The 56,683-nt window shown below is 74.2% G+C and carries 52 protein-coding genes, 1 pseudogene and 1 riboswitch (2 of these 54 only partly in view); of the genes and pseudogenes, 32 read left to right on the forward strand and 21 right to left on the reverse strand.

Annotated features, from left to right (window positions below):
- From OG550_RS29990 to OG550_RS30000, 3 genes are all read left to right on the forward strand, one after another.
- Positions 1-174 carry the final stretch of an ABC transporter ATP-binding protein gene (locus OG550_RS29990; RefSeq protein ID WP_327682796.1) on the forward strand. The gene continues 684 nt to the left of window position 1, outside the view, so 174 of the gene's 858 nt are visible here — the last part of the coding sequence; its start codon lies off the left edge, out of view; it ends in the stop codon at positions 172-174.
- A 119-nt stretch (positions 175-293) separates the two neighbouring features.
- Positions 294-1,199 (forward strand): ABC transporter substrate-binding protein, encoded by a 906-nt coding sequence (locus OG550_RS29995; RefSeq protein ID WP_327682798.1) that lies wholly within the window; start codon positions 294-296, stop codon positions 1,197-1,199.
- Between the two features lie 3 nt (positions 1,200-1,202).
- The gene (locus tag OG550_RS30000) at positions 1,203-2,279 is read left to right on the forward strand and encodes an LLM class flavin-dependent oxidoreductase (RefSeq protein ID WP_327682800.1); all 1,077 of its coding nucleotides are present in this window, start codon (positions 1,203-1,205) and stop codon (positions 2,277-2,279) included.
- Positions 2,280-2,581: 302 nt separating this feature from the next.
- On the opposite strand, the gene OG550_RS30005 is transcribed toward OG550_RS30000, so the two are convergent.
- Entirely contained in the window at positions 2,582-3,571 is a 990-nt protein-coding gene (locus tag OG550_RS30005) for an aldo/keto reductase (protein WP_327682802.1), read from the reverse strand.
- A 540-nt stretch (positions 3,572-4,111) separates the two neighbouring features.
- Between OG550_RS30005 and OG550_RS30010 the strand changes: the two genes are divergently transcribed.
- The 5 genes from OG550_RS30010 (at position 4,112) to OG550_RS30030 (ending at position 8,194) form a co-directional block, all read left to right on the forward strand.
- Positions 4,112-5,143: an LLM class flavin-dependent oxidoreductase gene (locus OG550_RS30010; protein WP_327682804.1), complete on the forward strand. Its 1,032-nt coding sequence runs from the start codon at positions 4,112-4,114 to the stop codon at positions 5,141-5,143.
- A gap of 314 nt (positions 5,144-5,457) precedes the next feature.
- Entirely contained in the window at positions 5,458-6,024 is a 567-nt protein-coding gene (locus OG550_RS30015; RefSeq protein ID WP_327682806.1) for a TetR/AcrR family transcriptional regulator, read from the forward strand.
- A 75-nt stretch (positions 6,025-6,099) separates the two neighbouring features.
- Positions 6,100-6,675 carry a DUF4865 family protein gene (locus OG550_RS30020; RefSeq protein WP_327682808.1) on the forward strand — a complete coding sequence of 192 codons (576 nt, stop codon included), beginning with the start codon at positions 6,100-6,102 and terminating at the stop codon, positions 6,673-6,675.
- Positions 6,676-6,692: 17 nt separating this feature from the next.
- Positions 6,693-7,268 carry a carboxymuconolactone decarboxylase family protein gene (locus OG550_RS30025; protein WP_327682810.1) on the forward strand — a complete coding sequence of 192 codons (576 nt, stop codon included), beginning with the start codon at positions 6,693-6,695 and terminating at the stop codon, positions 7,266-7,268.
- Positions 7,265-8,194 (forward strand): phosphotriesterase family protein, encoded by a 930-nt coding sequence (locus OG550_RS30030; protein ID WP_327682812.1) that lies wholly within the window; start codon positions 7,265-7,267, stop codon positions 8,192-8,194. Before OG550_RS30025 ends, OG550_RS30030 begins: the two co-directional genes overlap by 4 nt.
- A 42-nt stretch (positions 8,195-8,236) precedes the next feature.
- Here the strand turns inward: OG550_RS30030 and OG550_RS30035 are convergent, their stop codons facing one another.
- Entirely contained in the window at positions 8,237-9,001 is a 765-nt protein-coding gene (locus tag OG550_RS30035) for an SDR family NAD(P)-dependent oxidoreductase (RefSeq protein WP_327682813.1), read from the reverse strand.
- A 155-nt stretch (positions 9,002-9,156) separates the two neighbouring features.
- On the opposite strand from OG550_RS30035, the gene OG550_RS30040 reads away from it, so the two are divergent.
- Complete coding sequence (locus OG550_RS30040; RefSeq protein ID WP_327682815.1) at positions 9,157-9,777, forward strand: TetR family transcriptional regulator; 621 nt, start codon at positions 9,157-9,159, stop codon at positions 9,775-9,777.
- 468 nt (positions 9,778-10,245) lie between these two features.
- A complete protein-coding gene (locus tag OG550_RS30045; RefSeq protein ID WP_327682817.1) occupies positions 10,246-11,400 on the forward strand; it encodes an alpha/beta hydrolase in 1,155 nt (384 codons plus the stop codon).
- A gap of 61 nt (positions 11,401-11,461) precedes the next feature.
- Here OG550_RS30045 and OG550_RS30050 read toward each other — a convergent pair whose 3' ends face one another.
- Positions 11,462-11,791, reverse strand: coding sequence for a phenolic acid decarboxylase (locus tag OG550_RS30050; protein WP_327682819.1), 330 nt, complete (start codon positions 11,789-11,791; stop codon positions 11,462-11,464).
- A 554-nt stretch (positions 11,792-12,345) separates the two neighbouring features.
- Positions 12,346-12,414, forward strand: a riboswitch (cyclic di-AMP (ydaO/yuaA leader).
- A 23-nt stretch (positions 12,415-12,437) separates the two neighbouring features.
- Between OG550_RS30050 and OG550_RS30055 the strand changes: the two genes are divergently transcribed.
- Entirely contained in the window at positions 12,438-13,679 is a 1,242-nt protein-coding gene (locus tag OG550_RS30055; RefSeq protein WP_327682820.1) for a glycoside hydrolase family 16 protein, read from the forward strand.
- A 163-nt stretch (positions 13,680-13,842) separates the two neighbouring features.
- Here the strand turns inward: OG550_RS30055 and OG550_RS30060 are convergent, their stop codons facing one another.
- The gene (locus tag OG550_RS30060) at positions 13,843-14,367 is read right to left on the reverse strand and encodes a hypothetical protein (RefSeq protein WP_327682822.1); all 525 of its coding nucleotides are present in this window, start codon (positions 14,365-14,367) and stop codon (positions 13,843-13,845) included.
- Between the two features lie 226 nt (positions 14,368-14,593).
- Complete coding sequence (locus OG550_RS30065; protein ID WP_442906191.1) at positions 14,594-15,412, reverse strand: IclR family transcriptional regulator; 819 nt, start codon at positions 15,410-15,412, stop codon at positions 14,594-14,596.
- Positions 15,413-15,639: 227 nt separating this feature from the next.
- On the opposite strand from OG550_RS30065, the gene aceB reads away from it, so the two are divergent.
- Positions 15,640-17,289 carry a malate synthase A gene (gene aceB, locus OG550_RS30070; RefSeq protein ID WP_327682824.1) on the forward strand — a complete coding sequence of 550 codons (1,650 nt, stop codon included), beginning with the start codon at positions 15,640-15,642 and terminating at the stop codon, positions 17,287-17,289.
- Between the two features lie 370 nt (positions 17,290-17,659).
- Here the strand turns inward: aceB and OG550_RS30075 are convergent, their stop codons facing one another.
- The 7 genes from OG550_RS30075 to OG550_RS30105 all read right to left on the reverse strand — a co-directional run bounded on the left by OG550_RS30075 (position 17,660) and on the right by OG550_RS30105 (position 23,525).
- The gene (locus OG550_RS30075) at positions 17,660-19,045 is read right to left on the reverse strand and encodes an 8-oxoguanine deaminase (RefSeq protein ID WP_327682825.1); all 1,386 of its coding nucleotides are present in this window, start codon (positions 19,043-19,045) and stop codon (positions 17,660-17,662) included.
- Between the two features lie 57 nt (positions 19,046-19,102).
- Entirely contained in the window at positions 19,103-20,614 is a 1,512-nt protein-coding gene (locus tag OG550_RS30080) for a nucleobase:cation symporter-2 family protein (RefSeq protein WP_327682827.1), read from the reverse strand.
- Between the two features lie 199 nt (positions 20,615-20,813).
- Complete coding sequence (gene pucL, locus OG550_RS30085) at positions 20,814-21,734, reverse strand: factor-independent urate hydroxylase (RefSeq protein WP_327682829.1); 921 nt, start codon at positions 21,732-21,734, stop codon at positions 20,814-20,816.
- A 28-nt stretch (positions 21,735-21,762) separates the two neighbouring features.
- The gene (uraH, locus tag OG550_RS30090; protein ID WP_327682831.1) at positions 21,763-22,098 is read right to left on the reverse strand and encodes a hydroxyisourate hydrolase; all 336 of its coding nucleotides are present in this window, start codon (positions 22,096-22,098) and stop codon (positions 21,763-21,765) included.
- Positions 22,099-22,158: 60 nt separating this feature from the next.
- Positions 22,159-22,662 carry a 2-oxo-4-hydroxy-4-carboxy-5-ureidoimidazoline decarboxylase gene (uraD, locus tag OG550_RS30095; protein WP_327682833.1) on the reverse strand — a complete coding sequence of 168 codons (504 nt, stop codon included), beginning with the start codon at positions 22,660-22,662 and terminating at the stop codon, positions 22,159-22,161.
- Between the two features lie 201 nt (positions 22,663-22,863).
- Positions 22,864-23,244: a helix-turn-helix domain-containing protein gene (locus tag OG550_RS30100; RefSeq protein WP_327682835.1), complete on the reverse strand. Its 381-nt coding sequence runs from the start codon at positions 23,242-23,244 to the stop codon at positions 22,864-22,866.
- Entirely contained in the window at positions 23,241-23,525 is a 285-nt protein-coding gene (locus tag OG550_RS30105) for a thiamine-binding protein (RefSeq protein ID WP_327684252.1), read from the reverse strand. The genes OG550_RS30100 and OG550_RS30105 overlap by 4 nt, the downstream gene beginning before the upstream one ends.
- A gap of 187 nt (positions 23,526-23,712) precedes the next feature.
- On the opposite strand from OG550_RS30105, the gene OG550_RS30110 reads away from it, so the two are divergent.
- The 12 genes and pseudogenes from OG550_RS30110 (at position 23,713) to OG550_RS30165 (ending at position 38,248) form a co-directional block, all read left to right on the forward strand.
- Positions 23,713-24,576, forward strand: a complete 864-nt coding sequence (locus OG550_RS30110; RefSeq protein WP_327682837.1) for a TIM barrel protein — start codon at positions 23,713-23,715, stop codon at positions 24,574-24,576.
- Positions 24,577-24,689: 113 nt separating this feature from the next.
- Positions 24,690-25,577, forward strand: coding sequence for a 2-hydroxy-3-oxopropionate reductase (locus OG550_RS30115; protein ID WP_327682839.1), 888 nt, complete (start codon positions 24,690-24,692; stop codon positions 25,575-25,577).
- 447 nt (positions 25,578-26,024) lie between these two features.
- Entirely contained in the window at positions 26,025-27,167 is a 1,143-nt protein-coding gene (locus OG550_RS30120; protein ID WP_327682841.1) for a glycerate kinase, read from the forward strand.
- Positions 27,168-27,366: 199 nt separating this feature from the next.
- Positions 27,367-28,833 carry an allantoinase AllB gene (gene allB / locus OG550_RS30125; RefSeq protein ID WP_327682843.1) on the forward strand — a complete coding sequence of 489 codons (1,467 nt, stop codon included), beginning with the start codon at positions 27,367-27,369 and terminating at the stop codon, positions 28,831-28,833.
- Positions 28,830-29,882 (forward strand): annotated as a pseudogene (gene alc, locus OG550_RS30130) (allantoicase); the annotation flags it as partial. The gene allB and the pseudogene alc, both read left to right, overlap by 4 nt.
- A 321-nt stretch (positions 29,883-30,203) precedes the next feature.
- A complete protein-coding gene (locus OG550_RS30135) occupies positions 30,204-31,664 on the forward strand; it encodes a catalase (RefSeq protein ID WP_327682845.1) in 1,461 nt (486 codons plus the stop codon).
- 366 nt (positions 31,665-32,030) lie between these two features.
- Positions 32,031-32,810 carry an IclR family transcriptional regulator gene (locus OG550_RS30140; protein WP_327682847.1) on the forward strand — a complete coding sequence of 260 codons (780 nt, stop codon included), beginning with the start codon at positions 32,031-32,033 and terminating at the stop codon, positions 32,808-32,810.
- A gap of 226 nt (positions 32,811-33,036) precedes the next feature.
- Positions 33,037-33,951: a metal-dependent hydrolase gene (locus OG550_RS30145; protein ID WP_327682849.1), complete on the forward strand. Its 915-nt coding sequence runs from the start codon at positions 33,037-33,039 to the stop codon at positions 33,949-33,951.
- A gap of 126 nt (positions 33,952-34,077) precedes the next feature.
- A complete protein-coding gene (locus OG550_RS30150; protein ID WP_327682850.1) occupies positions 34,078-35,193 on the forward strand; it encodes a PDR/VanB family oxidoreductase in 1,116 nt (371 codons plus the stop codon).
- Between the two features lie 119 nt (positions 35,194-35,312).
- Positions 35,313-36,221, forward strand: coding sequence for a M24 family metallopeptidase (locus tag OG550_RS30155; RefSeq protein WP_327682852.1), 909 nt, complete (start codon positions 35,313-35,315; stop codon positions 36,219-36,221).
- Complete coding sequence (locus tag OG550_RS30160) at positions 36,218-38,041, forward strand: SDR family oxidoreductase (RefSeq protein ID WP_327682855.1); 1,824 nt, start codon at positions 36,218-36,220, stop codon at positions 38,039-38,041. Before OG550_RS30155 ends, OG550_RS30160 begins: the two co-directional genes overlap by 4 nt.
- A gap of 72 nt (positions 38,042-38,113) precedes the next feature.
- Positions 38,114-38,248, forward strand: coding sequence for a hypothetical protein (locus tag OG550_RS30165; RefSeq protein WP_327682857.1), 135 nt, complete (start codon positions 38,114-38,116; stop codon positions 38,246-38,248).
- Between the two features lie 13 nt (positions 38,249-38,261).
- On the opposite strand, the gene OG550_RS30170 is transcribed toward OG550_RS30165, so the two are convergent.
- On the reverse strand, positions 38,262-38,699 hold the full coding sequence (locus OG550_RS30170) for a PIN domain-containing protein (RefSeq protein ID WP_327682859.1): 438 nt from the start codon (positions 38,697-38,699) through the stop codon (positions 38,262-38,264).
- Entirely contained in the window at positions 38,696-38,974 is a 279-nt protein-coding gene (locus OG550_RS30175; protein ID WP_327682861.1) for a ribbon-helix-helix protein, CopG family, read from the reverse strand. The genes OG550_RS30170 and OG550_RS30175 overlap by 4 nt, the downstream gene beginning before the upstream one ends.
- Before the next feature lie 145 nt (positions 38,975-39,119).
- On the opposite strand from OG550_RS30175, the gene OG550_RS30180 reads away from it, so the two are divergent.
- On the forward strand, positions 39,120-39,743 hold the full coding sequence (locus OG550_RS30180) for a LysE family translocator (protein ID WP_327682863.1): 624 nt from the start codon (positions 39,120-39,122) through the stop codon (positions 39,741-39,743).
- A gap of 41 nt (positions 39,744-39,784) precedes the next feature.
- On the opposite strand, the gene OG550_RS30185 is transcribed toward OG550_RS30180, so the two are convergent.
- Entirely contained in the window at positions 39,785-40,078 is a 294-nt protein-coding gene (locus tag OG550_RS30185; protein WP_327682865.1) for a hypothetical protein, read from the reverse strand.
- 158 nt (positions 40,079-40,236) lie between these two features.
- Between OG550_RS30185 and OG550_RS30190 the strand changes: the two genes are divergently transcribed.
- Positions 40,237-40,533, forward strand: a complete 297-nt coding sequence (locus OG550_RS30190) for a hypothetical protein (protein WP_327682866.1) — start codon at positions 40,237-40,239, stop codon at positions 40,531-40,533.
- Positions 40,534-40,629: 96 nt separating this feature from the next.
- On the opposite strand, the gene OG550_RS30195 is transcribed toward OG550_RS30190, so the two are convergent.
- The 5 genes from OG550_RS30195 to OG550_RS30215 form a co-directional block, all read right to left on the reverse strand.
- Positions 40,630-41,847, reverse strand: a complete 1,218-nt coding sequence (locus OG550_RS30195; protein ID WP_327682868.1) for an XdhC family protein — start codon at positions 41,845-41,847, stop codon at positions 40,630-40,632.
- 169 nt (positions 41,848-42,016) lie between these two features.
- Positions 42,017-43,504, reverse strand: a complete 1,488-nt coding sequence (locus OG550_RS30200; protein ID WP_327682870.1) for an NCS2 family permease — start codon at positions 43,502-43,504, stop codon at positions 42,017-42,019.
- A gap of 318 nt (positions 43,505-43,822) precedes the next feature.
- A complete protein-coding gene (gene pucD, locus OG550_RS30205) occupies positions 43,823-46,276 on the reverse strand; it encodes a xanthine dehydrogenase subunit D (RefSeq protein ID WP_327682872.1) in 2,454 nt (817 codons plus the stop codon).
- On the reverse strand, positions 46,273-46,761 hold the full coding sequence (locus OG550_RS30210; protein WP_327682873.1) for a (2Fe-2S)-binding protein: 489 nt from the start codon (positions 46,759-46,761) through the stop codon (positions 46,273-46,275). Before OG550_RS30210 ends, pucD begins: the two co-directional genes overlap by 4 nt.
- Complete coding sequence (locus OG550_RS30215) at positions 46,758-47,645, reverse strand: FAD binding domain-containing protein (protein WP_327682875.1); 888 nt, start codon at positions 47,643-47,645, stop codon at positions 46,758-46,760. The genes OG550_RS30210 and OG550_RS30215 overlap by 4 nt, the downstream gene beginning before the upstream one ends.
- Before the next feature lie 423 nt (positions 47,646-48,068).
- On the opposite strand from OG550_RS30215, the gene OG550_RS30220 reads away from it, so the two are divergent.
- On the forward strand, positions 48,069-49,661 hold the full coding sequence (locus tag OG550_RS30220; RefSeq protein ID WP_327682877.1) for a PucR family transcriptional regulator: 1,593 nt from the start codon (positions 48,069-48,071) through the stop codon (positions 49,659-49,661).
- 152 nt (positions 49,662-49,813) lie between these two features.
- Here the strand turns inward: OG550_RS30220 and OG550_RS30225 are convergent, their stop codons facing one another.
- A complete protein-coding gene (locus OG550_RS30225) occupies positions 49,814-50,983 on the reverse strand; it encodes an alpha/beta hydrolase (protein WP_327682879.1) in 1,170 nt (389 codons plus the stop codon).
- Positions 50,984-51,293: 310 nt separating this feature from the next.
- On the opposite strand from OG550_RS30225, the gene OG550_RS30230 reads away from it, so the two are divergent.
- The 5 genes from OG550_RS30230 to ggt all read left to right on the forward strand — a co-directional run.
- Positions 51,294-52,310 (forward strand): substrate-binding domain-containing protein, encoded by a 1,017-nt coding sequence (locus OG550_RS30230; protein WP_327682881.1) that lies wholly within the window; start codon positions 51,294-51,296, stop codon positions 52,308-52,310.
- Positions 52,307-53,338, forward strand: coding sequence for an ABC transporter permease (locus OG550_RS30235; protein WP_327682883.1), 1,032 nt, complete (start codon positions 52,307-52,309; stop codon positions 53,336-53,338). Before OG550_RS30230 ends, OG550_RS30235 begins: the two co-directional genes overlap by 4 nt.
- Positions 53,335-54,231: an ATP-binding cassette domain-containing protein gene (locus tag OG550_RS30240; RefSeq protein ID WP_327682884.1), complete on the forward strand. Its 897-nt coding sequence runs from the start codon at positions 53,335-53,337 to the stop codon at positions 54,229-54,231. The genes OG550_RS30235 and OG550_RS30240 overlap by 4 nt, the downstream gene beginning before the upstream one ends.
- Positions 54,228-55,334, forward strand: coding sequence for an ROK family glucokinase (locus OG550_RS30245; protein WP_442906098.1), 1,107 nt, complete (start codon positions 54,228-54,230; stop codon positions 55,332-55,334). The genes OG550_RS30240 and OG550_RS30245 overlap by 4 nt, the downstream gene beginning before the upstream one ends.
- A gap of 293 nt (positions 55,335-55,627) precedes the next feature.
- Positions 55,628-56,683, forward strand: partial view of a gamma-glutamyltransferase gene (gene ggt, locus OG550_RS30250; protein ID WP_327682885.1) — the 5' portion only. It continues 750 nt past the right edge of the window; only the first 1,056 of its 1,806 coding nucleotides appear in the window; it begins with the start codon at positions 55,628-55,630; its stop codon lies beyond the right edge, outside the window.

Consider the following 56,683-nt stretch of genomic DNA (forward strand, 5'->3'; position numbering starts at 1 on the left):
CTGGTCACCCACGACGTGGACGAGGCCGTCCGGCTGGCCGACCGGGTCGCGGTGCTCCGCGACGGCAGGCTCGTCCGGGACGACCGGGTCGCCGTCGACCACCCGCGCGACCCGGCCGACCCGGCCTTCGCCGAGCTGCGGCGGGGCCTGCTCGCCGACCTCGGCGTGCACTGAGCAGCCCCGCAGCCCCGCAGCCCCGCAGCCCCGCCGTCACCCCGCCCCCGCCACCAACCGCCCTCCCCTCGCCCGCCCGCCCGAGCGAACCCCCGCCCGCACCACAGGAGTTGATCCCCATGGCCATCACCCTCGGCGTCCACGCCAGCAACCCGTCGCTCTACTACCTCTCCCGACTGGACTACCTGGACGAGGAGTTGGCCCCGCTCGGCGAGACCGGAGCGTTCCACCACTACGCCGACGGCACCCGCACCGGAGCCCTGCTCGCCGACGGCACCATCGACTTCGGCGGGACCGGCTCCACCCCGCCGGTCACCGCCCAGGCGGCCGGCCACGACCTGGTGTACGCGGCGGTCTCCGCGCCCCGCCCGGACCACGGCGCGCTGCTGGTGCGCGCCGACGGGCCGGTGCGCACCGTCGGGGACCTCCGGGGCGGCACCGTCGTCCTCGGCGTCGGCTCCTGGCAGACCCACCTGCTGGCCAAGGCCCTGCACGCCGAGGGCCTGTCCTACGCGACCGACGTCACCCCGGTCCGTCCGGCCGCCGGCGAGGACCAGGCGCGCCGGCTGCGCGACGGCGAGATCGCCGGCTGGATCGCCCAGGGGGCGGAACTGGCCGCCGCCCGCCGCACCGGGGAGTTCCGCGAGCTGATCCGCACCGGGGACGTCATCACCGACCGCTCGGTGTTCTTCACCCGCCGGGACTTCGCCACCGACCGCCCGGAGGTGGTCGCCGCGATCGGTGCCGCGCTGCTCCGCGCGGACGCCTGGGTGGCCGCCCACCTGCCGGAGGCCGCCGCCATCGCGGCCGAGGACCTCGGCGGCACCGCCGAGGACTGGGAGGCGGCGCTGGCGGTGCTGCCCTGGCGGCTGGAGCCCGCCACCGCGGGGTTCGTCGCCGAGCAGCAGGAGGCGGCCGACATCTTCCACGGGGTCGGCTTCATCGACCGCGCGGTGACCGTCGCCGACGCGCACCTCCCCGCCCTGGAGGCCCCGGTGGCCGCCGCACTCGCCAAGGCGGTCTGACCGATGGCCTCCGAAGTCCTCTGGTACATCATCCCGCGCGAGGGCCACTACCCGTGGGAGCCGGCCGGCCGCCGCCCGGTCGACCTCCGCTACCTCCAGCAACTCGCGGGCAGCGTCGAGCGGTTGGGCTACACCGGAGCCCTGCTGGCGACCGACCTCTACGACGTCTGGGACCTCGGCAACGCGCTGGCCGCCGCGACCACCCCCGCGTTCAAGCCGCTGCTGGCCGTCCACCCGGGCCTGGTCTCGCCGACCCTGCTGGCCAAGATGGCGCTCAGCTTCGACCACCTGCACGGCGGGCGGCTCCGGTTCAACGTGGTCAACGGCTCCACCGCGCAGCTGCGCGAGTACGGCCTGAACGTCGAGCACGACGACCGCTACCGGCTCAGCGCCGAGTACTGGTCGATCGTCAAGCGGCTCACCGCCGGTGAGGTCTTCGACCACAAGGGCGAGTTCTACGACCTCACGAACGCCGGTGCGAGCCTGCGCGAGCTCACCCCGGTCCAGCCGGGCGGCATCCCGCTCTGGTTCGGCGGCAGTTCGGCGGCCGGCATCGAGATGGCCGCCCAGCACGTGGACGTCTACCTGACCTGGGGCGAACCGCCGCACCTGCTCAAGGAGAAGCTCGACCTGGTCCGCGAACGCGCCGCCGCGCACGGGCGGACGCTGCGGATCGGGCTGCGGCTGCACCTGATCGTCCGCGACACCGAGGACGAGGCGTGGGCCGCCGCCGACCGGCTGCTCGACGTCACCAGCGAGGCCACCTACGCCCGCCAACTCGGCGGGGCCCGGGGTGAGGACGGGGTCGGCTGGCAGCGGCAGTTCCGCCAGCACGGCGGCAAGGTCCCGGCCCGGGCACGGGAGTTGGAGGCCTACCCGAACCTCTGGCCGGGCATGAGCCTGTTCCGTCCGGGCCCGGGGACGGCGGTCGTCGGCTCGACGGCCCAGGTGGTGGAGCGGCTCCAGGAGTTCGAGTCGCTCGGCGTGGACACCTTCATCCTCTCCGGCAACCCGCTGCTGGAGGAGGCCCACCGGGTCGCCGAGACGGTGCTACCGGCGCTGGGCGTCAACCGGCGGTAGCACCCCCGGCAGAAGCGGGAACGGCATCGGCGAGGTCAGTGCCAGCTGACGGGCGAAGCGGGCGATGGCCCTGAGCAGATAGGTCCGCACTGCGGCTCCCGGGGTTTCGACGGACGCGTACGGACGGTCCAACGACGGCGCCGCCCGGTCGGTCACGCACCAGTGGCCGACCGGGCGGCGCGCGCCGGGTACCGCCCGGCGCGCCACCTGCGAACCCGCCGCCCGCCCGTCCCGCGCGCCCGTCCGCGGGCCCGCAGGCCCGGGAGCCGGCGCACCCGGGAGCCCGCCGGACCGCGGACCGGTCAGCTGCTCAGCGCGTCGATCTCCGCGAGCTCCTCCGCCGTCAGCGGACCGCCCGCCAGCGCGTCGATGTTCTGGTCCAGCTGCTTCACGCTGCTGGCCCCGATGATCACCGACACCACCCGCGGGTCCCGCAGCACCCACGACAGCGCCAGCTGCGCCAGGGTCTGGCCGCGCCGCTCCGCGACCTTGTTCAGCGCCCGCAGCTGATCCAGCTTCCGGCCGGTCAGCGCCTCCTCCTTGAGGAAGTGGCCGACCGACATGCGCGAACCCGCCGGCACCTCGCCCGAGAGGTAGCGGTCGGTCAGCAGGCCCTGGGCGAGCGGCGAGTAGGCGATCAGGCTGGTCCGGGTGTCGCCGACCGCGTCCAGCACCCCGTCCTCGACGTACCGGTTGAGGATCGAGTAGGCGCACTGGTTCATCAGCACCGGCGTACCCAGCTCGCGCAGGATCGCCACCGCCTCCCGGTGCTGCTCCGCCGGGTAGTTGGAGATGCCGGCATACAGGGCCTTGCCCGCGCGGACCGCCGAGTCCAGCGCCCCCATGGTCTCTTCGAGCGGGGTGTCGGCGTCGTAGCGGTGCGAGTAGAAGACGTCCACGTAGTCCAGGCCCATCCGGCCCAGCGACTGGTCCAGGCTGGCCAGCAGGTACTTGCGGCCGCCGCCCTCGCCGTACGGGCCGGGCCACATGTCGTAGCCCGCCTTGGAGGCGATGAACAGCTCGTCCCGGTACGGGCGGAAGTCCTGCGCGAACAGGTGGCCGAAGTTGCGCTCGGCGCTGCCGTACGGCGGGCCGTAGTTGTTCGCCAGGTCGAAGTGGGTGATGCCCCGGTCGAACGCCCGGCGCAGGACCGCCCGCTGGACGTCGAGTGGCTGGGCGTCACCGAAGTTGTGCCACAGGCCCAGGGAGACGGCCGGCAGCAGCACGCCGCTGCGGCCGGCCCGGCGGTAGGTCATCGAGGCGTAGCGGTCATCCGCGGCGAGGTAGCTCATGCGGGACATCCTGCCAGGTCGGGCCCGTCCGGCCGAGGGACTTGCCGCGCCCGCGCCGCCGTCGGTCCGCCGACCCTTGCCGTGCTCCGGCGCCGGTGCCTATGCTCGCGGTGGATCGTGTGTGTGCGAGGCGAAGAGGGGGAGCCGGATGTCCGTCCGAACCACTCTCCTGCGCTGTTGTCGCCCCCGCAGCACTTCGCGCTGACCCGGCCCGAGTTCCGGCCTCCGCGCGATCCCGCCCCCGGTGCTGCCCTGGCGTGAGCGGCCGGTCCCGGGCGGCTCCGCCGGGCCGCCGCGCCGGCCACCCCGCCTCGTCGAGCCGCACCCGGCCACCGTCCGACGGCTGTTCGGCCCCCGCCCCGCCCCCGGCCCGCCTCCTTCCGGCCCCCTCCGGTCCCGTCGATCCCATCGGCGCCGACGCATCGGAGCGCCGGGCACCGGCTGCCGGAGCACCGGAGTGCCGACGCCCCGGGCCTCATGGGCCGAGGCCTCCCGGGCCGTCCCGACGAGCACCCACCGAGCGCCAACAAGGAGACCGCCGTGCGGTTCACCGTCTCGTCCCTCGTGTCCAACGGACCCGACCCCGTCACCGGCGTGCAGCGCACCCCGTACGAGAAGCTGCACAACGTCATCGACCAGGCCGTCACCGCCGAGCGGCTCGGCTACGACGGCTACGGGGTGGGGGAGCGGCACGGCGAGCCGTTCCTCTCCCCGGCGCCGCCCGTACTGCTGAGCGCCGTCGCCGCCCGCACCTCGACCATCCGGCTGTTCACCACCGTCACGGTGCTCTCCGTCCTCGACCCGGTCCGGGTCGCGGAGGACTACGCCCTGGTCGACCAGCTCTCCGGCGGGCGGCTCGAACTGATCATCGGCAAGGGCAACGACCCGCGCCACTTCGACCTGTTCGGCCTGCCGGAGGAGCGGCAGTGGGACGCGCTGGCCGAGAACTACGGGCTGCTGCGCCGGCTCTGGCGGGAGGAGAAGGTCAGCTGGGAGGGCACCACCCGGCCGGCGCTGACGGAGGTCACCACCTGGCCGCGGCCCCACCAGGACCCGATCCCGGTCTGGCACGGCAGTGCCACCAGCACCCAGTCCACCGACCTCGCCGCCCGCTACGGTGACCCGCTGTTCTCCGCCAACTCCTTCCATCCGCTGGCCAAGTACAAGGCGCTGGTCGACCACTACCGCGAGCGCTGGGAGCACTACGGCCACGCCCCGGAGGACGCCCGGGTCGGCACCGGCTTCGGCGGACTCTTCATCGCGCGGCGTTCGCAGGACGCGGTCGAGGGGTTCCGCCCGTACTGGGACGCGCTGTTCGCCTCGGCGGCGGGCAGGCACAACAACTCGCCGTTCGAGTCGCTGGAGGACGCGCTGGAGCGCGGATCGGCCCTGGTCGGCAGTCCGCAGCAGGTGATCGACAAGATCCACCGGTACCACGAGGCCTTCGGCAACGAGGTGGTCGGGATCGGCGTGGACGCGCTCACCGAGGAGGTCCAGCACGAGCAGCTGGAGCTGTTCGCGAGCGAGGTCGCCCCGGTGGTCCGGCGCGAGCTGCCGTCCGTCCGGCCGTGACGGCGGCCGCGCGCCGCCGGCCGGCGCCCCGTCACCGGCCCGCCGCCGGCCGCCGGTGACCGCCCCTCGGCTGTCCGTTCCCGCCCGTTCCCGCCCAGGTGATGGTGACGCAGTGTGACACCCGGTGGCCGTGCGAGGTGACGCGCGCCACCGTCCCGCGGTGAATGCCGCGTGGTGTTCCTGGGGACGACGATCAAGCAGGGCCGTGGACCGCCGGGGGGCGGCCCACGGCCCTCCTCGCGTCCGACGCCCGGCCGGGGCTCTGTACCTACCGGTATGTACATCTGTACCTATCGGTAGGTACAGTGATCCGCATGGCAACCCAGGACCGCCTCATCGAGAGCACCCAGGAACTCCTCTGGGAGCGCGGCTACGTCGGTACCAGCCCCAAGGCCATCCAGCAGCACGCCGGTGTCGGCCAGGGCAGCATGTACCACCACTTCGACGGCAAGCCCGACCTCGCCGCCGCCGCCCTGCGCCGCAGCGCCGAGCAGATGCGCGCCGTCGCCGAGGCCGACCTGGCCGGCCCCGGCACCGCGTACGAGCGGATCGCCGCCTACCTGCACCGCGAACGCGACGTGCTGCGCGGCTGCCGGATCGGGCGGATGGCCCAGGACCCGGAGGTGGTCGCCGATCCCCGGCTGCGCGCCCCCGTCGAGGAGACCTTCACCTGGCTGCGCGGCCGGATCGCCGAGGTGATCGCCGAAGGGCGGGAGGCCGGTGAGCTCCACTCCGCCGCCGACCCGGCCGACACCGCCGCCGCCGTGGTCGCCGTCGTCCAGGGCGGCTACGTGCTCGCCCGCGCCGCCGAGAGCGCCGAACCGTTCGAGCGGGCGGTGCGCGGCGCCCTCGCCCTGCTCGCCGCCCACCGGACCGGGTGACCGGAGCCCCCGCCCCGCCCCCGCCCCGCGACCGGCTGTCCCACCGCCCGCCGCCCGCCGCCCCAGGGAGTCCCCGTGCACGCCATGCAGTACGAGATCACCCTCCCCGCCGACTACGACATGGCGATCGTCCGCCGCCGGATCGCCGCCAAGGGCCACCTGCTCGACGACCACCCGGGCCTCGGGCTCAAGGCCTACCTGGTCCGCGAGCGAGGTCTGGACGGATCACCCGTCAACCAGTACGCGCCGTTCTACCTCTGGCGCACCCACGAGGGCATGAACGGCTTCCTCTGGGGCCCGGGATTCCGGGGCCTGAGCGCGGACTTCGGCCGCCCCGCCGTCCGGCACTGGCTCGGCGCGGGCCTGCGCCGCGGCACCGCGCCGGGAACCCCCGCCACCGCCACCCGGCAACTGGACCGCATCCCCGAGGGCGCCGATCCGGCCGAGGCCGTCGAACGGGCCCTCGCCGGACTGCCCGACCACCCCGGGCTGCACACGGCCGCCGTCGCCGTCGACCCGTCCCGCTGGGAACTGCTGCGCATCGCCCTCTGGCGCGGCGCGGCCCCCGAGGACGTGCCCGGCACCCGCTACCGGGTGCACCACCTGTCCGGCCCCGAACTCGACCGGCTGCCCGCCGGCCGCCACTGGTGAGAGGACCGCCCCGCCCGATGGCCACCGCCGACCACGCTCCCGCCGACCACCTGCCCGCCGACCACCCGCCCGCCGGCGACGCCCCCGCGGACCCCGGCCGCACCGGCCTCACACCCGCCGCGCTCGACCGGGCCGCCGGCTACGCCCTGCTCGACCGGCTCGCCGATCCGCGGACCAGGGCGGGCACCCTCGGCCCGCTCGACGAACTCGCACCCGGCTTCCCCGACTGGATCGTCACCGCCCTCTTCGGCGGCACCTACCAGCGGCCGGGGCTCACCCTGCGCGACCGTCAGGTGGCCAACCTGGCCGCCCTCACCGCGCTCGGCGGGGTCGAACCGCAGCTGGCCGACCACGTCCGCAACAGCCTGCGGATCGGCCTGACGAGGGAGGAGGTCACCGAGGTCCTCGTCCACCTCGCGCCCTACGTCGGTGTCCCCAAGGCCCTGGCCGGACTGCGCGTCGCGGCCGCGACCTTCGCCGAAGCGGGCGCCGAAGCGAGAACGGACACCGACGCGGGAACGGGCGCGGACACGGAGTCGGGCGCGGGCGCGGAGGCAGGGGCGGGTTCCCGCACCGGGGTCGGGGCGGCGTGAACACCGTCCGCCCCTCGGTCCGGACCGTCCTCGGCGACATCGACCCCGCCGACCTCGGCACCTGCGACGCGCACGACCACCTGTTCCTGCGCAGCCCCCGGCTGCCCGGCGAGGAACTCGACGACCCGGCCGCCGCCGGATCGGTGCTGCGGACCTTCGCGGCGGCCGGCGGCCGGGCGATGGTCCAGTGGACCCCGTACGGAATGGGGCGCCGGGCCGACGCGCTCGCCGACCTCTCCCGGGCCTCCGGCGTGCACCTGGTCGCGGCGACCGGGCTCCACCAGGCCGTCCACTACGACCCGGTGGAGCTGGAGCGGCGCTACGACGGGCTCGCCGAACTGTTCACGGCGGAGCTCACCACCGGACTGCGGGGCGCGCCCGCGGGGGTCCGGGCCGGACTGGTCAAGGTGGCGGGCGACTACCACGGCCTCGGCCCGCACACCCGCCGCGTCATGGCCGCCGCCGCCGAGGCGCACCACGCGACCGGTGCGCCGATCGCCGTGCACCACGAACTCGGCACCGCCGCGCCCGAGGTGCTCGACCTGCTCTGCGGCGGCCACGGCGTCGATCCGCGGCGGGTGATCCTCGGCCACCTCAACCGCCACCCCGACCTGCGGCTGCACCGGGACCTCGCCGCATCGGGCGCCTTCCTGGCCCTGGACGGTCCCTCCCGCGCCAACCACGCGACCGACCACCACCTGTTCGACACCGTCGCCGCGCTGGTGGAGGACGGCCGTGCGGACCAGGTGCTGCTCGGGGGTGACACCACCACCGGGTCCGCCCGTCACGCCCCCGGCCCGGCGCACCTCCTCACCGCCCTCGCGCCGCGGCTCTCCCGCGAGTTCGGCCGGGAGCTCCCGGAGCGGATCCTCGTCGACAACCCGGCCCGGGCCTTCGCCGCCGAGTGGCGGCTCCGGGGCGGGTGACGGGGGCACCCGCTCCGGAGCCGCGCCCCGGGGCGCGCCGTCTCACATGTGCGTGCCGCCGTCGATCCGGATCTCGGTCCCGGTGACGAAGGCGCCGTCCTCCGAGGCCAGCATGGCGATCACGCCGGCGACCGTCTCCGGGCCGGCGAAGCCCCGGCCGAGGGCGGGGGAGAGCTTGGCGAGCAGGCCGAGATCGGCGTCCGCGGGCAGGCCCGGGTCGTTGGTCATGCCGCTGTCGATGCTGCCCGGCGCGACGCAGACCGCGCGCAGGCCCCGCCCGGCGTACTCGGCGGCGATCGCGTGGGTGAAGGACTGGATGCCGCCCTTGGTCGCGGCGTACGCGGCCATGTAGGGGTGGGCGAAGGTCGCGGAGGTGGAGCTGAAGTTCACCACCACGCCCCGGCCGCCCGCGAGCAGGGCGGGCAGTGCCTCGCGGGTCATCAGGAACGTGCCGGTCAGGTTGACCGCGATCAGCCTGTTCCAGAAGTCCAGGCCGGTCTCGTGGGTGTGCGAGGAGCGCAGGATGCCGGCCGCGTTGACCAGGACGTCCAGCCCGCCGAGCCCGGCCACGGCCCCGGCGACCCCGGTGCGGACGGCGGCCTCGTCGGACACGTCGAGCGCGGCGGTGGTGAGGCGGCCGGCGGTGCCGTCCGAGGCCGCCCGCTCCAGGGTGCCCTTGAGCCCGTCCTCGTTGACGTCGACGGCGACGACCCGCCCGCCCTCGGCGAGGATCCGGTGCACGGTGGCCCGGCCGATGCCCGAGCCGCCGCCGGTGACCAGGACGTTCCGTCCGGTGAAGCGCTCCATGGTGGTACTCCGTTCCGTTCGTGGTCTCGCGACCTCATTGGCACCGTATGCCTATGTGGCACGTCATGCCAAAAAGGCCTGACGTGTCACTCATGCTGGATGTGCCGTGCCGACGCGACGTGCCAGAGGGATCGCCGCCCGCGTACCCTGACCCCGTGACCGGACGCCCCACCCTCAACCAGCGCCGCCGTGAGATCACCCGGCTGGAGATCGCCCGCGCGGCCGCCGCGCTCTTCGCCGCACGCGGGGCCGAGGCGACCACCGCCGAGGAGGTCGCCCACGCCTCGGGCATCTCGCTGCGCACCTTCTACCGCTACTTCTCGGAGAAGGAGGACGCCGTCGCGCCGCTGCTCGCGGCCGGCGGCGAGCGCTGGGTGCGGCTCTTCGCCGACGGCTCGGCGGGCCTGCCGGTCCGCGAGGCGCTGGAGCGCTCGGCGGCCGAGTCGCTGACCCCGCCCGACGCGGACGCCGTCGAGGCCATGCAGTGGACCCGCGACCTGCTCCGCGACCCCCGGCTCGCCTCGGTCTGGCAGCGGGTGCACGCCGACTCCGAGGAGCGGCTGCGCGCCGCGATCGCCGCCCGCTGCCCGCAGGGCACCGACGCGCTGGAGATCCGGCTCGCCGCCGCCGCGGCCACCACCGCCATCCGGGTCGCGCTGGAGCAGTGGGCCGCCTCCGGGGCCGCCCCCACCGGCCCCGGCTCACCCCGGGAGCTCGGCGCCCGCTGCATGCGGGAGCTCACCGCGGGCCTCGGCCTCTGGGCCCGCGTCAGCTGACGGACCCCCAGCCGCGGCGCGGCGGAGACCCTCCCCGCCGTCCGCGCCCTTCCCCGGTACGCGCCCCTCCCGCCGTCCGCGCTCCGGCGCCTGCCGGTCCGGCCGCGCCCCGTACCTCCCCGCGCGCATCCCCCGCTCCGCCGAAATCCCGTGCTCCGGCGGCCCCTCGTCGCCCGGTCCCTCCCCGGAGCCCCCCGCCCGCGGCGGCGCCCGGCGTGCGGACCCGCGTTCGGCCACCGTTCTCCGGCGCTTCGGCCACGGGTGGCCGACGCGTCGCCGGGTGCGCGCCTCCTACCGGAGACCGAGGCGATTACCGCTGGTCGGCGGGTCCGGAGCCCCGCCGCGGACCGCTAGGGTGGGTGGTCGCGCCCCGGCGACGGCCCCGTTGCGAACGGGGAACCAGGGCGGCCCTCCCGGGTGTCCTTCCCCCGGGGGCGGGGGAGTACGAGGCGTGGGAGCAAACAAGACATGGGTCTGACGAGCCACAAGGTGCTGGCACTGACCGTCCTGATCGCCGTCGCGGCGATGGCCGGGACGGTCTGGCTGTGGCCGAGACTGTCGAAGCGGACGTGGCAGGCGGTGCTCGGCCGGATCGGCGCGCTGTGCGCGACCCAGCTCACCGTGCTCGCCGCGCTGGGCCTGGTGGCCAACAACTACTTCGCCTTCTACAGCAGTTGGGACGACCTGCTGGGGACGGGCGACAGCGGCCCGGTGGTCATCCACAACAAGGCGGACGCGTCCGGCCGGCTGCGCGTCGAGACCATCGGGCACGCCGAGGTGAAGGGCGGCGGGGCGCTCGGCCGCGACCCCAGGCAGTCCGGCGAGATCCGCGAGGTCCGCATCGACGGTGCCACCACCCGGCTGTCGACCGAGGGCTACGTCTACCTGCCGCCGCAGTACTTCCAGCCGGAGTACGAGCAGACGCAGTTCCCCGCACTGGTCGTCAGCACCGGCTTCCCCGGCATCGCCAAGAACCTGGTGACCCGGCTGAACTACCCGGGCGCGGCGCTCAAGCTGCTCCAGGAGGGCCGGATGCAGCCGACCGTGCTGGTGCTGGTCCGCCCCTCGCCCGCACTGCCGCAGGACACCGAGTGCGAGGACATCCCGGGCGGCGCCCAGTCCGAGACGTACTTCACCAAGGACGTGCCCTCGGCGATCCAGGCGACCTACCGGGTCTCCGCCGACCCGCGGGCGTGGGCGTTCATGGGCAACTCGACCGGCGGCTACTGCGCGCTCAAGCTGGCCATGCGCCACCCGGAGGTCTACCCGACCGCCGTCTCGCTCTCCGGCTACTACCAGGCCGCGGAGGACCCGACCACCGGGGACCTCTTCAAGGGCAGCGAGCAGCGGCGCAACGAGGCGGACCTGATGTGGCGCCTCAAGAACCTCCCGCAGCCCGGGGTCGCCGTCCTGCTGGCCGGCACCAAGGAGGGCGACGGCAACTACCGGCGCGAGACGGAGGCGTTCGTGGCCGCCGTGCGCAGCCCGATGAAGGTCTCCTACAGCATGCTGGAGACCGGCGGCCACAACTTCGAGACCTGGAGCAAGCTGCTCCCGTCCTCGCTGGAGTGGATCTCCCAGCGCCTGGTGGTGCCGGGCCGGTCGTCCGACCAGCCGGTCTGACCGGTCCCGGCCGGCACCTCGGGGGACCGGCCCGCACCTCGGGGGACCGGCCCGACGGGCCTCAGGCCACGGACTGCAGCGTGCCGGTGTGCAGCTCGCCGACCCGGCCGCCCTCGCCCTCGTACGTCCAGAACGCGCGGACCGTCATCCGGCCGAGGTCCATGACGTGGCTGACGGTGATGCCGCTCTGCTCGGTCCAGCTGACGAAGTACACCTGCGGCCCGACCTCGGCGACGTGCAGGGCGACGTCCTCCCACTGACCGGCCGACTCGCCGAGGCCCTCCCAGCGCAGCCGCTTGCCGTCGGCCGAGTAGGCGTTGCGGAAGGCCGCGCCGTTGTCGACCTGGAACAGGAAGGTGCGGCCGGCGAAGCCGGGCAGGGGGGCGGTCATGGTGGGGCTGGTCCTCGTCTCTCATGCGGTACTCGGTGTGTCCGGACGGTTCCGGCACGGGTTGGATCTCCAACCTATCCGACTGCCCCGTCTTTCGCGGCGTACTCGGGCATCGGGCGACAGCCTGCGGACCGGTGCCCGCGCCGGACCCGCGGCGGCCCCACCCGGTCCGGCCCCACCCGGCTCCCCGTTCCGCCGGGCGCACCGGGCTCCCGGGCCCGCCGGACCCTCCGGGCCGCGCGAACGGGGCCCCGCCGGGGCCGGAACCCGCCCCGGCGGGGGTGCGGGCCGGAGCGGCCGCGCCAACTGATCAACTCCGCAGGCACGTTGATCATCCGCGCGGCCCGGCCTGTGACCTGCGCGACAACCGCCCGTACGGAGTTGTCCGGCCCCCGACGGCCTGCCTAGCCTGCAGGGGCGTCCGCTGTCAGCGGACTCCCGCCGTCGGGACGCCGAGTCCTGTCCACCCGCCGGCCGGCACCCGAGCACCACAGCGGACGGGAGCGGGGGACCCAAGGTCAGTGCCCCGGTCCGTGCGCCCCCGCGCCCCGGACCGAGGCTAGGGGTGAAGCCGCTCCACAGGCGGCCGGGCAACCTCAGCCCGAACCCGACAGCTCACCTCGCAGGCGTCGCAGAGGACCAAGCCATGCCCACTGCCCCGCAGCAGCAGCCTGCCCGGCGCCACGCGCCCCGCCACGCCCGCCCCTCCCACCGGGGCCGCACCGCCGCCCTGGCCGTCACCGGAGCGCTCGCCGTCACCGGCGCCGGCCTGCTCGGCGTCCCGGCCCTCACCGGTGCCCAGGCCGCCACCGCGCCCGCCGCGGCCGCGCCCACCGTCACCCAGGACGGCCTCACCCCGGCCGCGATGGTCGCCGGCAAGGCCTCGGCCGCGTCGCTGAGCGTCCACTCCTCGGCCTGCTTCACGGCCAAGACCGTCGGGGTCGGCATCCGTGACGCGGCCGGCCGCAACCTCGACTTCCCCGGCAGCGCGAGCAACGCGCAGATCTGCCCGAGCGGCCTGTCGATCACCACCGGCTCGCGCACCCTGGCGGCCGGCACCTACACCCAGTTCGGCTTCTGGCAGGACCTCGGCGGCGCCTGGCACAACCTGCCCTCCCGCCAGCTCGTGGTCTCCTCCGCCGTCACCCCGACGCCGACCCCCACCCCGACGCCGACCACGCCGCCCGCCACCGGCGCCCCCGTCGCGGGCAAGAAGCTGACCTGGTCGGACGAGTTCAGCGGCCCCGTCGCCTACGGTTCCCGCTGGACCGGCGACCGCAGCAGCGCCTACCACTACGGCAACCACAACCCGGACGACAACAAGCTCGACTGGCTGAACAAGAACAACGTCACCGTCTCGGGCGGCGCCGCCACCTTCACCGCCAAGCCGGGCGCCAACAAGCTGGAGAACGGCAAGCAGTCCTGGGACACCGGACTGCTCACCACCGAGTACTCCAGCGAGGGCTTCCAGGTGAAGACCGGCGACTACGCCGAGACCCGGGTCAAGCTCCCCGCCGGCACCGGCGCCTGGCCGGCGCTCTGGACCTGGAAGAACGGCAACGGGGAGATCGACACCTTCGAGTACCACCCCGACAACCCGAACCTGCTGGAGCTGACCAACCACGTCAAGCCCGGCCACCTGTACTACACGGACGCCAAGGCGATCTCGAAGGACGGCTGGGTCACCATCGGCACCCACTACGGCGCCACGTCCGTGGACTGGTACGTCAACGGGGTCAAGGTCTTCTCGGACGGCAAGGGCGTCGGCACCGACTGGTCCGCGTACCTGATCCTCAACCTGTCCCTGAGCGCGGGGCAGTACCACCCCGCGCCCCAGGGCACTGCGCCGATCACCTTCGCCGCGGACTACGTCCGGGTCTACCGCTAGGTCGTACCCGCGAGGACGTGCCCGCGAGGACGTGCCCGCGAGGACGTGCCCGCGAGGACGCCGACCCGGCGGACGGCACTTTGCAAAGTGACACTTTGCAAAGCCGTCCGGACGGGAACCCGGCGTCCGTGGAGACCGCCCGCCCCGGCCGGGGCGGGCGGTCTCAGGCGGTCTGCACGACCTGGATCGTGAACGGCTGCCGGTTGTTGGCCTCGTTGCGGTCGTCGTCGCTGCGCACCGCGACGTAGCCGCCGGACAGCTCGCCGAGGGGGACGGTGGGGGCGAGCCGGACCGGGATCAGGGCGGTCGCGCTGCGGAAGACGCCGAGTCCGGCCGGGAAGGTGCAGCGCACCCGGTGGCCGTTCTGGAACTCGTAGCAGTTCTCCGGGAAGAACGGCCCCTCGGCCGTCACCCCCTCCGGCAGGGTGACCACGACGGTGAACGCGGAGGCCGTCCGGTCCGGTCCGCCGTTGCCGATGAAGGCGTGCACCGTGGTGGTGCCGCCGGGGGCGGCGGCGTCCGGGTCCAGCCGGACCACCTCCAGGTCCGAGTCGGAGGGCGCCGGGGTCACCGCGGGCGCGGCCGCCGCGTTCTCCTTGCCCGGATCGGTGCCCGCCGCCGGGCCGTCGTCCGGACACGCCCACGCCGGTCCGGCGGCCAGCGCCACCAGCGCGGACCCCACCGTCAACGACCTGCCGAGGAAGCTTCGTACGGACCCTCTGCGCGACATCGCCGCTCACCCTGCCTCTGCGTTCGTGCGCCCCGCGCCGTCGCGGGCACGTCCCGACCCACAGTGACCGACCCTTCCCCCGCCGCCGGGGCAACCCGCCCTCGGGTCGCTCCACTGGGCGAACGCGGGCGCAGGAAGTCGACGGCGCCGACTTCCTGCGCGGGAGACCTCCGGCGGCGCCCGGTCAGGGGGCCAGGACCTGCCCCAGCCGGGCCGCGATCCCGTGCATCACCGGCACCAGCGAGGCGGTGCCGACCTGCTCCTCCAGCGCCCGGATCCGGGCCTCCGGACCGGACACCGACAGCGCCGTCGGGGTGGGCGAACCCGGCACCGCGAGCGCGATGCAGCGCACCCCGATCTCCTGCTCCTGGTCGTCGACCACGTAGCCGCGCTCGCGCGCCTCGGCGAGCTGGCGGAGCAGCTCCTGCGGGTCGGTCACGGTGTGCGGGGTGTGCGCGGGCAGCGGGTTGGGGCCCAGGACGGCGCGGGCCTCCTCCTCGGGCAGCTGCGCCAGCAGCGCCTTGCCGACGCCGGTGCAGTGCGGCTGCACCCGGCGGCCGACCTCGGTGAACATCCGCATTGAGCGCCGCGACTGCACCTGCCCGACGTAGACCACCTCGCCGCCCTCCAGCACGGCGAGGTTGGCGGTCTCGCCGGTGGCCTCCATCAGCTCGGCCAGGTAGGGGCGGGCCCAGCTGCCGAGCAGCCGCCCGGAGGTCTCGCCGAGCCGGATCAGCCGCGGGCCGAGGGTGTAGCGGCGCGCCGTGTCCTGGCGGACATAGCCCTGCTGCACGAGGGTACGAACCAGGCGGTGGATGGTGGGCATGGGCAGGCCGGAGGAGGAGGAGAGTTCGCTGAGCGTGGCCACGCCGCCCGCGTCGGCCAGCGCCTCCAGCAGCTGGAAGGCGCGTTCGACGGACTGCACGCCGCCGCCGGAGCGCTCCGGGGCCGGCGCCCGCTCGGGTGCCGGGTCGGGCGCGCCGTCCGGAGCTCTGTCGGGCACGGGGTCGGGCGCGGTGTCGGAGGCGCGGTCGGAGGTCGGGGCCACCGGCGTTCCCTTCGCTGTCGGGGGAGGAGTACAGTCCCAGCGATCTCCTCAACAAACCGTTGAAATTCTGTATCGCGGAAACTAGTCTCCACCTTACAGAATCAAGCCCTCCGTTTGCTGGGGTTCGGATCAACTGTCGGTCAACCGCCGCAAGGATCAACTGTCTTAGGAGTGTCCTGCTCATGGCTTCAGATCAGGGACCCGGCGCCCCCTCCGCCGCTCCGGTCGTCACTGTTGCCGGTCCGCGTGTCCACCGGGCCGAGGAGGTGCTCACTCCGGAGGCGGTCGCCTTCGTCGTCGGCCTGCACCGCGCGTTCGAGGGGCGCCGCCGCGAACTGCTCGCCCGCCGTCGCGCCCGCCGTGCCGAGATCGCCCGCACCGGCACCCTGGACTTCCTCCCGGAGACGGCCGCCGTCCGCGCCGGCGACTGGCGGGTCGCCGAGGCGCCGCGGGCCCTCCGGGACCGGCGGGTGGAGATCACCGGCCCCACCGACCGCAAGATGGTGATCAACGCCCTCAACTCCGGCGCCCGGGTCTGGCTCGCCGACTTCGAGGACGCCACCTCCCCGACCTGGGAGAACGTCGTCAGCGGCCAGATCAACCTGATCGACGCCTTCGAGGGCAGGATCGACTTCACCTCCCCGGCCGGCAAGGCCTACACGCTCCGGCCCGCCGCCGAACTGGCCACCGTCGTGGTCCGCCCGCGCGGCTGGCACCTGGACGAGAACCACCTGCTGGTCGACGGCGAACCGGTGGCCGGCGCCCTCCTCGACTTCGGCCTCTACTTCTTCCACAATGCCGGCCGGCTGCTCGCCCGCGGCGCGGAGGACCCGAACTCCGGCCCGTACTTCTACCTCCCGAAGACCGAGAGCCACCTGGAGGCGCGGCTCTGGAACGACGTCTTCACCCACGCGCAGGCCGAACTCGGGATCCCGCACGGCACCGTCCGGGCCACCGTCCTGATCGAGACGATCACCGCCGCGTTCGAGATGGACGAGATCCTCTACGAGCTGCGGGAGCACGCCGCCGGACTCAACGCGGGCCGCTGGGACTACCTCTTCTCCATCGTCAAGAACTTCCGCGACGCCGGCGCGCAGTACGTCCTGCCGGACCGCAACAGCGTGACCATGGCCTCACCGTTCATGGCCGCCTACACCCGGCTGCTCGTCCGGACCTGCCACCGGCGCGGCGCCCACGCGATCGGCGGGATGGCCGCGTTCATCCCCAGCCGCAGGGACCCGGAGGTCAACGCGGCCGCGCTGACGAAGGTCACGGCCGACAAGGAGCGCGAGGCGGGCAACGGCTTCGACGGCTCGTGGGTCGCCCACCCGGACCTCGTCCCGGTCGCCCGGGCCTGCTTCGACGCCGTCCTCGGCGAGCGCCCGCACCAGAAGGAGAACCCCGGTCCGGCCGGGCCGGTCACCGCCGCGGAACTGCTCGACGTCGCGGGCGCCGGCGGCAGCTGCACCCGGGTGGGGCTGCACAACGCCGTCCAGGTCGGCATCCGCTACATCGAGGCCTGGCTTCGCGGCCTGGGCGCGGTCGCCATCTTCCACATGATGGAGGACGCCGCGACCGCGGAGATCTCCCGCTCGCAGATCTGGCAGTGGATCCACAACGGCGTCGTCCTCGCGGACACCGGGGAGAAGGCCACCGCCGACCTCTTGCGCCTCCTGGTGGCCGGGGAACTGGCCGGGCTCCGGGCCGAGCTGGGCGACGAGGCCTACGCCGCCGGACGCTGGCGCGAGGCCGCCCAGCTCTTCGAACAGGTCGCCCTGGCCGAGGAGTTCGCGGACTTCCTGACCCTCCCCGCGCTCCCCCTGCTGGGCTGATCCCCAACCTACCCGCCGCAACGCCCGCCGCCCTCTGCCGTGTTGGAGCAGAGGGCGGCCGCTTTTCCGCCGTCCCGTACGGTGCGGCCGGCCGCCGGCGCGCGTCCGGCTGGCCGGGCCGGGCGGGCACGCCCGTGGGCGGGAACGCCGCCGCCCCGGACCCTCGCCGTGGGTCCGGGGCGGCGGTCCGCCGGGAGCCCCCGAGGGGGTGTCCGGCGGAGTCCGGGTGACGCACCGTCCCTGGGCGGCCCGGAGTTCAAGGGGGATGCTCGCGTGCGGAGGCAGGAGGCAGGAGGCAGGAGGCAGGAGGCAGGAGGCAGCAGGCAGGAGGCAGGAGGCAGGAGCGGAGGAGGGGCGGACGGGCCGCGGATCAGACCGGGCGCGCGGCGAGCTCCCGGGCCGCGCGGGCGCAGGCCTGGGCGATGCGGTCCTCGTTCACCGTCGTCAACCGCCCCTTCTCGACCACCGCGTTGCCGTTGACGAACAGCACGGCCAGCGGCGGCAGGGCGCCGAGGGTGAGGGCGGCGACCGGGTCGGCGATCGAGGAGTGCATGATGCCGTCGATCTTCCAGAGCGCGAGGTCGGCGAGCTTGCCCGCCTCCACCGAGCCGATCTCGTCCTGTCGGCCGAGCACGCGGGCGCCGCCCATGGTGCCCAGGCGCAGCGCCTGCCGGGCGGTGAGCGCCTTCGGGGAGCCGTGCAGACGGTTGATCAGCAGCGCGTTGCGCAGCTCGGTGCCCAGCTCGCCCGACTCGTTGGAGGCCGTGCCGTCGACGCCCAGGCCGACCGGTACGCCGGCCCGCAGCATGTCGGGGACGCGGGCGATGCCGGCGCCCAGCCGGGCGTTGGAGGACGGACAGTGGGCGACGCCGGTGCCGGTCTCGGCGAACTTGGCGATGTCGGAGTCGTTCATGTGGACGCTGTGCGCCATCCAGACGTCCTCGCCGAGCCAGCCGACCGACTCGAAGTAGTCGGTCGGGCCCATCCCGAAGAGCTGCCTGCAGAACGCCTCCTCCTCGGCCGTCTCCGAGCCGTGGGTGTGCAGGCGGACGCCCTTGCGGCGGGCCAGCACGGCGGACTCGCGGAGCAGTTCGGTGGAGACCGAGAACGGCGAGCAGGGCGCGATGGCGATCTGGAGCATGGAGCCGGGGGAGGCGTCGTGGTACCGGTCCACCGCCTCCTCGGAGGCGGTCAGGATGGTGTCGAGCTCCTCGACGGCGTGGTCCGGGGGCAGACCGCCGTCCTTCTTGCCGCGGTCCATCGAGCCGCGCAGCGCGGTGAACCGCAGGCCGAGCTCGCGGACGGCCTCGATCTCGGCGCCGAGGATGTCGCCGCCGTCCTTCGGGAAGACGTAGTGGTGGTCGGCGGCGGTGCTGCAGCCGGACTTGAGCAGGGCGGCGGCGGAGCCCTGGGCGGCGGCGTGGACGAGCCGGTCGTCGATCCGGGCCCAGGTGGGGTAGAGGGCGACGAGCCAGTCGAACAGGATGTCGTCCTGGGCGAGGCCGCGGGTGATCCACTGGTAGAAGTGGTGGTGGGTGTTGACCAGGCCGGGGGTGACGAGGTGGCCCTCGGCGTTGATCCGGCGCACCACGTCGTCCAGCCACTGCGGCGCGGGGCCGGCGCCGACCGACTCGATCCGGTTGCCGAGGATGACCACGTGGCCGCGGGCGTACTCGGTGTCGTGGGCGTCGACGGTGGCGATCGCGGCGTTCTCGATGACGATCCGCTGGTCGGCGGGCGGGGGCTGGACTGCCATGGTGTGACTCCAAGGGGGATGGCCGGGCGGGCATGGGGCGCATGCCCGCCCGGTGGGTCAGGACGGTGTCGCCGTCGGCACCGTCGCGCCGGGCGTCCCGTCGGCCGTCTGCCGGCGGGCGACTCCGACGTGGTGGAAGAGCAGGTTGAGCAGGACGGCCGTCACGCAGCCGGCCGAGATCCCGGAGTGCAGCAGGGTGCGGACGGCCTCCGGGAACGCGTCGTAGAAGGTCGGGGCGGCGATCGGGACGATGCCGACGCCGAGCGAGACCGACACGAGGATGGTGTTCGAGCCGGACTCCATCCCGGCCTCGGCGAGGGTGCGGATGCCGCTCGCCGCGACCGTGCCGAAGAGCACGATCCCGGCGCCGCCCAGGACGGGCTGCGGCACCAGTGAGACGACCGATCCGAGCACCGGGAAGAGCCCGAGCAGGATCAGGATGCCTCCGCCGGCCGCGACCACGAAGCGGCTGCGGATCCTGGTGAGCGCCACCAGCCCGATGTTCTGGGCGAAGGCGCTGGCGGCGAAGCCGTTGAAGACCGGGCTGAGCGCGGTGGCCAGTCCGTCGGCCCGCAGACCGGCGGCGAGCACGCGCTCGTCCGCCTCGCGGTCGACGATCCTGCCGAGCGCCAGCATGTCGGCGGTGGACTCGGTCATCGAGACCACCATGACGATGCAGAGCGAGGCGATCGCGGCCGCGTCGAACACCGGGGCGCCGAAGTGGAACGGGGAGGGGAGCGCGAAGACCTCCGCGTCCCGGACCGCGCCGAAGTCGGCCAGGCCCAGCGGGAAGGCGAGCAGGGTGCCGGCCGCCAGTCCGATGAGCAGGGAGAGCTGCTGCCAGAAGCCGCGCAGCAGCCGGTTGCAGAGCACCACCGCGACGAGGGTGATCGCGGCGAGGCCGACGGCGCCCATGGAGCCGTACCCGGGGGCGCCCGGTGCGCCGCCGCGCGCCCAGTTCACCGCCACCGGGAGCAGGGACACCCCGATGAGGGTGATCACGGTGCCCTGGACGACCGGCGGGAAGAACCTGATCAGTTTGCAGAAGTACGGTGCCGCGAGGAAGCACAGCATCCCCGCGACGATCACCGCGCCGAAGATCACCGGGAGGGCGTCCTCCGGCCCGTGCGCCTCGGCGATGGCGATCATGGGGGCGACGCCGGCGAACGAGACGCCGTTCACGAACGGCAGCCGTGCGCCGATCCGCCAGACGCCGAGGGTCTGGAGCAGGGTGGCCAGCCCGGCGGTGAACAGGCTGGCCGATATGAGCAGGGCGAGCTCCGCGGGGGACAGGCCCACGGCGGCGCCGACGATGAGCGGGGGAGCGACGACCCCCGCGTACATCGCGGCGACGTGCTGCAGTCCGGTGGTGACGAGCTTCACCGGGGGGAGCAGCTGGTCCACGGGGTGGACCTCCGGACCCGGCTCCGGTCGGGTGTCCGGCGCGGTGTCCGGCGCGGTGTCCGGTCCGGACGGGCCGGCGGGGAGGCCGTGCGGCCCGCCGTCCGGACCGGAGGATCTTGCAGGGGTGGAACCGCCGTCGGTGTTGCCGGTGTTGCTGGGTGCCATGTCGAGCCCCTCTTGTGCCCGTGGCTCCCGGCGCGCCCGTGGCGCTGGAGAGCGGTCGATCACGCGTGTGCCGAGGGCGGGACGGCGGTGCAAGGGTCCCTCGGCCGGCCTCTCCGGCTCCCCGGGCCGGCCGCCGCGAGGGTGGGCACGGTCTCCGGTGGGTGGGGGTGGAGGAAACGGGTGGAGCGGGTGGGGGAGGTCAGGCGACCGGGATGACCGGGGTGACGCCCTCGCGGTGCACGGTGCCCTCGATCAGGCCGTACATCCGGTCGGCGGCGTAGTAGACCTCGTTCTCGTTCTTCAGGCCGAAGGGTTCGAGGTCGACCAGGAAGTGGTGCTTGTTGGGCAGTTCGAGGCGTACCTCGTCGACCTCGGCGCGGTTGTTGAGCACCCGCGTGCCCATCGCGTGCAGGGTCTGCTGCAGCGAGTAGGAGTAGGTCTCGGCGAAGGCCTCCAGCAGGTGCCGCTTCACATGGGTGTAGGAGCGGTTCCAGTTGGGCTGCGCCTCGTCGTCGCGGCCGGTGTAGCCGTACTTCCACCGGGCGGTGACCTGGGTGGCCAGGATGCGGTCGTAGGCCTCCCGGAGCGTGGTGTACGGGTCCTTGATGTAGCCCCAGAACTCCGAGTTGGTGGAGTTCAGCACGACCAGGTCCTTGAGTCCGGAGACGACCTGGACGGACTCGCCGTCGTAGACGATCTCGGTGGTGCGGGTCTCCTGGCCGTTGCGGACGAAGGAGTGGCCGACCTCCTCGGAGCCGATGAACCGGGCGCTGCTGTCGGGCGTGCGGATCCGGTCCCAGGCGTACTCCTCGATCCGGATCCGGGCGCTCCGGACGACGCCGCGCTCGGTGTCGTCGACGAAGTGGCGGGCCAGGGTGACGCCGAAGGCCTCGGCCGACTCGATCCCGTACTCCTTGGCGAAGGCGTACACGGTGTTCTTGGTGGTGTCGGTGGGCAGGCAGTTGGCGTTCGACCCGGTGAGGTGGACGTCCTCGAACTCGCCGGAGAGGGCGACCGAGACGTTCAGGTCCTTGATCTCGTGGCGGGTGGAGTCGCGGTAGACCCGGACGATGCGGTTCTCCGCCTTGCCGTACTGGTTCTGGCCGAGCACGTGGGCCATGGCGTGGCTCCCAAATCAATCGATCGGTCTAGCTTCCGCGGTAGACCGAGTAGCCGAACGGGTTCAGCAGCAACGGCACGTGGTAGTGGTGCTGCGCGGGCGCGACCGTGAAGACGATCGAGACCTCGGGGAAGAACGGCTGCTCGGCGGAGTTCCGCGCGTGGTACGCGGCGGTGTCGAAGAGCAGCCGGACGACCGAGCCCGCCTCCACGGCCGGCAGGTCCCTGGCCCGGCCGTCGGAGTCCGTGGCGGAGGTGCCGAGCACCTGCCAGCCACCCTCGGTGTGCAGTGCGAGCTCGACCGGGACACCCTCGGCCGGGCGGCCGAGGCTGGTGTCGAGCACGTGGGTGGAGATGCCAGTCATGGGTGAAGTGACCTTACTGATGGCAGTGGTGATCCTGCGTCAGTGATACCTGACGATGCGTCAGTTATCGTCGAGCAGGCGGTTGATGCGTATGTCGTTGATCTTGCGCAGTTCGCCCCGGACGATCTCGGCCTCGGTGGCCGGGTCGTTGGGCTGGCGCTCGCGCAGGGCGGCGAGCATGCCGGCCGCGGTGCGGCCGGTCGCGCAGATCAGGAACACGTGGCCGAACTTGGCCTCGTAGGCGGCGTTGGCCCGGTGCAGCTCGTCGAGCAGGGTGTCGTCGGCTCCGCGGACGCCGGCCTGCTCGCGCTCGGAGGCGGCGTCGCCCGGCTTGGGCGTGCCGATCCGGGCGTGGCCGGCCATCGCCTCGTGCAGGTCCGCGGTGGAGAGCGTGGCCATGGCCGCGGCGTTGGCGTCGAGCAGGGCCCGGCGGTCGGTCCACGGGCGGGCCGCGGCGACCGCCTCGGCCCAGCCGGGGCTGGCGCAGACGTCCAGCAGGATCTCCCTCAGCTCGGCGGCGTCGGCCGCCGCCAGGGCTTCAAGGGCGTGGGGGTGGTTGGTCACGGGTGGACCTCCTGGGGAGTGGTGCCACCCGCACAAGCTAGATCGGTGGGATCGGGCCGTCAACAGTTTGTTGAACGCTTGGTGGTTACGTTTCGCGACGGCCCTGGTCGCGCGGTGTTTCGTGTGTGATGCGACAAGTGCGCCCCGCCGGGCGCCGGGTCAGACTGGCCCGGTCGGCGGGGCGCACCCGTGCACGCGGACTCAGCCGGACTTCGATCCGTCCTGGCGGTTGAGGTAGTTGTACACGGTGAAGCGGCTCACGCCGAGTGCCGCGGCGACCGTCTCCACGCCGTGTCGGACGGTGAAGGCGCCGCGCTCCTCCAGGAGGGCGACGACGCGCTGCTTCTCCCCGCGGTCCAGCTCGGCCAGTGGCCGGCCGTCGAACTGGCGGGTCATCTCGGCCAGCAGGCGGTCCAGCGCACTGCTCAGGTGGGGCAGTCGGACGGCCATCGCCGGGGCACCCTCCCACTCCAGGACGACGTCCTCGGGCTTCGCCTCGCCCAGCGGCAGGGGCGTCGCGCCGACCGCGTCCAGCAGCGGCTTCATCGCCGTCGCGAGCGGGTGTTCCACGTGCTCGGTCACGGCGTACCGCCCTCCTCGGGCGCACCGGTGCCGGTCCCGTCGGTCCCGCCGCTCTCGCCGAGCACGCTGACCTGGACCGATATCCGGGTCGCGCCGGCGTCCAGGCTCTCCCGCAGCAGCCGGGTCACGGCGGCCAGGACCTGGTCGGCCCCGCCCTCCGCGCCGGTGCCGAACGGGCCCACCGTGACGGCCAGGCCGGTCTCGTCGACCGCCCTCCGGGCCGCCGCGGCGTGCTCCGGGAACGTGTCCAGTTCGAACGGTTCTGTCGTGAACTCCACCATCAATCGCACCCGCTCACTGTAGCGAGCGGCGGCCGCGGCGGTCAGTGGCCGGTTCGGGCCGGTCTGTGCGGGGCCGCCACTCCGGCGGATAGTTCAACAATTTGTTGCAGATGCCTTGACAGTCGTTCGGGATGCCGGAGATGCTTCCACCAGACAGAATCCCTCTTCCGGATCGTGGAAGTTGAGGATGACGGAAGAGAGATACGAGGTGATGGACGTGACCGCCGCTTCCCGGCACCGCTTCACGGTCAACCTGTCGATCCTGTTCGGCGAACTCCCGCTGCTGGAGCGCCCCGCCGCGGCCGCGGCCGCCGGCTTCACCGCCGCCGAGCTGTGGTGGCCGTTCGGCGCGGAGCACAGCCCGGCCGAGGCCGAGCTGGACGCGCTCCGCAGGGCCTTCACCGACGCCGGCGTGCGGCTCACCGGTCTCAACTTCCTCGACGACCTCGGCAAGGGGGCGCGCGGCACCGTCTCGGTGCCGTCCGAGAGGGAGCGCTTCCGGGCCAACGTCCCCGTCACCGCCGCCCTCGCCGCCTCCCTCGGCACCCCGGCGCTCAACGCCCTCTACGGCAACCGCGTCGCCGGGGTCGACCCGGCCGAGCAGGACGCCCTCGCGCTGGAGAACCTCGCCCTCGCCGCCCGGGCCGCCCACGGGGTCGGCGCGGTCCTGCTGGTCGAGGCGCTGAACCGGCCGGAGTCGCCGGACTACCCGCTGGTGACCGCCGCCGCCGCGGTCGAGGTGGTCGACAAGGTCAACGCCGCCACCGGCCTGGGCAACGCGAGGTTCCTCTGCGACCTCTACCACCTGGCCCGCAACGGCGAGGACCCGGCGGCCGTCATCGACGCGTACGCCGACCGGATCGGCCACGTGCAGATCGCCGACACCCCGGGCCGCAACGAGCCCGGCACCGGCGGCCTGGACTTCGAGGACCTGTTCGCCCGGCTCACCGCCGCCGGCTACACCGGCCGGATCGGTCTTGAGTACCGCCCGTCCACCGGCGTCAGTGCCGACAGCTTCGGGTGGCTCCCGCGCGAGCACCGCGCCGCCTGAGGCCCGGGCGCCGCGCCCCCGGGTCCGGCGTGCACCGCGCCGCCCGGGGCCGGCGCGCCCCGGCCACCCACCCCACCCTCCACGCTCCACGTACAGACGGAAGGAACGACGCGATGAGCCGCAAGATCGCCTTCATCGGCCTCGGCATCATGGGCAGCCCGATGGCCGCCAACCTGGTCAGGGCCGGCCACCACGTCACCGGCTACAACCTCACCCGGCCGCAGATCGACGCCCTGGTCGCGGCCGGCGGCCACGGTGCGACCAGCATCGCGGACGCGGTGAAGGACGCCGAGGTCGTGATCACCATGGTCCCGGCCGACCCGCACGTCGAACAGGCCGTCCTCGGTGAGGGCGGCGTGCTGGAGAACGTCCGGCCCGGCACGCTCGTCATCGACATGTCGAGCATCACCCCGCAGACCTCGATCAAGGTCGAGGCGGCCGCCCGGGAGAAGGGCGTCCGCGCCCTGGACGCCCCGGTCTCCGGCGGTGAGGCGGGCGCGGTCGAGGCCGTGCTGTCGATCATGGTCGGCGGCGCCGCCGAGGACTTCGCCGAGGCCAAGCCGCTGTTCGACGCGCTCGGCACCACGGTCGTCCACGTCGGCCCGGCCGGTGCGGGCCAGACCGTCAAGGCGGCCAACCAGCTGATCGTCGCCGTCAACATCCAGGTCCTGGCGGAGGCGGTGGTCTTCCTGGAGAACGCCGGTGTCGACCTCGGTGCCGCGCTGGACGTGCTCGGCGGCGGGCTGGCCGGTTCGACCGTGCTGAACCGCAAGAAGGCCAACATGCTGGACCGCGAGTTCGCCCCGGGCTTCCGGATCGACCTGCACCACAAGGACATGGGCATCGTCACCGACGCCGCCCGGGCCGTCGGCGCCGCCCTGCCGGTCGGCGCGGTGGTCGCCCAGCTGGTCGCCTCCGCCCGCGCCAACGGCGACGGCTCCCTCGACCACTCGGCGCTGCTGCGCGGCGTCGAGCGGCTCTCCGGCCGCGAGGTGAAGTAGCCCTCCCGGCACCCCGACTCCTCCCGGTGGCGTGTACCTATCCGGTCGTGCCCGCGCCACCGGGAGGCCGTACCGGCAGGTGGCGGCGTCGGCAGGCCGTCATCCGCAGGCCGTCATCCGCAGGCCGGCGACGGCCGCCGACCGCCACCCGCCCGTCGCCCCGGCCGCGCCCGCGCCGCCGCCGGGACGCCGCCCAGCCCGACCGGTGGGCGGGCCGGGGCTCATCCGCCCGCCCGCCGGTCGACCAGACGGTGACGCGCGCACCCTCCGGGGGCACTTCGGTCGTGCCACGGGGCGCGTCGCCCCGGCTCCCTCCCCGCCGAGGGGAGCCCCTCGTGACGTCGGAAGCGGGACGAGGGGAACGGCGGGGAGGAAGCCGCCCCGGGCCCGCCGGGGCCCATGCTTGACGAACCATTGCCAGACCCGTCCGGAAGTGAGGCCCACGCCATGCCCGCCACCCCCCACCAGGGCCATGTGGTCGTAGCTCCCGACAAGTTCAAGGGCACCCTGGAGGCCGCCGAGGCCGCCGCCCGGATCGCCGCCGGCATCCGCCGCGCCGCCCCCGGCACCGAGGTGCGCGAACTGCCCGTCGCCGACGGCGGCGAGGGCACCCTGGCCGCCGCGCTCGCGGCCGGCTTCGCCCGCGTCCCCGCCAAGGTGGCCGGCCCCACCGGTCTGCCGGTCGACGCGGCGCTCGCGGTCCGGGGCTCCACCGCCGTGGTCGAGCTGGCCCAGGCCTCGGGCCTGGCCCGGCTCCCCGGCGGCCGCACCGCCCCGCTGGCGGCCGGTTCCTACGGGGTCGGCCAGTTGATCGGCCGGGCCATCGGCCTCGGCGCCGAGCGGATCGTGCTCGGCCTCGGCGGCAGCGCCTGCACCGACGGCGGGGCGGGCATGGTCCAGGCACTCGGGGTCTCGCTGCTGGACGGCGACGGCACCGAACTGCCGCCCGGCGGGGCCGCGTTGCGCCGCCTGCAGCGGATCGACCCGGGCTCCCTGGCCAACCTGCCGGCCGGCGTGGAGATCGTGGTCGCCTGCGACGTCGACAACCCGCTCCTCGGCCCGCGCGGCGCGGCCGCCGTCTACGGCCCGCAGAAGGGCGCGGACGGCGGGGACCTCGCGGTGTTGGAGGAAGGTCTGACCCGGTTCGCCGACGTGGTCGGCGCGGTGGTCGGCCGCGAGGTGCGCGACGCGCCCGGCGCGGGGGCCGCGGGCGGGGTCGGCTTCGCGGCCCTCGCCCTGCTGGGCGCCACCATGCGACCCGGTATCGAGCTCCTGCTCGACCTGCTGGGTTTCGACGAGGCCGTGCGTGGAGCGCGCCTCGTCGTCACCGGCGAGGGCTGCCTGGACGCGCAGACGCTCCACGGCAAGGCCCCCGCCGGAGTCGCGGCGGCGGCCGCCCGGGCGGGGGTTCGGGTGGCCGCCGTGGCGGGACGCGTCGAGCTGTCCGAGCGCGAGCTGCGGTCCGCCGGCTTCGCCGCCGCGTACGCGCTCAGCGAGCTGGGCGAGCATCCGGGAGACGGCCTGACCAGGGCGGGAGAGCTGGCCGAGGTCGCGGGGGAGCGGCTGGCGGCGGCGTTCCTCCGCCGGTGAGGCGCCCGTGAGACGTCTGCAGGACGTCCGTGAGGCGCCCGTGACGGGCCCCTGGGGCGCCGGAGCGGGGCCCGTTCGTCCGCCGGTGGCCGGCGGCGCCCCTCGTACGTTCCTCCATTGACGTTTTGTTGAAGGCGGCCCTAGGCTCCGGGCCATCCTTCGACGTACCCCACCCCTCGACCAGGCTTCGGAGGTCCCCATGCCCAGCAGTGAGACCGTGGTGATCCGCTCCCTGCGGGTGGTCCTGCCGGACGGCGAGCGCCCCGCGGACGTGCTGGTCCGGGACGGGAGGATCCGGCGGATCGCCGCGCACGGCTCCCTGTCCGCCGGTGACGGCGCGCTCACCGACCTCGGCCGCACCGCCCTGCTCCCCGGCCTGGTCGACACCCACGTCCACGTCAACGAGCCCGGCCGCACCGAGTGGGAGGGCTTCGCCACCGCCACCCGGGCCGCCGCCGCCGGCGGCGTCACCACCGTCATCGACATGCCGCTCAACTCGGTGCCGCCCACCACCACCCCGGCCGGGCTGGAGATCAAGCGGAAGACCGCCAAGGGCCAGGCCTGGGTCGACCTCGGCTTCTGGGGCGGAGCCGTTCCCGGCAACCTCGCCGACCTCGAACCCCTGCACCGCGCAGGCGTGTTCGGCTTCAAGTCCTTCCTCGCGCCGAGCGGCGTCGACGAGTTCCCGCACGTCGGGCAGGCCGACCTGGAAGCCGCCCTGGCGGAGCAGGCCCGGCTGGGCGCGCTCGCCATCATCCACGCCGAGGACCCCGCCGTCCTGGCAGCCGCGCCCCAGCGGCCCGGCGTCCACTACCGGGACTTCCTCGCCTCCCGCCCCGAGGGCGCGGAGACCGCGGCCGTCGCCCGGCTGCTCGACACCGCCCGGCGCACCGGTGCCCGGGTGCACATCCTGCACGTCTCCTCGGCCGCGGTGCTGCCGCTGCTCCGGCAGGCGCGCGCGGACGGCGTCGAGGTCACCGCCGAGACCTGCCCGCACTACCTGACCCTCGCCGCCGAGCTGGTGCCCGACGGCGGCACCGCCTTCAAGTGCTGTCCGCCGATCCGGGACGAGGCCAACCGCGAGGCGCTCTGGGAGGCCCTGGCGGCGGGGGAGTTCGCCGCCGTCGTCTCCGACCACTCGCCGTCCACCCCCGACCTCAAGCTGCTGCCCGAACGCGGCGGCAGCGGGGACTTCGCGGCCGCCTGGGGCGGCATAGCCTCGCTCCAGCTGGGCCTGCCCGCGGTCTGGACCGAGGCCCGCCGGCGCGGCCACACCCTCGCCGACGTGGTCCGCTGGATGTCCGCCGGTCCGGCCGGGCTGGTCGGCCTCACCGGGACGAAGGGCGCCGTCGCGGTCGGCCACGACGCCGACCTGGTCGCCTTCGACCCCGACGGCGAGTTCGCCGTCCACGCCGCCGGACTGCACCACCGCAACCCGGTCACCCCGTACGCGGGCCGGACGCTCACCGGCGCCGTCCGCACCACCTGGCTGCGCGGCCGGGTGGTCGACGTGGCCGGGGAGCCCTTCGGCCGACAGCTCGCCCGCCCGCGGTCCGGCGGCGGCCTGCCCGCCCAGTCCCGGCCCGCCGGGCTCCGGCCCACCGAGCTCCACCCCGCCCAGCTCAGGCCCGCCCGTCCGACCACCGGCCCCGAGGAGTCGCAGTGACCACCACCCCCGCCCCGAGCGCCCCGTTCACCGAGCTGGTCGACCTGGCCTCGCGCCGGCTCGGCGCCGGCGTCGTCGCCACCAACGAGGACACCTTCGCCGACGCCGAGAACCTGCTGGTCGCCGCGCCCGCCGCGTTCCGGCCGCACACCTTCGGCCACAAGGGCCAGATCATGGACGGCTGGGAGTCCCGCCGCCGCCGGGGCGCGGGCGCCGAACAGCCGCACCCCACCGACGAGGACCACGACTGGGCGGTCGTCCGGCTCGGCGCCGCCGGGGTGGTCCGCGGACTCGTCATCGACACCGCGCACTTCACCGGCAACTACCCGGAGAGCGCCTCCGTGGAGGCCGCCTCGATACCGGGCCACCCCTCGCCCGCCGAGGTGGCGGCCGCCGCGTGGACGGAGCTCCTGCCGCGCACCGCGCTGCGGGGCGACACCGCCCACGAGTTCGAGGTGCACAGCGCCACCCGCTTCACCCACGTACGGCTCAACATCTTCCCGGACGGCGGCGTCGCCCGCCTCCGGGTCCACGGCGAGGTGCTGCCCGACCCGCGCGAGCTGGACGGCCTCACCTTCGACCTGGCGGCCCAGGAGTACGGCGGTGTCGCCGAGGCGGCCTCCGACCGCTACTTCTCCTCCCCGCACAACCTGAACGCTCCCGGCCGCGCCACCGTCATGGGCGAGGGCTGGGAGACCAGGCGTCGGCGCGACAAGGCCAACGACTGGGTACGGATCGCCCTGGCCGGGGGCGGCGAGGTCCTGGCCGCCGAGGTGGACACCACCCACTTCGTCGCCAACGCCCCCGGCTGGGCCGACCTGGTCGGCTACGACGCCTCCGCCGGCGGCGACCCCGCCGACGACCCGGACGGCTGGTTCGCGCTGCTGCCGCGCACCCGACTCCAGCCCGACACCCGGCACCGCTTCCGGCTGACCGCCGCGCGCCCGGTGACCCACGTGCGGATCAACGTGTACCCCGACGGCGGCCTGGCCCGCCTGCGCCTCACCGGCGGCCTCACCGAGTCCGGCCGGGCCGCCCTCGCGCTGCGCTGGTTCGACGCCCTCCCGGAAGCCGAGGCCGTCGCCGCGCTCACCGGGGCCGGCCTCACCGCCGCCGAGGCCGCCGCCCTCGCCGCGGCCCGCCCGCTGGCCGACCCGGCCGCCGCCCGCGCCGCCGTGGCCGCGCTCGGCCCGGCCGACGGCCCCGACGGCGAGCCCTCCTCCCGCCGCCGCTCGGCCGCCTGGCGCCTGCTCGGCGTCTGAGCCAGCGGCGCCCCGGAGGAATCCGGGGCGGCAGGGCCCCGGAGCGATCCGGCGCGGCGTCACATCCCCCTCCGTGCACCACCCTTACCGACACCAGAAGGACCCGTCATGCCCAAGACCCTGACCACGGAGTCCGGTGCCCCGGTCGCCGACAACCAGAACTCGGCCTCGGCCGGCGCCCACGGCCCGCTGCTGATCCAGGACCAGCAACTGCTGGAGAAGCTGGCCCGGTTCAACCGCGAGCGGATCCCGGAGCGCGTCGTGCACGCCCGCGGGTCCGGCGCGTACGGCTACTTCGAGGTCACCGACGAGGTCTCCTCGTACACCCGGGCCGCGTTCCTCGCCGGGGTCGGCAAGCGCACCGAGGTGTTCCTCCGCTTCTCCACCGTCGCGGGCAACCTCGGCTCCAACGACGCGGTCCGCGACCCGCGCGGCTTCGCGGTCAAGTTCTACACCGAGGAGGGGAACTACGACCTCGTCGGCAACAACACCCCGGTCTTCTTCATCAAGGACCCGCTGAAGTTCCCGGACTTCATCCACTCGCAGAAGCGCGACCCGTACACCGGTGTCCAGGAGGCCGACAACGTCTGGGACTTCTGGGCCCACTCGCCGGCCTCGACGCACCAGATCACCTGGCTCTTCGGCGACCGCGGCATCCCCGCGTCCTACCGCCACATGAACGGCTACGGCTCGCACACCTACCAGTGGGTCAACGGGCAGGGCGACGCCTACTGGGTGAAGTACCACTTCAAGACCAACCAGGGCGTCCGCTCGCTGGACGCCGGGCAGGCCGCCGAGGCGGTCGGCGGCGACGCCGACAGCCACCAGCGCGACCTCCACCAGGCCATCGAGCGCGGGGTGTTCCCGTCCTGGACCCTGTACGTGCAGCTGATGCCGGTCGCCGAGGCCGCCGACTACCGGTTCAACCCCTTCGACCTCACCAAGGTGTGGCCGCACGCCGACTACCCGCTGGTCAAGGTCGGCCGGCTGGTGCTCAACCGCAACCCCGAGAACGTCTTCGCCGAGGTCGAGCAGTCCGCGTTCTCGCCGAACAACTTCGTGCCCGGCATCGGCCCGTCCCCGGACAAGATGCTCCAGGGCCGCCTGTTCGCCTACGCCGACGCCCAGCGCTACCGGCTCGGCGTGAACCACACCCGGCTGCCGGTCAACGCGCCGCGCGCCACCGAGGCCGCCAACTACGGCCGGGACGGCCTGCACGCGCTCAACCCGGCCGGCCGCGCCAGGAACTACGAGCCCAACTCCCACGACGGCCCGGCCCAGACCGACGCCGCGCTCGCCGCGCCGACCGAGCTGAACGGCTGGACCGGCACCTACACCACCCCGGCCCACACCAAGGACGACGACTTCCACCAGGCCGGCGAGCTCTACCGGCTGATGTCCGGGGCGGAGAGGGCCAGGCTGATCGACAACCTGGCCGGCTTCCTCGCCCAGGTCTCCCGCGACGACGTCGTCGAGAGGAACCTCGCCCACTTCCACGCCGCCGACGAGGAGTACGGCGCCCGCCTGGAGGCGGCCGTCACCAGGCTCCGGGCCGGCGACGAGGGCTGAGGCCCGGACCACCCTCACCGGCCGCCGGGGCCCGCACCCCGGCGCCGCCCCCCGACCGGGCCGCCCCCTCCGGCAGTGAGGGGGCGGCCCGGTGCCCTTCCCCGGCCCGGCCCGCCTCTCCCCTCCCCGCCCCGGCGCACCGGCCGGGGCCCGACCGGACCGGCGGCCGCCCCCCGCTGACGGTCCGTCGGCACCCGACCCGGCGGGCAGGAGAGGCGCAGCGGCACCGGCGGGGCATATGCCCGTCAAGTACTTCACCGCACCTGCACGAAAATCCGCGGAGGGGAGGATGACTGCGTCCGGCGGTGGATAGGCTGGACACCACCCGCCGGTCACACCAGCGGGGGGACATCGGAAGGGGACGACATGTCGACACCAGCCCCCGGTCGCCACGCCGCGCCGGCCCAGGGCCTGCCCGGTCCGTTCACCTCCCTGCAGCACGCCCTCAGACTGCTGGAGGCGGTCGACCGGCACCCGGGCGGGGCGACCCTGGTCACGCTCGCCCGGGAGACCTCCCTCGGGCTGCCGACGGTCCGCCGGCTCGCCGAGATCCTGGAGATAGAGGGCTACCTCCAGTGCCAGGACGGCGGTTGGGTGCTCGGCGGCACCTTCGCGCTGCTCGGCCAGCAGAACCGGGAGCAGCTGGTCCGGGCCCGACTGGACCGCAAACTCGCCGAGCTGAGGGACGAGTTGGGCGCTGCGGTGTACTTCACCCGCTACCACGACGGCGAGTTGTCGGTGGAGGCGGTCTCGGCGGCCGACCACGCGCCCGCGGTGCAGGAGTGGGTGGACTTCCGGGCCACCGCGCACGCCAGCGCGATCGGCAAGTGCCTGCTCAGCCAGCTCGACCACGACGCCCGCCGGGACCACCTCGCCCGGCATCCGGTGGCCCGGCTGACCTCCCGGACGGTCACCGACGCCGACCAGCTGATGCACCGTCTGGAGCGTCAGCCGGCCACCGTTCCGGTGCTGGACATCCAGGAGTACGCGCTCGGCACGGTCTGCGCGGCGGTCCCGGTCACGGCCGGGAGCACGGTCGGCTGCCTGGCCACCTCGATGCCGGTGGACAACGTGCACCGGCTGAGGGCGGCCGCCGAACTGCTCGCCGTCCGGGCCGCGCCGCTGATGCTGGCCATGGCCGTCTGACACTCCGCACAGGCTCAACGGGACCCCGTCGCATCCGGCGGGGTCCCGGTGTTTCCCGGGGGCCGCCGGGCGGTCCCTCCCCGGGTGTTTCACCTGACCCGCCGCGGTGCACATCACTTATTAGACTCGATGTCGATAAGAGGCGTCGAACCCCTTGTGGCGCGCACTACCCGCGAGTACGTTTTGCCGAGTCGAGCCGCCACCCGCAGGTCAGGAGGGCCGTCCCATGCCCAGCCCCACCCCCGTCCCCGCCGTCGCCGCGCCGGCCGTCCGCGTGCACGAGAGCCTCGTCCTGGAGCCCCGCGAGGTCCGCTTCGACTGGGCCGGACTGCCCCTGCACTGGATCCCCGACGAGCCGATGGCCACCCACGTCATCAACGTCCTGCACCTCCTCCTCCCCGAGGGCGAGCGCTGGTTCGTCAAGGTGTTCAAGGAGGCGCTGCCGCTGATCCGGGACGAGCAGCTCCGGGACGAGGTGCTCGGCTTCATCGGCCAGGAGGCCATCCACGCCGAGGCCCACCAGGAGGTCCTCGACCACCTGCTCGGACAGGGCCTCGACCCCCGCCCGTACGTGCGGCAGATCTCCTGGCTGTTCCAGCGGGTCCTCGGCGACAAGCCCGGCCTGACGCCCGCCCGGCAGCGCGAGAACATCATCGAACGGGTCGCCTTCGTCGCGGCGATCGAGCACTTCACCGCGTTCCTCGGCGACTGGGCGCTCAACTCCCCGGGGCTGGACCGGGCCGAGGCCGACCCGACCATGCTCGACCTGCTGCGCTGGCACGGAGCCGAGGAGGTCGAGCACCGCAGCGTCGCCTTCGACCTGATGGTCCACCTCGACCCCGGCTACCTGCGGCGGATCCGCGGCATGGCGATCTCCGGACCGCTCCTCGTCCACCTCTGGGTGCGCGGCGCCCGCTTCCTGCTCGCCGCCGACCCGACCCTGGACGGCCGGCTCAAGCCCACCTGGCGCGAGGCGGGCCGGATCGCCAGGCGCGGCCTGCTGCCCGATCCCGGCCGGTCGATCCGCTCCGGCCTGCGCTACCTCCGGCCCGGCTACCACCCCACCCAGGAGGGCTCCTCCAGCCAGGCCCTGGGCTACCTCGCCACCTCCCCGGCCGCCCGCGCCGCCGCCGGCCGCTGACGGGACGGCGGCCACCCGCCGCCGGACGCCCGCCGCCCCGCCGCCCGCCCTCACCGGCCGCCCCGCCCTCACCGGCCCCAGCACCACCGCCGCCGCCAAGGACCCAAGGACCAAGGACCTCGCCGGATGGACCTGCGCACCCCGCCCCCCGACCTCTACGGCCGCCCGCGCGCCGACACCTTCTTCCGCTTCCTCACCGCCTTCGGCGACCGCTACAGCCCCGCGCTCGGCGGCCCGCTGCTCCGCCGGAGCCCCCGCCGCCCGTTCAGCCGCCCCACCCCGGCGCTACAACTGGTCGTCACCGCCCGGCGCCGGGCCGCGGCCGACGTCGTCGAACTCACCCTCGCCGACCCCTCCGGCGGCCCCCTCCCGCCCTGGCAGCCCGGCGCCCACCTGCGCCTCGCGCTGCCCTCCGGCCGCGAGCGCCACTACTCGCTCTGCGGCGACCCGGCCGACACCGCCGCCTACCGGATCGCGGTCCGCCGCCTGCCCGCGGGCGGCGGCGGCTCCGTCGAGATCCACGACACCCTCCACCCCGGCACCCGGCTGACCGCCCGCCGCCCCCGCAACGGCTTCGCCTTCTGCACGGAGCCGGCCGTCCTCCTGCTGGCCGGCGGCATCGGGATCACCCCGCTGCTCCCGATGGTCCACGAGGCCCGGCGGCACGGTCTGGACTGGCACCTCGTCCACACCGGACGCAGCGCCGGCACCCTCCCGTTCGCGGACGAGCTGCGCGCCCTCGACCCGCACCGGGTCCACCTGCGCACCGACGACGAACACGGCGGCCCGCCCACCGGCGCCGAGCTGCTCGCGCACGCCCCGCGCGGCGCGGCCGTCTACTGCTGCGGCCCGGCCCCGATGCTCGCCGCCGTCCAGCGGGCGCTCGACGGATCGCCCGCCGCCTCCCTCCACTTCGAACGGTTCGGCGCCGCCCCGATCACCGACGGCGAGCCGTTCGCCGTCCGCCTCGGCGCCGACGGCCCGGTCCTCGACGTCCCCGCCGACCGCTCCGCCCTGGACGTCCTCCGGGAGGCCCGCCCCGACCTGGCCTACTCCTGCCACCAGGGCTTCTGCGGCACCTGCGAGGTCCGGCTGCTGGCCGGTACCGCCGACCACCGCGACCGCCGCCTCACCGCCGAACAGCGGGCCGCCGGCGCCCTGCTGCCCTGCGTCTCCCGGGCCGCCGCGGGGGAGACCCTCGTGCTCGACGTCCCGGGCGCATCCGACCGGCCCCGCCCGTAGGCCCGGCCCCGCCCGTAGGCCCCGGCCGCGGACACCGCCCCGCAGGCAGACGCGGGCACCGTCCGCTGGCCGCAGCCCCCAGCCCGTCGCCCGCCGATCCCCCAGAAGGAGCCTCCGCCGTGCCGCGCACCCCCGCCTTCCCCTACACCGAGCACGACCTCGCCCGCTTCCGGGAGACCCAGCAGCTCGCCTACCACTGCGCCGAGGAGGTGGCCGCCTGGATCGAACCCGGCGTCACCGAACGGCAGGCGACCGCCGAGCTGCGCCGCCGGCTGGTCGCCGCCGGGGTGCAGGACTTCTTCCACGTCCCGTTCGCGTGGTTCGGCGACCGGACGGCGTTCCGGCACTTCCGCACCCCGCTGCAGTTCTTCGCCGGCAACCGCCGCCTGACGGAGGGCATGCCGTACGTGCTGGACTGCGCGCCCGTCGTCGACGGCTACACCGCCGACATCGGCTACGGCGGCAAGGTCGGCGAGAACCGCGTCTGGGACCGCCTCGCCGCCGACCTCCAGGTCTACCGCGAGCTGATCCTCGCCGAGGTCCGCGCCCGCAAGCCGCTCGCCGACGTGTACGCGGCGGTCGACGCGCAGATCGAGGCGCACGGCTACGACAACCGCCACCGCGTCTACCCGGGCCGGGTGATCGGCCACCAGGTCACCCGGACGACCTCCCGCGGCCCGGCCGGGGTGAACGTCCTCGGCTTCGGAGTGCGTACACTCCAGACGCTCGGCCGCGAGCTGATCAGCGAGCGCCTGCACGGCCGTTCCCCGCTCTGGGCGGACGGCCGCTCCTCCCGGCACGCTCCCACCCCGGGCCTCTGGGCGGTGGAGCCGCACATCGGCTTCCGGGAGGTCGGGATCAAGTTCGAGGAGCTGCTGGTGGTCACCGAGGACGACGCGTACTGGCTCGACGACGACCTGCCGCACGTCCGCCGCTGGACGGCGTCCGCCGCCGCGTCCGCCGCCGTCACGGAAACCGCCGTCACGGACACCGCCGCCGCCACGACCGCCCAGGAGGCGACCCGATGACGACCAGCCGCGACACCGGCCGCACCGGGCCCACGACCGGACGCACCGGCCCCCCGGCCCCCCGGACGCCGCACCGCGCCGCCGTCCGCCGCCGGACCGTCCACTCCGGCGGCCTGCCCCTCGCCGTCTTCGAGGAGGGCGACCCGGACGCCCCCACCGTCCTGCTGGTGCACGGCTACCCGGACACCCACGTGGTCTGGGACGACGTCGCCGCCGACCTCGCCCGCGACCACCACGTGGTCCGCTACGACGTCCGCGGCGCCGGGGCCTCCGGCGTCCCCGCCGGCCGCGAGGGCTACCGCCTGGAGCAGCTGGCCGCCGACCTGTTCGCCGTCGCGGACGCGGTCAGCCCCGACCGCCCGGTGCACGTGGTCGCCCACGACTGGGGCTCGCTGCAGTCCTGGGAGGCCGTCACCACCCCCGGCGCCGAGGCGCGGCTCGCCTCCTACACCACCATGTCCGGGCCCTGCCTCGACCACATGGGGTACTGGCTGCGCGACCGGTTCCGCCGCCCCACCCCTCGCCACCTGAAGCAACTGCTCGCCCAGGGCGCCCACTCCTGGTACATCACCGCCTTCCACCTGCCGTTCCTCGCCCCGGGCGTCTGGCGGCTCGGCCTGGCCCGCGCCTGGCCGCGGGTGCTGCGCGACCTGGAGGCCGTCACCCCGCGCCCCGGCCACCCGCAGCCCACGCTGCGCCGGGACGCGGTGCGCGGCATCGAGCTGTACCGGGCCAACATGCGGCCCACGCTGCGCAATCCGCGCGAGCGGCCCACCGAGGTGCCGGTCCAGCTGATCACCCTCACCCAGGACCACTACGTCGGCACCTACCTCTCCGAGGGGCTGGAGCGCTGGGTGCCGAGGCTGACCCGCCGGACCCTGCGCGCCACCCACTGGTCCGCACTGCTGGAGAAGGGAACCTCCGTGGCCCGGATGGTCCGTGAGCACGTCGCCCGCACCGAGGCCGGCCGGACCGGCGACGAGGCCGCCGCCGGAACCGCCGACACCACCGGGGACGGCCGGCTGGTCGTCGTCACCGGCGGCGGCAGCGGCATCGGCCGGGCCACCGCGCTCGCCTTCGCCGAGGACGGCGCCCGGGTGGTGGTCTGCGACCTCGACCTCGACGCGGCCCGCCGCACCGCCGAACTCGCCGCCCTGATCGGCCCGCCCGCCCACGCCTACCGGGTCGACGTGAGCGACGGCGCGGCCGTCGACGCGTTCGCCCAGCAGGTCGCGGCCGAGCACGGGGTGCCGGACGTGGTCGTCAACAACGCGGGCATCGGCCACTCGGGGACGTTCCTCCAGACCACCGAGAAGGAGTGGCAGCGCGTCCTGGACGTCAACCTCTGGGGCGTCATCCACGGCTGCCGTGCGTTCGGCACCCTGATGGCCGACCGCGGCGAGGGCGGCCACATCGTCAACCTGGCCTCCGCCGCCGCCTACCTGCCGTCCAAGGCGCTCACCGCCTACGCCACCAGCAAGGCCGCGGTCTTCATGCTCTCCGACTGCCTGCGCGCGGAGCTGGCCGGCCAGGGCATCGGCGTCTCCACGATCTGCCCCGGCATCGTCAACACCAACATCACCCGCACCTCCACCTTCTCCGCGACCACCGCCGACCAGCAGGCCGCCAAGCAGGCCCGCGCCGCCAGGCTCTACGCCCGCCGGGGCTTCCCGCCCGAGAAGGTCGCCGCCGCCATCCTGCACGCCGTACGCACCGGGAAGCCGGTCGTCCCCGTCACCCCGGAGGCCAAGGCCGCCCGCTTCCTCTCCCGCCTCTCCCCGGGCCTGCTCCGCCTGGCCGCCCGCCTCAACGTGACCTGAGGCCGCGCCTCGTGACACCGTGCACGAGGAACGTCGACGCCGCAGCAGGCACTCGGACCCCGGAGGTCCACCGTGACCCGCACCGCGACGGACGCCGAGGACGAGCCGCCGGCCGAGGCCGCGCCCCGGAAGCGTCGGTCCTTCCTCGACCGGCTCGCCGAAGGGCGACTTCCGGACCTGACCGGGCCGGCGGACGACAGCGGGTGAGCGCCCTCCGACCTCACAGGTCGTAGGGCAGGATGCGGAACGCCTTGTGCGTGCTCAGCGGCCGGACGGTGCGGAAGTCGCGTTGGTCGAGCGTCAGTACGGCATCGGTGCGGAACTCCGCCGCCAGCGCGACGTTGACGGCATCGGCGAGGTCGAGACCGAGGCCTCGGTACCGGGCCCGGAGCGCCTGTGCGACGTCCAGCGTGTCGGCGGTGATCTCAGGCAGTACCGCACGCCCGGACCGGACCCGGCGGCGCACGTCGTCCATCGCGGCCATCGCCGCCTCCGGTCCGAGGATCCTCCGGGCCAGATGGTCGAGTTCGCCGAGCAGCACGGGTGACACGACGAGGAGGCCGGCGCCGTCCAGTACCTCGCGTGCGGCGGCGCCGGCCGGATGCGTGCTGTCCAGCGCCGCCAGCAGGCCCGACGTGTCGGCGACTACGACGATCACGCGGCGCCCCGCGTGCTTCCGCCGTCGCCGTCGGCGCGCTTGGTCCGCTCGTACGCCGCGGCCTTGTCGGCCCAGACGTCCTCCGGGCCCGCCTCGCCCGTGGGTGTGTGGACGGCGCTGAAGAACGGCTCGGTCCAGGTCCGCTTGGACATCGCAGCCAGGTGGATGGCCTCACGGATTATCTCCGCCTCCGCCCTCCCCTCACGAGCCGCGGCCTCCTTGATCACTGCGAGGTCCTCGGATTCGACGTAGACCGTGGTGCGCTTGAGTGACATATGCGTATGGTACTGCACGCATATGTCACGAGGCCTGCGGTCCAGGCAGCAGGCGCCCGGCGTTCGGACGCGCGCCCGCCCGCCGCCGGGGCCCGCCGGAAAATGGTCCGGGTGCGGGGCGGGGCGGCCCGTACGATCACGGTCCATGGAGATGAGCACCGCCCTCTGGTCCTTCGCCTTCGTCGTGGGGCTGCTGACCCTCACGCCCGGGCTCGACACCGCGCTGATCCTGCGCACGTCCGCGCTGGGGCACCGGCGCCAGGCGTGGGGGGTGGTCCTGGGCATCCAGACCGGGACGCTGCTCTGGGGGACGCTCACCTCGGCGGGCGTCACGGCGCTGCTCACCGCCTCGCAGCTGGCGTACGAGATCCTGCGGTGGGCGGGCGCCGCGTACCTGGTGTGGATGGGGATCGGGATGCTCCGGAGCAAGGGCGGTGACGCCGAGCCGGAGGAGGCGCAGCCGTCCGGCGGCGGGCTGGCGCACGGCTGGCGGCGCGGCACGCTCACCAACCTGCTCAACCCCAAGGTCGGCGTCTTCTACGTGGCGGTGCTGCCGCAGTTCATCCCGGCGGGGGCGCCGCACTTCGCCGCCGGGGTGGCGCTGACCTGCGTGCACGTGGTGGAGGGGCTGCTCTGGTCGGCGGTCCTGGTGGGCTTCGCCCAGGTGGTGCGCGGGTGGCTGCGCAGGCCGGCGGCGCGCCGGGCGATGGACCGGGTGACCGGTCTGGTGGTGGTGGGCTTCGGGGTGCGGCTGGCGGTCTCGGAGTAGCGACGCCGGACCGTTCGCCGTCCGATGGACAGTTCGGCGGTTCAGCCGGTCAGGCGGCTCAGGCCCTCGCGCAGTTCGTCGGCGTCCATGCAGACGTGCACGTCGACGCTGGCGTTGAACTCCAGCCAGAACGGCTCGCAGAGGGACGGCAGCGAGGCCTCGTCGGCGATGTCGACGACGACGATCTGGCAGCGCCGGCCGTTGCGGGCGAAGGCGTAGACGGCCTGGGGCTTGAGGTCGGCGATGATCCGGCCGAGCCTCTCGGCGGCGGCGCCGTCCCTGATGACCTCATTGGCCGTCGCGGTGTCGAGTTCGATCTCCAGCAGGGCACGCATGGCGGTGCTCCTTCCCCGGGCTCGGGGTGAGTCCTCCCCTCCAGGCTCCCGCCGCGGCGGCGACCACGCAACGTCACCCGCCCGGCGGCGCCGGATGGCAGGCCGAGGGGGCGGGGGCTGCACTGGGATCGCCACCCCGGCGCGGACAGGAGCACCTCATGGCGATCATCGTGACCCTCGACTTCCCCGACCTCTCCCAGGCCCAGTACGACGAGGCGGTGGACCGGCTGACCGGTGGCGCGGGGCTGAACAGCCCCGCGGACTGGCCGGTGCGCGGGCTGGTGCTGCACGTGTCGGGGCCGAACCCGGACGGTCGCGGCTGGCACGTCACCGACGTCTGGGAGTCGCGGGAGGCGTTCGAGCAGTTCGGGGCGGTGCTGCTGCCGATCCTGCGGGAGCTCGGCGTCGAGTCGGCGCCGCCGCTGATCTGCGAGGCCTACGCCGTGGTCCGGTGACCGGCCCGGCGAGGGCAGGCTCGGCGGTCCCGCCCGGTCCCGCCCGGTCCCGCCTGGTCCCGCCTGGTCCCGCCCGGCGTTCCCGCCCGGGGCCGGTCAGGCCGCGTGCGGCTTCCGCACCCGCTCCGGCGCCGCCGGCTCCGCCGTGCCGGCCACGCCCGCCGGGCCGTCCGCGAGCGCCAGGTCGTGGTGGATCGGCCCGTTCCCGGCGCTCAGCGGCAGGCAGCTGCCGCCCCGCCGGTGGGCGACGATCTCGGCGGCCACCGAAACGGCGGTCTCCTCGGGGGTGCGGGCACCGAGGTCCAGGCCGATGGGGGAGCGCAGCCGGCCGATCTCGGTGTCGGTGAGGCCGCTCTCGCGCAGCCTGGCCTCCCGGTCGCGGTGGGTGCGGCGGGAGCCCATCGCGCCGACGTAGCCGACCGGGAGCCGGAGCGCGCGTTCCAGTAGCGGGATGTCGAACTTGGCGTCGTGGGTGAGCACGCAGAGCACCGTCCGGCCGTCGATCCGGTCGAGCTGGGAGTCCAGGTAGCGGTGCGGCCAGTCGACGACGACCTGGTCGGCGTCGGGGAAGCGCCGCCGGGTCGCGAAGACGGGGCGGGCGTCGCAGACGGTGACGTGGTAGCCGAGGAACCTGCCGATCCGGACGACCGCGGCCGCGAAGTCGATCGCGCCGAAGACCAGCATCCGCGGCGCGGGCACGTAGGACTCGACGAAGAAGGTCACGGTGCCGCGGTCGTGCTCGTCGCAGGGGCGTCCGTCGAGGCCGAGCACCAACTGCCCGGTGCGTCCGGCGTCGAGCATGGCCCGGGCCTCGCGGACGAGGGCCCGTTCGAGGGCGGCCACCGTGGTGGGGGCGGGGGAGAGGCCGCCGTGGTGGGTGCCGGCGGTGACGGTGACCGTGGTGCCGACGAGGGCGGCGGGCCCGGCGATGACGCGGGCGAGGGCGACCGGGGTGCCGGCGGCGACGGCGGCGAGGCCGGTGTCGAGCGCCGGGTCGGTGCCGGGGACGACCGGCTGGACGAAGACGTCGATGATGCCGCCGCAGGTCAGGCCGACGGCGAAGGCGTCCTCGTCGCTGTAGCCGAACCGCTCCAGCACGGGTCGGCCGGATTCCAGGGCGGCCCGGCAGAGCTCGTAGACGGCGCCCTCGACGCACCCGCCGGAGACGCTGCCGACGGCCTCGCCGTCCGCGTCGACGGCGAGCGCGGCGCCCGGGTCGCGCGGGGCGCTGCCGGAGACCCCGACCACCGTGGCCACGGCGAAGGCGCGGCCGGACGCGTGCCAGGCCTTCAGCTGCTCGGCGATGTCCTGCATGGCGGGAGCTCCTTGTCGCTTTCGAGGGTAGCCGCAGAGGGGTCGGCGGGCGCAGGCGGAGGACCGGCCGCCGGGACGGGCCGCCGTACGGGACGGGCCGACGGGCGGGACGGGCCGCCGTACGGGAGAACGATCCCGTACGGCGGCGGTACCGCTCCGGACGGGTCGGTCAGTGCACGCCCAGCCAGGACTTGACCGGGGTGAGCGCGAAGTAGACGACGAAGACGGCGGTCAGGATCCACATCAGCGCGCCGGGCTCGCGCCACTTGCCCTGCCCGGCCTTGATCACCGTGTAGGAGATCACCCCGGCCGCGACCCCGGCGGTGATGCTGTAGGTGAACGGCATCAGGACGCAGGTGAGGAAGGCGGGGATGGCGACCTCGCGGTCGGACCAGTCGATGTGCCGGGCCTGGCTCATCATCATCGAGCCGATGACGACGAGGGCGGCGGAGGCGACCTCGACCGGGACGATGCCGGCCAGCGGGGAGAAGAACAGCATCAGGGCGAAGAGCCCGCCGGTGACGGTGGAGGCGAGGCCGGTGCGGGCGCCGTCGCCGACGCCGGTGGCGGACTCGACGAAGACGGTCTGCCCGGAGGCGCCGGCGAGGCCGCCGACCGCGCCGCCGGCGCCGTCGATGAACAGCGCCTTGGAGAGCCCGGGCATCCGGCCGCGCTTGTCGGCGAGACCGGCCTCGGTGCCGACGCCGATGATGGTGGCCATCGCGTCGAAGAACCCGGCGAGCACGAGGGTGAAGACGGCGACCGAGGCGCTGATCGCGCCCATGCCCTGCCCGCCGAAGGCGCCGAACAGGTCGACGTCGCCGAAGAGGCTGAAGTCGGGGGCGGAGACGGGGGAGCCGGGCCAGACCGGTACGGAGTTGCGCCAGGCCTCGGCGGGGACACCGGCGGCCTTGTTGACGACCACCGCGAGGACGGTGCCGCCGGCGATGCCGATCAGGATGGCGCCGCGCACGTTGCGGGCCATCAGGACGAAGATGGCGAGCAGGGTGACGCAGAAGACCAGCACCGGCCAGCCGGCGAGTTCGCCGGTCGGGCCGAGCGAGAGCGGGGTCGGTCCGCCGGTGTGCATGAACCCGGCCTTGAAGAGGCCGATGACGGTGACGAAGAGTCCGATGCCGATGGTGATCGCGTGCTTGAGCGGCAGGGGTATGCCGTTCATGATCTTCTCGCGCAGGCCGGAGACGACCAGCAGCACGATCAGCAGGCCGTAGATGACGCACAGGCCCATCGCCTGCGGCCAGGTGGTGTGCGGGACGACCAGGGCCGAGACGGCGCCGGAGACCGAGAGGCCGGCGGCGAGGGCGAGCGGCACGTTGCCGACCAGGCCCATCAGGACCGTGGTGACCGCCGCCGCGAGCGCGGTGGCGGTGGTGAGCGCGGCGTGGTCCAGCGTGGCGCCGGTGGCGTCGGCGCCGCTCAGGATGAGCGGGTTGAGCAGGATGATGTAGGCCATCGCCATGAACGTGGTGACGCCGCCGCGGAGTTCGTTGGCGAGGCTCGATCCCCGGGCGGAGATCTTGAAGTAGGCGTCCAGCGCGTTCCCGGGCGCCGCCGGGGCCGACGTGGGGGTGTCGTCCGCGGTGGACTCGGAGGGTCTGTCTTCAGTGGTGCCGGGCTCCGTGGGGATCCTGGTCATGTCCACTCCCAAGTGTCAAAGGGGGTTGGGGTGGGCGAGCCGACCTGACAGCCAGTCAATGGAGGTGTGGCACAGGGGGACGATTCGACTCACGGGTGCGCGGGTGGGCCGGTCCGCCGCAGAGCCCCGGCGTGGGAGGCGGCGGACCGTGGTGCGGGGGCGTGCGGGGGTGCGGGCGCCACCGGGACATGCGGGTGGTGTCCGTGGTGCAGGAGGCGGCGCAGGAGGTGGTGCAGGAGGTGCGGGGATGTGCCGGTGGTGCGCCCCGGGGCGGCGGGGAAGACGGTCGCCGCCCCGGGGAGGTCCGTGGGCCCGCGGCTAGAGCGCCCCGGGCCGTTCGGTGGTGAGGTGCTCGGGCCGGACCGGGATCCGCCGGAGCGCCAGGCCGGTGGCGTTGCGGATGGCGGCCACGATGGACGGCGTCGCCGAGACGGTCGGCGCCTCGCCCACCCCGCGCAGCCCGTACGGCGCGTTGGGGTCGGGGAGTTCGAGGATCTCGACCGGGATCGGCGGGGTGTCCAGGATGGTCGGGATCAGGTAGTCGGTGAAGGAGGCGTTGCGCACCTTCCCGTCCCGGACGATGATCTCCTCCATCACGGCCAGCCCCAGCGCCTGCGTGCAGCCGCCCTGGATCTGGCCGACCACGGAGAGCGGGTTGAGCGCCTTGCCGACGTCCTGGACGGCGGTCAGCTCGACCACCTTGACCAGGCCGAGTTCGACGTCCACGTCGACCACCGCGCGGTTGGCGCAGAAGGTGTACTGGACGTGGCCGAAGCCCTGCCCGGTCTCCTTGTCGAACGGCACGGTCGGGCGGTGGTGGTGCTCCCGGGTGAGGTCGATCGCGTCGTCGCCGAGCAGGTCGACCATGGAGACCAGCGGTCCGGCCGCCGCCGACACCACCTTGCCGCCGGTCAGCGTGATGTCGTTCCAGGTCCAGCCGTAGCGGCGCCGGCCCTTCTCGATCAGCGCGTGCCGGACGGCCTCGGCCGCGAGCTTGACGGCGCCGCCGGTCATGTAGGTCTGCCGGGACGCCGAGGTGGAACCGGCCGAGCCGATCCCGGTGTCGGCCGGGTGGATGGTGACCTGTTCGACGCCGAGTTCGGTGCGGGCGATCTGCGCGTGGACGGTGACGCCGCCCTGGCCGACCTCGGCCATCGCGGTGTGCACCAGGGCGACCGGCTCGCCGCCGATGACCTCCAGCCGGACCCGGGCGGTGGAGTAGTCGTCGAAGCCCTCGGAGAAGCCGACGTTCTTGATGCCGACGGAGTAGCCGACGCCGCGCACGATGCCCTCGCCGTGCGAGGTGTTGGAGAGCGCGCCGGGCAGCTGGCGGACGTCCAGGTCGTCGAGGTCGAGCGGCGGCGGCAGCGGCATGTCCTTGACCCGCTGGAGCAGGTCGGCGACCGGCGCGGGCGCGTCGATCTCCTGGCCGGTGGGCATCAGGTCGCCCTGCTTCACCGCGTTGAGCTGCCTCAACTCGACCGGGTCCATGCCGAGTTCGGCGGCGAGCCGGTCCATCTGGGTCTCGTAGCCGAAGGCGGCCTGGACGGCCCCGAAGCCGCGCATCGCCCCGCAGGACGGGTTGTTGCTGTACAGCGCGATGGCGTGCATCCGGACGTTCGGGATCACGTACGGGCCGTGCCCGAGCGAGGCGGCGTTGCCGACCACGGCCGGCGAGGCGGAGGCGTAGGCGCCGCCGTCCAGCACGATCCGGGCGTCGGCGTAGACCAGCCTGCCGTCCCGGGTGGCGCCGTGCTCGTAGAACATCCGCGCGGGGTGGCGGTGGACGTGGCCGAAGAAGGACTCGTCCCGGGCGTAGACGATCTTGACGGGCTTGTCGGTCCGCTGGGCCAGCAGGCAGGCGTGGATCTGCATCGACAGGTCCTCGCGGCCGCCGAAGGCACCGCCGACGCCGGCCAGGGTGAGCCGGACCTTCTCCTCCGGCAGGCCGAGCACCGGTGCGATCTGCTGCCGGTCCACGTGCAGCCACTGGGTGGCGATGTAGAGGTCGATGCCGCCGTCCTCGGCGGGCACGGCCAGCCCGGACTCCGGGCCGAGGAAGGCCTGGTCCTGCATGCCGACCTCGTACGTGCCGGAGACGACGACGTCGGCCAGCGCCCGCACCTCGTCGGTCACGCCCAGGCCGGAGACCAGCCGCTGCTCGTGGCAGATGTTGCCGTGGGCGTGGGACTTGTACTCGTGCGGCTCGTGCACGTAGCCGTGCGTCGCCGGGTCGAGGCACTGCTCCTCGGTGACGATCGGGGTGAGCACCTCGTACTCGACCCTGATCTTCTTCACCGCGCGCCGGGCGGTCTCCGGGTGGTCGGCCGCGACCAGCGCGATCGCCTCCCCGTGGTAGCGGATCCTGTCGATCGCCAGGGCCGGCTGGTCGGCGATCTCCAGGCCGTAGTACTTCGCCCCGGGGATGTCCTCGTGGGTGAGGACGGCGTAGACGCCGGGTACGGCGAGCGCCTCGGAGACGTCCACGCTCAGGATGTTCGCCCGGGGGTGCGGCGAGCGCAGCGCCATGCCCCAGAGCATGTCCTCGTGCCACAGGTCGGAGGAGTACGCGAACTCGCCGCGCACCTTCAGCGTGCCGTCGGGGCGCAGCGGCGAGCCGCCGATGCCGTCCTTGCTGGCCTGCCGGATGTCCTGGAGGTTCTTCTGCCCCTGGATGGTCCGGGCGGCGGTCCGCGCGCCCGACCGCGCGTCCGGCGTCGCGCCCGACACGTCCGGCTCCGTACTCGGCTTCGTGCTCGACTTCGTGCTCATTCCGCGACCGCCTTGCCCGCGCACTTGCGGGCGGACGCCAGCCGCACCGCGTCCATGATCTTCTCGTAGCCGGTGCAGCGGCACAGGTTGCCCGACAGCGCCTCCCGGATGTCGGAGTCGGAGGGCTGGGACTCCTGCTCCAGCAGCGCGTCGGTCTGCACCAGCAGGCCCGGCGTGCAGAAGCCGCACTGGACGGCGCCGGCGTCCACGAACGCCTGCTGGACGAGGCCCAGCCCGCCGTCCTCGCCGCCGAGCCCCTCGACGGTGCGCACCTCGCGGTCCTGCACCTGGCCGGCCGCGACCAGACAGGAGCAGACCGGCACGCCGTCCAGGTAGACCGTGCAGGAGCCGCACTCGCCCTGCTCGCAGGCGTTCTTGGAACCGGGCAGGCCGACCCGCTCGCGCAGCACGTAGAGCAGGCTCTCGCCCTCCCAGACGTCGTCGGCCTCGACCGGCTTGCCGTTGGCGGTGAAAGTGACCCTCATGCCGCGCTCCTGATCTGCTTGCGGTAGTCGTTCCAGGTCCAGGTGAGGGTGCGCCGCGCCATCACGGCGAGCGCGTGCCGCCGGTAGTCGGCGGTGCCCCGGACGTCGTCGATCGGGGAGGCGGCGGCCTTGACCAGTTCGCCGAACCGCTGGACCACCTCGGAACCCAGCAGCTCGCCGGTCTCCCAGAGGCCGCGCTCGGCGAGCACGCCGCGCAGGTACTCCTCGGCCTCGACGGCGCGGCGCGGAGTGGGGGCCGCCGAGCCGATGCCGGTGCCGACGGTGCCGTTCCCCGGGTGCAGCGCGAAGCCGAACGCGCAGACCGCGATCACCATCGCGTTGCGGGTGCCGATCTTGGAGAACTGCTGCGGGCCGTCCGCGACGGGGATCCGCACCGCGCGGATCAGCTCGTCGGCCTCCAGGCAGTTGCGCTTGACCCCCACGTAGAAGTCGTCGATCGGGATCAGCCGGGTGCCGCGCACCGAGGCCGCCTCGACGAACACGTCGCGGCCGGCGGCCAGCAGCGCCGGGTGGGAGTCACCGGCGGGGGAGGCCGCGCCGAGGTTGCCGCCGACGCCGCCGCGGTTGCGGATCTGCGGGGAGCCGACGGTGTGGGCGGCCAGCGCGAGGCCCGGCAGCGGGCCGGACAGCTCGTCGATGATCCGGCTGTAGGGGACGGCGGCGCCGAGCCGGACGACCTGCCCGTCGTCGGTCCACTCGGTGAGCTCGGTGACGCGGTTCAGGTCGAGAATCGCGGGTGGCCGGTGCACGTCGAAGTTCATCTCGACCATGACGTCCGTGCCGCCCGAGATGGGCAGCGCGGCCGGGTACTCAGCCTTCGCCGCGAGCGCCTCGTCCCAGGTGGAGGGCCGAAGGAACTCCATGCGGGTGTCTCCTCAAGTCGTTGCCGGCCGGACGGGTGGGCACAGTGCCCGGGCCGTGTGTTCGGGCCCTGCTCGCCGCGTCGTCGCCTTCGCGTCGGGCCCCGGTCACCGGCGTGTGTCCGGCGGCGTGTGGCCAGTGAACCGCTGTGACGGGGCCCACTGGCAGTCACCGATGGCATGAAGCCCCGGCTGTGGTCCCGCCCGGCATCCTGTACGTTCCTCTAAGGAGAACGACGCCGCAGCCCAGCCGTGCGCGGGGTGCTACCTATGACCGTAATCCGGCCGTGATTCCCGAGCCACGGCCCCGTGATCCGGGCACCCGTTGGGACGTAACACCGAGCACGCGTGTTCGGGCACACTGTCACCCCGGACCGGCGCACCCGGTTCCGTTCCCCCTCCCCCCAGCCCGTTAGGAGCCCGCGGATGCGTGTCCGTGACCTGCTCGCCCCCGGCGCCCCGCGCCTGCGCCTGCTCGCGGCCGAGGACGAGCTGGACCGGCAGGTCAGCGGCGTGATGACGACCGACCTGCACGACCCGGGCCGGTACCTGCACGGCGGCGAGCTGGTCCTCACCGGCATGCTCTGGCGGACGGCACCGACCGACTCCGAGCGGTTCGTGCGGACCATCGTGGCGGGCGGGGCGGTCGCCCTCGCGGCCGGCGAGGCCGAGGTCGGGCCGGTCCCCGAGGACCTGGTGGAGGCCTGTCGCCGGCACCGGATGCCGCTGCTGGCCGTGCCCGACGACATCGCCTTCGGCACGGTCACCGAGTTCGTCGGCCGCCAGGTGTCCGCCGACCGGGCCGCCGACCTGGCGGCCCTGGTCGACCGGCACCGGCTGCTGGTCTCCGCGGCGGGCGGCGGGGGCCTCGACGCCGTCCTCGACCTGCTCGGCGGCGACCTCGACCTCGACTGCTGGGTGCTCACCCCGACGGGCGCGGTGATCGCCGGCCCCGTCGACCGGCTCCCCGCCGAGGACCGCGACCAGCTGGTCCGCGCCCACCTCGCCGCCCAGCGCCAGCGCCGCCGCCCGCCGCACCGGGCCCGGCTGGCCGTCGGCCCGTACTCGCTGCTGCCCGCGCCCGCCGCCCCCGACGCGCAGGCGCCGCTCGCCGACTGGGTGCTGGCGGTCGCCGGCGACGTCACCGAGTGGACCGGCAAGCGCCAGCAGCTCGCCGAGAACCTGGCCCGGCTGGTCGCCGCCGAGCGGCACCGCCGCGACGAGGGCCGCCGGCTGCGCCGGCGCCTCGCCGACGAGGTGCTGGCCCTGCTCCAGCGGGACGCCGACCCGGCGGAGATCAGCCGCACCCTGTACGCGTCCTCGGCGATGGCCGCCCGCTACGAGAGCCCCGAGCCCAGGGCGCAGGCGCCGGACGGCTCCTGGCTGGTGCTCAGCGCCGAGGGCACCGGCCTGCCCGAGGGGGCCGTTCGGGCGATCCTGGAGGAAGCCCTCAACGCCGTGACCGACCGTGCGCTGGTCGCGGGGGCGGGCACCGGCGCCGTGGTGGTGATGCCCGCGCTGGACAGCGCCGTCCCGGCCGAGAGCCTGCGCGACCTGCTCGCCCCGCTGGACGCCGGGCTCGGTTCGGAGGGCCGGATCACCCTCGGCGTCTCCGCCCCGGCCCCCGAGGCGGGCGGCCTGCGCGGCGCGTTGGAGGAGGCCCGGCACGCCCGCCGGATCGCCGCCTCCCGGGTCGGCCGGGTCTGCGTGGCCGGGCCGGAGGAGCTGGCCTCGCACGTGCTGCTGCTGGCGGCCGTCCCGGACGAGGTGCGGCGGGCCTTCCGCAGCCGGCTGCTGGACACGGTGATCGCCTACGACATCGAGCACCAGGCCGACCTGGTCCGCACCCTGGAGGCGTTCCTCCGGTCGGACGGCTCGTGGACGCGGTGCGCCGCGCAGCTGCACGTCCACGTCAACACGCTGCGCTACCGGATCGGCCGGATCGAGGAGTTGACGGGCCGTGACCTCTCCCGGCTGGAGGACCGGGTGGACTTCTACCTGGCGCTCGAACTGGCCTGACCCGCGCCCCGCCCGCACCTGACCCGCGCCCCGCCTGCCTGCGCCCCCGCGCCCCCCGGGCCGGCCGGCGCCCCGGACACGACGAGGCCCCCGGAGCACGCGCTCCGGGGGCCTCGCCGTGTCCGCGTGCGGGTGCGGGTGCCCTGCGGGCCCTACTGGACGGGGATGACGCCGGTCAGCCACTCGAACACGCCCGGCACCATGTCCTTCCAGACGTCGCTGGAGTGCGGGCCGGTGGTCTCGACCACCTGGACCGTGGTCGGCGCCTTGGCCGCCGACGCGATGGCCTGGCCGTCCTCGTAGCCGTCGCCCTTGTTGCCGGAGACGTACAGCGCCACCTTCGGCGGCTGGGCGGCGTGCTTCACCAGGTTGACGGGGTTGTTGGCCTCGCGCAGCGCCGGGTCCTTGCCGACCAGCGAGTCCTTCTCGGTCGCCGGGTCGTTGTAGCCGGAGAGGCTGACGCCGGCCCGGTAGCGGTTCGGGTGGGCCAGCGAGAGCTTGGAGGCGCAGTGCGCGCCGGCCGAGTAGCCGGCGATCGCCCAGCGGTCGGCGGACGGGTCGGCCCGGAAGTTGTCCAGGATCATCTGCGGGACGTCCCGGGTCAGCCAGGTGTCGGCGTTGACCTTCCCCGGCACGTCGGTGCAGCCGGCGTCGGTGCGGTTGCCCAGCAGCAGGGTGCGCGGCGAGACGAGGATGAACGGCGCCACCTTGCCCTGCTGCATCAGCGGCTTGAGCTGCTCGGAGACCTTGAGCGTGCCGTACCAGGTGGAGGAGGAGCCCGGGTAGCCGGGGATCAGCTCGACGACCGGGAACTTCTTGTCCTTGAACGCCGGGTCGTTGTACTGCGGCGGCAGCCAGACCAGCACCTCGCCGTCGACGCCCGACAGCTGGCCCTTGAGGTCGGTCTTCTGGACGTCGCCCGGCACCTTCGGGTCGTCGACGCCGCGGAAGGCCTGCTGGACCTTGTTGGCCGGCGGCTTGGCGTCCCCGGCCGGTGCGGCCGCCCCGGGGGCCGGGGTCGCTCCGGCGGTCGGCGCACCGTTCGGGGCCGGGTCGGCCGGCGGGACGACGGGCACCGCCCGGACGTGCTTGCCGGTGCCGAGCAGGTCGTCCCAGCTGCCGTAGATCAGGTTGGCGTTGTTGACCATGACGAAGACCATGATCACGGCGGTGGCCTGGCAGAACACCAGCATGGCGAGCCTCGACAGGACGCGCACCGGCTTCGGCCCGCGGACCCTGCCCCAGAGCACCATCGCCACCGCGATGGAGATCGGCACGAGGATGACCGTGCAGACGAAGAATGGTGTACCTGTCAGTTGCATGAAGTTCTCGTATCCGGGTTCGAAACCGTCCGGGCCCCACTCGCCCGGAACGCCGCCTCAATGGCATCAGACGGCCTGAAACGGGGATCGGTTGCCGTCCGAATCTGTGCGAAACCTGAGAGGAACATCACGTTTACGTGCTGCTCCCTTTTCGGGTCCGCCCTAGTCTGCCACCCTGGCAGACCCTGCCCGGACGCTGCTTCCAGCGGACTCCCAGGAATCCCCCGCAGGGCACGATACCGCCCGTACGGATCCGGCCGCCGGGCGAGGCGGTGCGAAGTCGCGTCCGCCGGGCAGCGAGACTATGGGGATGAGCACAACCCGCACTGGTCCCATCCGCCGGCTCTGGCCCGCCTGCGCCGTCCTGGCCCTCGTGGTCGCCGTAGCCGGCTGCAGCAGCACCGGAGGCAGACGCGCCGAGCAGGCGCGCGCCAAGGCCTCGGCCGCCGGCGGCGCCGTCACCACGCCCCGCTGGAAGGTCGCGATGGTGACCCACGCGGGAGCCGGCGACGCCTTCTGGGACACCGTGCGCAAGGGGGCCGAGCAGGCCGCCGCCAAGGACAACATCACCTTCCTGTACTCCAACGACGCGCAGACCCAGAACCAGGTCCAGCTCGTCCAGGCCGCCATCGACCAGAAGGTCGACGGCCTGCTGGTCACCCTGGCCAAGGGCGAGGCGATGGCCGACGTGCTGGGCAAGGCCAGGGCCGCCGGCATCCCGGTGATCACCATCAACTCGGGCCAGGAGTTCTCGGCCCGCTTCGGCGCGCTCACCCACATCGGCCAGGACGAGTCGACCGCGGGACAGGCGGCCGGCACCGAGCTGGCGGCCCGGGGCCGCAAGAACGTCCTGTGCGTGATCCACGAGCAGGGCAACGTGGGGCAGGAGCAGCGCTGCTCCGGCGCCCAGGCCACCTCCGGCGGGTCCTTCCAGGTGCTCTACGTCGACGGCGTCAACATGCCGGACGCCCGCGCCGCGGTCTCCGCCAAGCTCCAGTCCGACCAGGGCATCGACACCGTGCTGACCCTCTCCGGCCCGATGGCCGCCACCGGTCTCCAGGCGGTCCAGGACGCCCGCCGCCCGGTCGAGCTCGACACCTTCGACCTGGGCACCCAGGTGGTGTCCGGCCTCAAGTCCGGCGCCGTCGGCTTCGCCGTCGACCAGCAGCCCTACCTCCAGGGCTACGAGGGCGTCGACCTGCTCTGGCTCTACCGCTCCAACCTCGACATGCTCGGCGGGGGCAAGCCGGTCGCCACCGGCCCGCAGATCCTCACCCGGAAGGACGCCGACGCGCTCGCCGAGTACGTGGCGAGGGGGACGCGTTGAGCACCCCCGACGTCCTGGCCCAGGACCGCCCGGCGGCGCTGCGACGGCTCGCCGCCCGGCCCGAACTGGGCGCGCTGATCGCCGCCGCCGCGGTCTTCCTGGTCTTCGCCGCCGTCGCCGAACCGTTCCTGCGGGTCTCCTCGATGGGCACCGTGCTGTACGCGGCGTCCACCATCGGGATCATGGCGGTGCCGGTCTCGCTGCTGATGATCGGCGGCGAGTTCGACCTGTCGGCCGGCGTGCTGGTCACCACCGCCGCGCTCACCTCGTCGATGGTGTCCTACCAGCTCACCGCGGTGACCTGGGTCGGTGTGCTGGTCTCCCTGGGCGTCACGCTCTCGGTCGGCCTGTTCAACGGCTGGATGCTGGCCCGCACCAGGCTGCCGAGCTTCATCGTCACGCTCGGCACCTTCCTGATGCTCACCGGCGCCAACCTCGGCGTCACCAAGCTGGTCTCCGGCACCGTCTCCACCAAGCCGATCTCCGACATGGAGGGCTTCGCCTCCTGCCGCTGGCTGTTCGCCTCCGAGGTGACCGTCGGCGGGCTGACGATCAAGGCCACCGTCTGGTGGTGGCTCGGCCTGCTGGTCGTCGGCAGCTGGGTGCTGCTGCGCACCCGGTTCGGCAACTGGGTCTACGCGGTCGGCGGGGACGCCGCCGCGGCCCGCGCGGTCGGCGTCCCGGTCGCCCGCACGAAGACGGTGCTCTACCTGTTCGTCGGCTTCGGCGCCTGGGTGCTCGGCCAGCACCTGCTCTTCTCCTTCGACACCGTGCAGTCCGGCGAGGGCGTCGGCAACGAGCTGATCTACATCGTCGCGGCCGTCATCGGCGGCTGCCTGATCACCGGCGGCTACGGCTCGGTGGCCGGCTCCGCGCTCGGGGCGCTGATCTTCGGCATGGCCAGCAAGGGCATCATCTACGCCCAGTGGAACCCGGACTGGTTCAAGTTCTTCCTCGGCGCGATGCTGCTGCTCGCCGCCCTGCTGAACTCCTGGGTGAAGCGCCGGGCCGAACGGGGGCCGCGATGACCGCGCCGGACACGACGGCCGCGCCCGGGGCGGGCGCCGAACTGCTCGCCCTCGAAGGCGTCGGCAAGACCTACGGCACCGTCCGCGCGCTGGAGGACGTCTCGCTGACCCTGCGCTCCGGCGAGATCAGCTGCGTGCTCGGCGACAACGGCGCCGGCAAGTCCACCCTGATCAAGATCATCGCCGGGCTGCACCGGCACGACGAGGGCACCTTCACGGTGGGCGGCGAGGAGGTCCGCTTCGACTCGCCGCGCCAGGCCCTCGACCGCGGCATCGCCACCGTCTACCAGGACCTCGCGGTGGTCCCCCTGATGCCGGTCTGGCGGAACTTCTTCCTCGGCTCCGAACAGGGGTACAAGCGCTGGGGCGGCCTGTGGCTGGACGCCGACGGCATGCGGGCCACCACCCGGCGGGCGCTCGCCGACATGGGCATCGACCTGCCCGACGTCGACCGCCCGATCGGCACCCTCTCCGGCGGCCAGCGGCAGTGCGTCGCGATCGCCCGCGCCGTGCACTTCGGCGCCCGGGTGCTCATCCTGGACGAGCCGACCGCCGCGCTCGGCGTCAAGCAGTCCGGCGTGGTGCTCAAGTACGTCACCGCCGCCCGGGACGCCGGCCTCGGCGTGGTGCTGATCACCCACAACCCGCACCACGCCTACCTGGTCGGGGACCACTTCACCCTGCTCAAGCGGGGCCGGATGGCGGGCAGCCACCCCCGGGCGGAGATCGGCCTCGAACAGCTCACCACCGAGATGGCCGGCGGCTCGGACCTCGCCGAGCTCTCCCACGAGCTCGGCCGCGCGGCCGCCCCCGGGTCCGGTCCCGCCCCCGGGCCCGGCCCTCGCACCACCGACCCCGAACCCGACCCCCGTGAGGAGCGCCCGCAGCCGTGACCAGCCCCCAAGCCACCACCCGGCCGCCGGTCCTGCCGACCCTGCTCGGCCTCGGCCCCCGCGCCGAGCGCCGCCGCCGGGCGCTGCCCGCCGGCCTGCTGCGGCTGCCGACCATCGGCGTCGACATCGGGGGCACCAAGGTCGTCGCCGGAGTGGTGGACGGCGAGGGCAAGGTGCTGGAGAAGCTGCGCACCGACACGCCGGACAAGTCCAAGAGCCCCAAGGTGGTCGAGGACGTCATCGTCGAGCTGGTGCTGGAGCTCTCCGACCGGCACGACGTCCACGCGGTCGGCATCGGCGCGGCGGGCTGGGTGGACGCCGACCGCGCCACGGTGCTCTTCGCCCCGCACCTGAACTGGCGCAACGAGCCGCTCCAGCAGGCGCTCAGCGAGCGGCTGCGGTTCCCGGTGATCGTCGAGAACGACGCCAACGCCGCGGCCTGGGCCGAGTGGCGGTTCGGCGCCGGCCGCGGGGAGGACCACATGGTGATGCTCACCCTGGGCACCGGCATCGGCGGCGCCGTCGTCCGCGACGGCTTCGTCGACCGGGGCAGGTACGGGCTGGCGGGCGAGTTCGGGCACATGCAGGTGGTGCCCGGCGGCCACCGGTGCCCGTGCGGGAACCGGGGCTGCTGGGAGCAGTACTCCTCCGGCAACGCGCTGGTCCGTGACGCGCGCGAACTGGTGGCCGAGGAGTCCCCGGTGGTCCAGCCGCTGCTGGCGCGGGCCGGCGGCGTGATCGAGGGCATCACCGGCCCGCTGGTCACCGAGGCCGCCCGGGCCGGCGACCCGACCGCCACCGAACTGCTCTACGAGGTCGGCACCTGGCTCGGGGTCGGCATCGCCAACCTGGCCGCGGCCCTCGACCCGGGCCGCTTCGTCGTCGGCGGCGGCGTCTCCGAGGCCGGCGACCTTCTGCTCGGCCCCGCCCGGGACGCCTTCCGCCGCACCCTCACCGGCCGCGGCTTCCGCCCCGAGGCGGTCATCGTCCACGCCGCCCTCGGCAACGAGGCCGGCCTGGTCGGCGCCGCCGACCTCGCCCGCCAGGTCGCCCGCCGCTTCCGCACCATCAAGCGCCGCCGGGTCGAGCGCACCGTCCCGTAGCGGGCACCCGGAGGACACCGCGGAGCGGTGGGCCGACCCGGTCCGCCCACCGCTCCGCCGGTGCGTCGGCGCCCTCCGTGCGGGGAGCCCGCGGGCGCACGCACAAGCCGTCGGTCACATGGGCGGCTGCTCATCCTCTCCGGTCCGAACGAATCAGGAACGTGATCGTCCGTCTCTTCGGGACGACTGCTGCGTCAACTACCCGTTGGTAGTGCCGCGGCCCTGTTGTCGGGGTCATGGCTCTCGTGAAACAACGGAGTTGACGTCCACTCAGTCACCCAGGAGGACCCCGGATGAGAGCGCTGGCCCGAATCGTCCCGCCGTTGCTGCTCGCCACGGCGCTGGTCTGCACGGTCGTCGCCGGGCCGGCCGGCGCGGCCGCGCCCCCGGCGGCGGCCCCCGCCAAGGTGCCCGAGGCGGTGGGCTGGGGCGGCGCGGTGGCCAGCGTGGACGCCGACGCCACGGCCGCCGGGATCGAGGTGCTGCGCAAGGGCGGCAACGCGGTGGACGCCGCCGTGGCCGTCGCCGCCGCGCTCGGCGTCACCGAGCCGTACTCGGCCGGGATCGGCGGCGGCGGGTACTTCGTCTACTACGACCACGACACCGGCCGGGTGCACACCATCGACGGCCGCGAGGTGGCCTCCCGGACCGCCGACGAGTCGCTGTTCCTGGAGGGCGGCAAGCCGCTGCCGTTCGCCGACGCCGTCACCAGCGGCCTCTCCGTCGGCGTCCCCGGCTCCCCGGCGACCTGGGAGACCGCCGTCCGGCTCTGGGGCAAGCGCCCCTTCGCCGAGGCGCTCAAGCCCGCCCAGCGGATCGCCGAGCAGGGCTTCACCGTCGACCAGACCTTCCAGGACCAGACCGCGCTGAACCAGGCCCGGTTCAAGGACTTCCCCGACACCGCCCGGCTCTTCCTGCCCGGTGGCGCGCTCCCCGTCGTCGGCTCGACCTTCCGCAACCCGGACCTGGCCGCCACCTACCGCCAGCTCGGCCGGGAGGGCGTCAGGGCGCTCTACCAGGGCGACCTCGCCACCGACATCGTCCGCACCATCCAGCACCCGCCGGTCGACCCGGCCTCCGGGCGCACCGCCCGGCCGGGCAAGGTGGACGCCGCCGACCTGGCCGGCTACCAGGTCCGCCGTCAGCAGCCCACCCACGTCGCCTACCGGGACTACGACCTCTACTCGATCGCCCCGTCCAGCTCCGGCGGCACCACCGTCGGCGAGGCGCTCGGCATCCTGGAGGACGGCGAACTCGGCGGCTACGACGCCACGCAGTACTACCACCACTTCCTGGACGCCTCGCGGATCGCCTTCGCCGACCGCAACCGCTGGGTCGGCGACCCGGCC

This window comes from Kitasatospora sp. NBC_00458 (genome assembly GCF_036013975.1).
Lineage (GTDB): Bacteria > Actinomycetota > Actinomycetes > Streptomycetales > Streptomycetaceae > Kitasatospora.

Excerpts from the sequence above, each read along its gene's own strand:
- OG550_RS29995 (WP_327682798.1), top strand. The coding sequence starts at position 294 with ATGGCCATCACCCTCGGCGTCCACGCCAGCAACCCGTCGCTCTACTAC.
- OG550_RS30000 (WP_327682800.1), top strand. The coding sequence starts at position 1,203 with ATGGCCTCCGAAGTCCTCTGGTACATCATCCCGCGCGAGGGCCACTAC.
- OG550_RS30005 (WP_327682802.1), bottom strand. The coding sequence starts at position 3,571 with ATGAGCTACCTCGCCGCGGATGACCGCTACGCCTCGATGACCTACCGC.
- OG550_RS30015 (WP_327682806.1), top strand. The coding sequence starts at position 5,458 with ATGGCAACCCAGGACCGCCTCATCGAGAGCACCCAGGAACTCCTCTGG.
- OG550_RS30025 (WP_327682810.1), top strand. The coding sequence starts at position 6,693 with ATGGCCACCGCCGACCACGCTCCCGCCGACCACCTGCCCGCCGACCAC.
- OG550_RS30035 (WP_327682813.1), bottom strand. The coding sequence starts at position 9,001 with ATGGAGCGCTTCACCGGACGGAACGTCCTGGTCACCGGCGGCGGCTCG.
- OG550_RS30045 (WP_327682817.1), top strand. The coding sequence starts at position 10,246 with ATGGGTCTGACGAGCCACAAGGTGCTGGCACTGACCGTCCTGATCGCC.
- OG550_RS30050 (WP_327682819.1), bottom strand. The coding sequence starts at position 11,791 with ATGACCGCCCCCCTGCCCGGCTTCGCCGGCCGCACCTTCCTGTTCCAG.
- OG550_RS30055 (WP_327682820.1), top strand. The coding sequence starts at position 12,438 with ATGCCCACTGCCCCGCAGCAGCAGCCTGCCCGGCGCCACGCGCCCCGC.
- aceB (WP_327682824.1), top strand. The coding sequence starts at position 15,640 with ATGGCTTCAGATCAGGGACCCGGCGCCCCCTCCGCCGCTCCGGTCGTC.
- OG550_RS30075 (WP_327682825.1), bottom strand. The coding sequence starts at position 19,045 with ATGGCAGTCCAGCCCCCGCCCGCCGACCAGCGGATCGTCATCGAGAAC.
- OG550_RS30080 (WP_327682827.1), bottom strand. The coding sequence starts at position 20,614 with ATGGCACCCAGCAACACCGGCAACACCGACGGCGGTTCCACCCCTGCA.
- pucL (WP_327682829.1), bottom strand. The coding sequence starts at position 21,734 with ATGGCCCACGTGCTCGGCCAGAACCAGTACGGCAAGGCGGAGAACCGC.
- uraH (WP_327682831.1), bottom strand. The coding sequence starts at position 22,098 with ATGACTGGCATCTCCACCCACGTGCTCGACACCAGCCTCGGCCGCCCG.
- OG550_RS30105 (WP_327684252.1), bottom strand. The coding sequence starts at position 23,525 with ATGGTGGAGTTCACGACAGAACCGTTCGAACTGGACACGTTCCCGGAG.
- OG550_RS30110 (WP_327682837.1), top strand. The coding sequence starts at position 23,713 with ATGACGGAAGAGAGATACGAGGTGATGGACGTGACCGCCGCTTCCCGG.
- OG550_RS30115 (WP_327682839.1), top strand. The coding sequence starts at position 24,690 with ATGAGCCGCAAGATCGCCTTCATCGGCCTCGGCATCATGGGCAGCCCG.
- OG550_RS30120 (WP_327682841.1), top strand. The coding sequence starts at position 26,025 with ATGCCCGCCACCCCCCACCAGGGCCATGTGGTCGTAGCTCCCGACAAG.
- allB (WP_327682843.1), top strand. The coding sequence starts at position 27,367 with ATGCCCAGCAGTGAGACCGTGGTGATCCGCTCCCTGCGGGTGGTCCTG.
- OG550_RS30135 (WP_327682845.1), top strand. The coding sequence starts at position 30,204 with ATGCCCAAGACCCTGACCACGGAGTCCGGTGCCCCGGTCGCCGACAAC.
- OG550_RS30140 (WP_327682847.1), top strand. The coding sequence starts at position 32,031 with ATGTCGACACCAGCCCCCGGTCGCCACGCCGCGCCGGCCCAGGGCCTG.
- OG550_RS30145 (WP_327682849.1), top strand. The coding sequence starts at position 33,037 with ATGCCCAGCCCCACCCCCGTCCCCGCCGTCGCCGCGCCGGCCGTCCGC.
- OG550_RS30150 (WP_327682850.1), top strand. The coding sequence starts at position 34,078 with ATGGACCTGCGCACCCCGCCCCCCGACCTCTACGGCCGCCCGCGCGCC.
- OG550_RS30160 (WP_327682855.1), top strand. The coding sequence starts at position 36,218 with ATGACGACCAGCCGCGACACCGGCCGCACCGGGCCCACGACCGGACGC.
- OG550_RS30175 (WP_327682861.1), bottom strand. The coding sequence starts at position 38,974 with ATGTCACTCAAGCGCACCACGGTCTACGTCGAATCCGAGGACCTCGCA.
- OG550_RS30180 (WP_327682863.1), top strand. The coding sequence starts at position 39,120 with ATGGAGATGAGCACCGCCCTCTGGTCCTTCGCCTTCGTCGTGGGGCTG.
- OG550_RS30185 (WP_327682865.1), bottom strand. The coding sequence starts at position 40,078 with ATGCGTGCCCTGCTGGAGATCGAACTCGACACCGCGACGGCCAATGAG.
- OG550_RS30190 (WP_327682866.1), top strand. The coding sequence starts at position 40,237 with ATGGCGATCATCGTGACCCTCGACTTCCCCGACCTCTCCCAGGCCCAG.
- OG550_RS30195 (WP_327682868.1), bottom strand. The coding sequence starts at position 41,847 with ATGCAGGACATCGCCGAGCAGCTGAAGGCCTGGCACGCGTCCGGCCGC.
- OG550_RS30200 (WP_327682870.1), bottom strand. The coding sequence starts at position 43,504 with ATGACCAGGATCCCCACGGAGCCCGGCACCACTGAAGACAGACCCTCC.
- pucD (WP_327682872.1), bottom strand. The coding sequence starts at position 46,276 with ATGAGCACGAAGTCGAGCACGAAGCCGAGTACGGAGCCGGACGTGTCG.
- OG550_RS30210 (WP_327682873.1), bottom strand. The coding sequence starts at position 46,761 with ATGAGGGTCACTTTCACCGCCAACGGCAAGCCGGTCGAGGCCGACGAC.
- OG550_RS30215 (WP_327682875.1), bottom strand. The coding sequence starts at position 47,645 with ATGGAGTTCCTTCGGCCCTCCACCTGGGACGAGGCGCTCGCGGCGAAG.
- OG550_RS30220 (WP_327682877.1), top strand. The coding sequence starts at position 48,069 with ATGCGTGTCCGTGACCTGCTCGCCCCCGGCGCCCCGCGCCTGCGCCTG.
- OG550_RS30225 (WP_327682879.1), bottom strand. The coding sequence starts at position 50,983 with ATGCAACTGACAGGTACACCATTCTTCGTCTGCACGGTCATCCTCGTG.
- OG550_RS30230 (WP_327682881.1), top strand. The coding sequence starts at position 51,294 with ATGAGCACAACCCGCACTGGTCCCATCCGCCGGCTCTGGCCCGCCTGC.
- OG550_RS30240 (WP_327682884.1), top strand. The coding sequence starts at position 53,335 with ATGACCGCGCCGGACACGACGGCCGCGCCCGGGGCGGGCGCCGAACTG.